62 protein-coding genes, 4 tRNA genes and 1 rRNA gene (1 of these 67 running past the window's edge) are annotated in these 57,671 nt (G+C 28.8%); 48 read left to right on the forward strand and 19 right to left on the reverse strand.

Features of this window, described 5'->3' with window-relative positions; translation table 11 throughout:
- The 12 genes from IC213_RS14215 to dnaA form a co-directional block, all read right to left on the reverse strand.
- Positions 1–67, reverse strand: a 16S ribosomal RNA gene (locus tag IC213_RS14215); the annotation flags it as partial.
- A 181-nt stretch (positions 68–248) separates the two neighbouring features.
- A complete protein-coding gene (locus IC213_RS14220) occupies positions 249–1,022 on the reverse strand; it encodes a SigB/SigF/SigG family RNA polymerase sigma factor (RefSeq protein ID WP_227436593.1) in 774 nt (257 codons plus the stop codon).
- Positions 1,022–1,429 (reverse strand): ATP-binding protein, encoded by a 408-nt coding sequence (locus IC213_RS14225; protein ID WP_227436592.1) that lies wholly within the window; start codon positions 1,427–1,429, stop codon positions 1,022–1,024. The genes IC213_RS14220 and IC213_RS14225 overlap by 1 nt, the downstream gene beginning before the upstream one ends.
- A gap of 3 nt (positions 1,430–1,432) precedes the next feature.
- Positions 1,433–1,750: an STAS domain-containing protein gene (locus IC213_RS14230; RefSeq protein WP_227436590.1), complete on the reverse strand. Its 318-nt coding sequence runs from the start codon at positions 1,748–1,750 to the stop codon at positions 1,433–1,435.
- A gap of 11 nt (positions 1,751–1,761) precedes the next feature.
- Complete coding sequence (locus IC213_RS14235) at positions 1,762–2,022, reverse strand: hypothetical protein (RefSeq protein WP_054272124.1); 261 nt, start codon at positions 2,020–2,022, stop codon at positions 1,762–1,764.
- Complete coding sequence (locus IC213_RS14240) at positions 2,022–2,318, reverse strand: YtxH domain-containing protein (RefSeq protein ID WP_227436588.1); 297 nt, start codon at positions 2,316–2,318, stop codon at positions 2,022–2,024. Before IC213_RS14240 ends, IC213_RS14235 begins: the two co-directional genes overlap by 1 nt.
- A 68-nt stretch (positions 2,319–2,386) precedes the next feature.
- Positions 2,387–4,813, reverse strand: coding sequence for a DNA gyrase subunit A (gene gyrA, locus IC213_RS14245; RefSeq protein ID WP_227436586.1), 2,427 nt, complete (start codon positions 4,811–4,813; stop codon positions 2,387–2,389).
- Between the two features lie 19 nt (positions 4,814–4,832).
- A complete protein-coding gene (gyrB, locus tag IC213_RS14250) occupies positions 4,833–6,734 on the reverse strand; it encodes a DNA topoisomerase (ATP-hydrolyzing) subunit B (protein WP_227436584.1) in 1,902 nt (633 codons plus the stop codon).
- Positions 6,735–7,850, reverse strand: a complete 1,116-nt coding sequence (gene recF / locus IC213_RS14255) for a DNA replication/repair protein RecF (RefSeq protein ID WP_227436582.1) — start codon at positions 7,848–7,850, stop codon at positions 6,735–6,737.
- 16 nt (positions 7,851–7,866) lie between these two features.
- Positions 7,867–8,073 carry a S4 domain-containing protein YaaA gene (gene yaaA, locus IC213_RS14260; protein ID WP_227436580.1) on the reverse strand — a complete coding sequence of 69 codons (207 nt, stop codon included), beginning with the start codon at positions 8,071–8,073 and terminating at the stop codon, positions 7,867–7,869.
- 137 nt (positions 8,074–8,210) lie between these two features.
- Positions 8,211–9,317, reverse strand: coding sequence for a DNA polymerase III subunit beta (dnaN, locus tag IC213_RS14265; protein WP_227436578.1), 1,107 nt, complete (start codon positions 9,315–9,317; stop codon positions 8,211–8,213).
- Positions 9,318–9,558: 241 nt separating this feature from the next.
- Positions 9,559–10,878, reverse strand: a complete 1,320-nt coding sequence (dnaA, locus tag IC213_RS14270) for a chromosomal replication initiator protein DnaA (RefSeq protein WP_255613434.1) — start codon at positions 10,876–10,878, stop codon at positions 9,559–9,561.
- Positions 10,879–11,536: 658 nt separating this feature from the next.
- Between dnaA and rpmH the strand changes: the two genes are divergently transcribed.
- The 12 genes from rpmH to IC213_RS14330 all read left to right on the forward strand — a co-directional run bounded on the left by rpmH (position 11,537) and on the right by IC213_RS14330 (position 21,838).
- Complete coding sequence (gene rpmH, locus IC213_RS14275; RefSeq protein WP_003420485.1) at positions 11,537–11,674, forward strand: 50S ribosomal protein L34; 138 nt, start codon at positions 11,537–11,539, stop codon at positions 11,672–11,674.
- A 77-nt stretch (positions 11,675–11,751) separates the two neighbouring features.
- Positions 11,752–12,096, forward strand: coding sequence for a ribonuclease P protein component (gene rnpA / locus IC213_RS14280; protein ID WP_227436576.1), 345 nt, complete (start codon positions 11,752–11,754; stop codon positions 12,094–12,096).
- Between the two features lie 32 nt (positions 12,097–12,128).
- Positions 12,129–12,380 (forward strand): membrane protein insertion efficiency factor YidD, encoded by a 252-nt coding sequence (yidD, locus tag IC213_RS14285; protein ID WP_227436574.1) that lies wholly within the window; start codon positions 12,129–12,131, stop codon positions 12,378–12,380.
- Between the two features lie 31 nt (positions 12,381–12,411).
- On the forward strand, positions 12,412–13,119 hold the full coding sequence (locus tag IC213_RS14290; protein WP_227436572.1) for a YidC/Oxa1 family membrane protein insertase: 708 nt from the start codon (positions 12,412–12,414) through the stop codon (positions 13,117–13,119).
- On the forward strand, positions 13,088–13,717 hold the full coding sequence (gene jag, locus IC213_RS14295) for an RNA-binding cell elongation regulator Jag/EloR (protein WP_227436570.1): 630 nt from the start codon (positions 13,088–13,090) through the stop codon (positions 13,715–13,717). Before IC213_RS14290 ends, jag begins: the two co-directional genes overlap by 32 nt.
- 109 nt (positions 13,718–13,826) lie before the next feature.
- Positions 13,827–15,206 carry a tRNA uridine-5-carboxymethylaminomethyl(34) synthesis GTPase MnmE gene (gene mnmE / locus IC213_RS14300; RefSeq protein ID WP_227483331.1) on the forward strand — a complete coding sequence of 460 codons (1,380 nt, stop codon included), beginning with the start codon at positions 13,827–13,829 and terminating at the stop codon, positions 15,204–15,206.
- Between the two features lie 122 nt (positions 15,207–15,328).
- Positions 15,329–17,224 carry a tRNA uridine-5-carboxymethylaminomethyl(34) synthesis enzyme MnmG gene (mnmG, locus tag IC213_RS14305; protein WP_227436566.1) on the forward strand — a complete coding sequence of 632 codons (1,896 nt, stop codon included), beginning with the start codon at positions 15,329–15,331 and terminating at the stop codon, positions 17,222–17,224.
- On the forward strand, positions 17,217–17,936 hold the full coding sequence (rsmG, locus tag IC213_RS14310; protein WP_227483330.1) for a 16S rRNA (guanine(527)-N(7))-methyltransferase RsmG: 720 nt from the start codon (positions 17,217–17,219) through the stop codon (positions 17,934–17,936). The genes mnmG and rsmG overlap by 8 nt, the downstream gene beginning before the upstream one ends.
- A 164-nt stretch (positions 17,937–18,100) precedes the next feature.
- The gene (noc, locus tag IC213_RS14315) at positions 18,101–18,886 is read left to right on the forward strand and encodes a nucleoid occlusion protein (protein ID WP_227436562.1); all 786 of its coding nucleotides are present in this window, start codon (positions 18,101–18,103) and stop codon (positions 18,884–18,886) included.
- A gap of 135 nt (positions 18,887–19,021) precedes the next feature.
- Positions 19,022–19,795: a ParA family protein gene (locus tag IC213_RS14320; RefSeq protein ID WP_227436560.1), complete on the forward strand. Its 774-nt coding sequence runs from the start codon at positions 19,022–19,024 to the stop codon at positions 19,793–19,795.
- Between the two features lies 1 nt (position 19,796).
- The gene (locus tag IC213_RS14325; protein WP_227483329.1) at positions 19,797–20,663 is read left to right on the forward strand and encodes a ParB/RepB/Spo0J family partition protein; all 867 of its coding nucleotides are present in this window, start codon (positions 19,797–19,799) and stop codon (positions 20,661–20,663) included.
- Positions 20,664–20,695: 32 nt separating this feature from the next.
- Positions 20,696–21,838, forward strand: a complete 1,143-nt coding sequence (locus IC213_RS14330) for an aminotransferase class V-fold PLP-dependent enzyme (RefSeq protein WP_227863202.1) — start codon at positions 20,696–20,698, stop codon at positions 21,836–21,838.
- Positions 21,839–21,916: 78 nt separating this feature from the next.
- On the opposite strand, the gene IC213_RS14335 is transcribed toward IC213_RS14330, so the two are convergent.
- Positions 21,917–22,498 (reverse strand): GerMN domain-containing protein, encoded by a 582-nt coding sequence (locus IC213_RS14335; RefSeq protein ID WP_227436554.1) that lies wholly within the window; start codon positions 22,496–22,498, stop codon positions 21,917–21,919.
- A gap of 258 nt (positions 22,499–22,756) precedes the next feature.
- On the opposite strand from IC213_RS14335, the gene rstA reads away from it, so the two are divergent.
- From rstA to IC213_RS14430, 19 genes are all read left to right on the forward strand, one after another.
- On the forward strand, positions 22,757–24,049 hold the full coding sequence (gene rstA / locus IC213_RS14340) for a toxin production/motility transcriptional repressor RstA (protein ID WP_227436552.1): 1,293 nt from the start codon (positions 22,757–22,759) through the stop codon (positions 24,047–24,049).
- A 104-nt stretch (positions 24,050–24,153) separates the two neighbouring features.
- Complete coding sequence (gene yedF, locus IC213_RS14345) at positions 24,154–24,741, forward strand: sulfurtransferase-like selenium metabolism protein YedF (protein WP_227436550.1); 588 nt, start codon at positions 24,154–24,156, stop codon at positions 24,739–24,741.
- Between the two features lie 78 nt (positions 24,742–24,819).
- Positions 24,820–25,083, forward strand: a complete 264-nt coding sequence (locus IC213_RS14350; RefSeq protein ID WP_227436548.1) for a DUF3343 domain-containing protein — start codon at positions 24,820–24,822, stop codon at positions 25,081–25,083.
- 14 nt (positions 25,084–25,097) lie between these two features.
- The gene (locus tag IC213_RS14355; protein WP_054275506.1) at positions 25,098–25,283 is read left to right on the forward strand and encodes a DUF951 domain-containing protein; all 186 of its coding nucleotides are present in this window, start codon (positions 25,098–25,100) and stop codon (positions 25,281–25,283) included.
- A 102-nt stretch (positions 25,284–25,385) separates the two neighbouring features.
- The gene (locus tag IC213_RS14360; RefSeq protein WP_227436546.1) at positions 25,386–26,582 is read left to right on the forward strand and encodes a PLP-dependent aminotransferase family protein; all 1,197 of its coding nucleotides are present in this window, start codon (positions 25,386–25,388) and stop codon (positions 26,580–26,582) included.
- A 219-nt stretch (positions 26,583–26,801) separates the two neighbouring features.
- On the forward strand, positions 26,802–27,080 hold the full coding sequence (rpsF, locus tag IC213_RS14365; RefSeq protein WP_227436544.1) for a 30S ribosomal protein S6: 279 nt from the start codon (positions 26,802–26,804) through the stop codon (positions 27,078–27,080).
- A gap of 36 nt (positions 27,081–27,116) precedes the next feature.
- Positions 27,117–27,551, forward strand: a complete 435-nt coding sequence (locus IC213_RS14370) for a single-stranded DNA-binding protein (protein WP_227436543.1) — start codon at positions 27,117–27,119, stop codon at positions 27,549–27,551.
- An 18-nt stretch (positions 27,552–27,569) separates the two neighbouring features.
- The gene (gene rpsR, locus IC213_RS14375; protein WP_021386573.1) at positions 27,570–27,797 is read left to right on the forward strand and encodes a 30S ribosomal protein S18; all 228 of its coding nucleotides are present in this window, start codon (positions 27,570–27,572) and stop codon (positions 27,795–27,797) included.
- Between the two features lie 141 nt (positions 27,798–27,938).
- Positions 27,939–28,259, forward strand: a complete 321-nt coding sequence (locus tag IC213_RS14380; RefSeq protein ID WP_227436541.1) for a MazG-like family protein — start codon at positions 27,939–27,941, stop codon at positions 28,257–28,259.
- A 7-nt stretch (positions 28,260–28,266) separates the two neighbouring features.
- Positions 28,267–29,223: a YybS family protein gene (locus IC213_RS14385; protein ID WP_227436539.1), complete on the forward strand. Its 957-nt coding sequence runs from the start codon at positions 28,267–28,269 to the stop codon at positions 29,221–29,223.
- Between the two features lie 10 nt (positions 29,224–29,233).
- The gene (locus IC213_RS14390) at positions 29,234–31,228 is read left to right on the forward strand and encodes a DHH family phosphoesterase (protein ID WP_227436537.1); all 1,995 of its coding nucleotides are present in this window, start codon (positions 29,234–29,236) and stop codon (positions 31,226–31,228) included.
- Complete coding sequence (gene rplI / locus IC213_RS14395) at positions 31,229–31,678, forward strand: 50S ribosomal protein L9 (protein ID WP_054275501.1); 450 nt, start codon at positions 31,229–31,231, stop codon at positions 31,676–31,678.
- A gap of 18 nt (positions 31,679–31,696) precedes the next feature.
- Complete coding sequence (dnaB, locus tag IC213_RS14400; protein WP_227436535.1) at positions 31,697–33,025, forward strand: replicative DNA helicase; 1,329 nt, start codon at positions 31,697–31,699, stop codon at positions 33,023–33,025.
- A gap of 204 nt (positions 33,026–33,229) precedes the next feature.
- Positions 33,230–33,538 carry a hypothetical protein gene (locus tag IC213_RS14405; RefSeq protein WP_227436532.1) on the forward strand — a complete coding sequence of 103 codons (309 nt, stop codon included), beginning with the start codon at positions 33,230–33,232 and terminating at the stop codon, positions 33,536–33,538.
- A gap of 81 nt (positions 33,539–33,619) precedes the next feature.
- On the forward strand, positions 33,620–34,909 hold the full coding sequence (locus IC213_RS14410) for an adenylosuccinate synthase (RefSeq protein WP_227436530.1): 1,290 nt from the start codon (positions 33,620–33,622) through the stop codon (positions 34,907–34,909).
- A 307-nt stretch (positions 34,910–35,216) separates the two neighbouring features.
- Positions 35,217–35,292, forward strand: a tRNA-Lys gene (locus tag IC213_RS14415).
- A gap of 6 nt (positions 35,293–35,298) precedes the next feature.
- A tRNA-Glu gene (locus IC213_RS14420) sits at positions 35,299–35,373 on the forward strand.
- 4 nt (positions 35,374–35,377) lie between these two features.
- A tRNA-Val gene (locus IC213_RS14425) sits at positions 35,378–35,453 on the forward strand.
- Positions 35,454–35,479: 26 nt separating this feature from the next.
- Positions 35,480–35,554, forward strand: a tRNA-Thr gene (locus IC213_RS14430).
- A 365-nt stretch (positions 35,555–35,919) separates the two neighbouring features.
- On the opposite strand, the gene IC213_RS14435 is transcribed toward IC213_RS14430, so the two are convergent.
- Positions 35,920–36,912, reverse strand: coding sequence for an ATP-binding protein (locus IC213_RS14435; RefSeq protein WP_227436528.1), 993 nt, complete (start codon positions 36,910–36,912; stop codon positions 35,920–35,922).
- An 8-nt stretch (positions 36,913–36,920) separates the two neighbouring features.
- Positions 36,921–37,979 carry a DnaD domain protein gene (locus IC213_RS14440; protein WP_227436525.1) on the reverse strand — a complete coding sequence of 353 codons (1,059 nt, stop codon included), beginning with the start codon at positions 37,977–37,979 and terminating at the stop codon, positions 36,921–36,923.
- A 124-nt stretch (positions 37,980–38,103) separates the two neighbouring features.
- Here IC213_RS14440 and IC213_RS14445 point away from each other — a divergent pair, with 124 nt between their 5' ends.
- The 6 genes from IC213_RS14445 to IC213_RS14470 all read left to right on the forward strand — a co-directional run bounded on the left by IC213_RS14445 (position 38,104) and on the right by IC213_RS14470 (position 44,342).
- The gene (locus IC213_RS14445) at positions 38,104–39,567 is read left to right on the forward strand and encodes a M1 family metallopeptidase (RefSeq protein WP_227436524.1); all 1,464 of its coding nucleotides are present in this window, start codon (positions 38,104–38,106) and stop codon (positions 39,565–39,567) included.
- 84 nt (positions 39,568–39,651) lie between these two features.
- Positions 39,652–40,449 (forward strand): MBL fold metallo-hydrolase, encoded by a 798-nt coding sequence (locus IC213_RS14450; RefSeq protein ID WP_227436522.1) that lies wholly within the window; start codon positions 39,652–39,654, stop codon positions 40,447–40,449.
- Positions 40,450–40,461: 12 nt separating this feature from the next.
- A complete protein-coding gene (locus IC213_RS14455) occupies positions 40,462–42,564 on the forward strand; it encodes an EAL domain-containing protein (protein ID WP_227436520.1) in 2,103 nt (700 codons plus the stop codon).
- A 68-nt stretch (positions 42,565–42,632) separates the two neighbouring features.
- On the forward strand, positions 42,633–43,112 hold the full coding sequence (rlmH, locus tag IC213_RS14460; RefSeq protein ID WP_227436517.1) for a 23S rRNA (pseudouridine(1915)-N(3))-methyltransferase RlmH: 480 nt from the start codon (positions 42,633–42,635) through the stop codon (positions 43,110–43,112).
- Between the two features lie 207 nt (positions 43,113–43,319).
- Positions 43,320–43,601 carry a hypothetical protein gene (locus IC213_RS14465; protein ID WP_227863203.1) on the forward strand — a complete coding sequence of 94 codons (282 nt, stop codon included), beginning with the start codon at positions 43,320–43,322 and terminating at the stop codon, positions 43,599–43,601.
- Between the two features lie 558 nt (positions 43,602–44,159).
- Positions 44,160–44,342, forward strand: coding sequence for a hypothetical protein (locus IC213_RS14470; RefSeq protein ID WP_227436513.1), 183 nt, complete (start codon positions 44,160–44,162; stop codon positions 44,340–44,342).
- 86 nt (positions 44,343–44,428) lie between these two features.
- Here IC213_RS14470 and IC213_RS14475 read toward each other — a convergent pair whose 3' ends face one another.
- Positions 44,429–45,172, reverse strand: a complete 744-nt coding sequence (locus IC213_RS14475) for a PHP domain-containing protein (RefSeq protein ID WP_227863204.1) — start codon at positions 45,170–45,172, stop codon at positions 44,429–44,431.
- 165 nt (positions 45,173–45,337) lie between these two features.
- Between IC213_RS14475 and IC213_RS14480 the strand changes: the two genes are divergently transcribed.
- From IC213_RS14480 to IC213_RS14520, 9 genes are all read left to right on the forward strand, one after another.
- A complete protein-coding gene (locus IC213_RS14480) occupies positions 45,338–47,905 on the forward strand; it encodes a sigma-54-dependent transcriptional regulator (protein WP_227436509.1) in 2,568 nt (855 codons plus the stop codon).
- Positions 47,906–48,135: 230 nt separating this feature from the next.
- Positions 48,136–48,540: a PTS sugar transporter subunit IIA gene (locus IC213_RS14485; RefSeq protein WP_227436507.1), complete on the forward strand. Its 405-nt coding sequence runs from the start codon at positions 48,136–48,138 to the stop codon at positions 48,538–48,540.
- A 23-nt stretch (positions 48,541–48,563) separates the two neighbouring features.
- Positions 48,564–49,061, forward strand: a complete 498-nt coding sequence (locus IC213_RS14490) for a PTS sugar transporter subunit IIB (RefSeq protein ID WP_227436505.1) — start codon at positions 48,564–48,566, stop codon at positions 49,059–49,061.
- Positions 49,062–49,063: 2 nt separating this feature from the next.
- Entirely contained in the window at positions 49,064–49,465 is a 402-nt protein-coding gene (locus tag IC213_RS14495; protein WP_227436503.1) for a PTS sugar transporter subunit IIA, read from the forward strand.
- Between the two features lie 17 nt (positions 49,466–49,482).
- Entirely contained in the window at positions 49,483–49,971 is a 489-nt protein-coding gene (locus tag IC213_RS14500; protein WP_227825074.1) for a PTS system mannose/fructose/N-acetylgalactosamine-transporter subunit IIB, read from the forward strand.
- Positions 49,972–49,998: 27 nt separating this feature from the next.
- A complete protein-coding gene (locus IC213_RS14505) occupies positions 49,999–50,754 on the forward strand; it encodes a PTS mannose/fructose/sorbose/N-acetylgalactosamine transporter subunit IIC (RefSeq protein ID WP_003425166.1) in 756 nt (251 codons plus the stop codon).
- On the forward strand, positions 50,754–51,617 hold the full coding sequence (locus IC213_RS14510; RefSeq protein WP_227436499.1) for a PTS system mannose/fructose/sorbose family transporter subunit IID: 864 nt from the start codon (positions 50,754–50,756) through the stop codon (positions 51,615–51,617). Before IC213_RS14505 ends, IC213_RS14510 begins: the two co-directional genes overlap by 1 nt.
- Before the next feature lie 46 nt (positions 51,618–51,663).
- Positions 51,664–52,143: an L-2-amino-thiazoline-4-carboxylic acid hydrolase gene (locus tag IC213_RS14515; RefSeq protein WP_227436497.1), complete on the forward strand. Its 480-nt coding sequence runs from the start codon at positions 51,664–51,666 to the stop codon at positions 52,141–52,143.
- 64 nt (positions 52,144–52,207) lie between these two features.
- The gene (locus IC213_RS14520) at positions 52,208–53,515 is read left to right on the forward strand and encodes a M20 family metallopeptidase (protein ID WP_227436496.1); all 1,308 of its coding nucleotides are present in this window, start codon (positions 52,208–52,210) and stop codon (positions 53,513–53,515) included.
- A 308-nt stretch (positions 53,516–53,823) separates the two neighbouring features.
- On the opposite strand, the gene IC213_RS21165 is transcribed toward IC213_RS14520, so the two are convergent.
- From IC213_RS21165 to IC213_RS14530, 3 genes are all read right to left on the reverse strand, one after another.
- Entirely contained in the window at positions 53,824–53,946 is a 123-nt protein-coding gene (locus IC213_RS21165) for a hypothetical protein (protein ID WP_285891635.1), read from the reverse strand.
- Positions 53,943–54,176 (reverse strand): transposase, encoded by a 234-nt coding sequence (locus IC213_RS14525; RefSeq protein WP_255606218.1) that lies wholly within the window; start codon positions 54,174–54,176, stop codon positions 53,943–53,945. Before IC213_RS14525 ends, IC213_RS21165 begins: the two co-directional genes overlap by 4 nt.
- A 108-nt stretch (positions 54,177–54,284) precedes the next feature.
- Positions 54,285–55,166 (reverse strand): LysR family transcriptional regulator, encoded by an 882-nt coding sequence (locus IC213_RS14530; RefSeq protein WP_227436494.1) that lies wholly within the window; start codon positions 55,164–55,166, stop codon positions 54,285–54,287.
- Positions 55,167–55,508: 342 nt separating this feature from the next.
- On the opposite strand from IC213_RS14530, the gene IC213_RS14535 reads away from it, so the two are divergent.
- Complete coding sequence (locus tag IC213_RS14535) at positions 55,509–56,897, forward strand: hypothetical protein (protein WP_227436492.1); 1,389 nt, start codon at positions 55,509–55,511, stop codon at positions 56,895–56,897.
- 26 nt (positions 56,898–56,923) lie between these two features.
- On the forward strand, positions 56,924–57,671 hold the 5' portion of the coding sequence (locus IC213_RS14540; protein WP_227436490.1) for a flavodoxin family protein. The gene runs 209 nt beyond the window's last position; only the first 748 of its 957 coding nucleotides appear in the window; its start codon is at positions 56,924–56,926; its stop codon lies off the right edge, out of view.

The raw sequence follows: 57,671 nt of genomic DNA on the forward strand, positions 1-57,671 counted from the left end.
GCTCAACTTGCATGTGTTAGGCACGCCGCCAGCGTTCATCCTGAGCCAGGATCAAACTCTCAAATAAAAGTTTATCAGGCTCAGATACTATTGTTATCTAAATATCTGGCTTTATGGTTTGTTTCTTAATATAAATTAACCTACTGTTTAATTTTCAATGTTCGTATTTTTTCTTGTTCCTTTTTTTCAAGGACAAGTAATACTATACCATCATTCAAACAGTAGGTCAATACTTTTTTTATTATTTTTTAGAAATTTTTTTCATATTCTTTTTTTAGCTTTTCTACGACCTTTTTTTCTAAGCGAGAAACAGTCATTTGAGATATATCTAATTCTTTAGCTATACTAGACTGGGTTTTATCGAAGAAAAATCTATCTTTAAATATTTTTACTTCTAACTCATTTAAAGTTTCAATAAACTTATTAATAAAATCTTCGTATTCTATACTTCCGAAATTACCTTCTTCTTTTCCTATTTTATCAATAAGAGTTATGTCTTTGTCTTCTGAATCATCATTACTTGATGAATCTAAAGACATAGGTTGATAACCATAAGATGCTTCCATAGCCTCTAGTACATCTTCTTCACTAACTCCTATATAGTCAGCGATATCTTTTACCTTTGGATGTTTTTTATTTTCTTGCTCTAGTTTAATTTTCGCATCACTTATCTTTTTGCTTAATTCTTGTATTCTTCTTGGTACTCTAAGTGTCCATACTTTATCTCTAAAATATTTTTTAATTTCTCCTACTATAGTTGGTGTTGCAAAACTGGAGAATTCAAATCCCTTTTCAACATCATATCTATCAATAGCATAAATTAATGCTAATGAAGCAACTTGATATATGTCTTCAAAATCAACACCCTTGTTTATATACTTTTTAGCTAACAACCTTGCTAAATATAGATGTCTTTCAATAAGAATATTCCTGATATCTACGTTTTTATTTGTATTATATAAATTAAATAGCTCTTTTGTATCCATATTTAGGTAATGTGTAGCATTAGCTACATTTTTCATTAAATATCAACTCCTAAATACTTAGTCATTTTTATTTTTGTTCCTTGATTACATTCTGATTCAATATCTACATCATCCATTAAAGTTTTAATTATAAATAATCCAAGACCACTTTCTTTTGGATTCTCTAAATCTGGTGTACTTATTGAGCTAACATCATATCCTTTTCCATTATCTTGAATCTCTATATTAATTGCATCGTCTAAAATATTAAATACTATATTGAATACATCATCATTACTATGTTTTATTGCATTGGTACATGCCTCTGATACTGCTACCTTTATATCTTCTATATCATCTATTGGAAACCCCATTTTATTTGCAATCCCAGACGCTGTTAATCTTATTATGCCTACATAATCTGGATTTGTAGTAATTTCCATCTTTATAGTTTCACAAGCCAAAATTTATCCCTCCACTTTAAATATTTTATCTAGACCTGTTATAGTAAAAATTTTCCTAACATTACTCTTAGGATTTACTATGTATATCTCTTTTTCATTTATTTTTAGTTTTTTTAAAACACCTATCATAGCTCCTAAACCTGTAGAATCTATATAATCTAAATCTTTAAGATTAATCTTTACATCCAACATGTTTCTTTCTATTAAACCATGTAAATGTTCTTTTAATTTATCTGCTGTAGAGACATCAAGTTCTCCATCAATACAAACATTCCAAAACTTATTTTGAGAATCTAAATTTGAATCTATATTCATAGACATGTAAAAACCTCCTATTTTCTCTTAATAATTTTAAATATATTACCTATACTCAATATCTTATTAATTACATAAACTATATCATCTATTCCCTTTGATATTGATGATGCATTTTCAACAATATCTTGTATATGTCTTTCATTGTAATCTACAATCTTATAAGCTTTTTCAACAACTTTATTTAAACTATTTAGAGTTTTAGCTAAATAAATTGCTACTATAAGAGCCGAACTACCTACTAACACTGCTCCTATTTGCCACCCCCATGCATTCATTAGTTAACATCTCCCTCGTCGTCAAAACTTTTACTTATTACTATATCTTCTTCTGAAATTTTTATATCTTCTTCATTATTATCATCATCTACTAAAGTTATTATTCTCTCTTTAACATCATTAAATGTTTCATGTAGAACTTCTTTTGGGTTTTCTTTCACTTTATCAAACTTATCTTTTGTCTCTTTTCTTAACTCAGAACCTTTTTTTGGTGCAAGAAACATACCAAATATAAAACCTAAAATGGCTCCTATTAATAAAAATCCACCTTTTTTACAACCTCTTTTATTACACATAACAACTACTCCTTTCAATTTTAAATTTTTATCTAAGTACATTATACAAAAAGAATAGGATATTTATCCTATTCTTCTTCAATATTTATTTTAGCAATCGAAACTACATTCACTTCTTCATTAGTCTTCATTAATTTAACACCACTTGTAACCCTTCCAAATAGTGAAATTTCATTAACTCTTATTCTAATAAGAACTCCATCAGAATTTATAATCATTATCTCATCATCTTCATTGACCATCTCTGCACCAACAATTGTACCAGTTTTTTCAGATATGTTATAAGTTTTAATTCCTTTTCCAGCTCTTATTTGGCTTCTATATTCTTCTATATTTGTTCTTTTACCAAAACCATTTCTACTGACAACTAATACATCTGTACCTTTACTACAAAGATTCATAGATACAACAAAGTCTTTTTTACTTAAAGTTATACCTTTTACACCCATTGCTGTTCTACCCATATATCTTATATCATTTTCATCAAACCTTATAGACATACCTTCATTAGTTACTAAAAGTACTTCCTGTTTTCCATCTGTTAGCTCTACTCCAATAAGTTCATCATCATCTCTTAAACCTATAGCAATAAGACCAGATTTGTTTATATTTTTAAACTCTTCTCGTTTAGTCTTTTTAACGATACCTTTTTTAGTTGTAAGTAATAAATATTCATTTTCATCATTACCATCTATAGGTATTAAAGTTGCAATCTTTTCGTCTGCTGACAATTGAAGTAAGTTTACTATAGCAGTACCTTTTGCTTGTCTCTTACCTTCAGGTATTTCATATGCATTTAATTTAAATACTCTACCCTTATTTGTAAAGAACAGTAATCTACTATGAGTAGTTGTAGTTATCAAATGTCTTACAAAGTCCTCTTCTCTAGTTGTAAGTGCTGAGATACCTCTTCCACCTCTTTTTTGGCTCTTATAAGTATCAGATGGAAGTCTTTTTATATATCCAAAGTGAGTAAGAGTTATGGCTATTTCCTCATCACTTATAAGATCTCTCATATCTATCTCGCCTTCAGCATGTCTTATTTCTGTTCTTCTTTCATCAGAATAATTTTCTTTTATTATTGTCATTTCATCTTTTATTACATTTAAAAGTAATCTTTCATCAGCCAAAATTTCTTTTAATCTATTTATTTTCTTTATTAAGTCTTCATACTCAGCTTCTATCTTATCTCTTTCTAGACCTGTAAGTCTTTGAAGTCTCATATCTAGTATAGCTTGAGCTTGAATCTCAGTTAGATTGAATTTTTCTACTAAACCTATCTTAGCTTCTTGGCCTGTTTTTGAAGCTCTTATCAAGCTTATAACAGCATCTATATTATCTAAAGCAATTTTTAATCCTTCTAAAATATGTGCTCTTGCTTCAGCTTTGTTTAATTCAAATTTAGTTCTTCTTGTAACAACATCTTCTTGATGTTTAATATAATGATATAGTATTTGCTTAAGATTTAAAACTCTTGGTTGACCATCTACAAGAGCAAGCATTATTATACTAAATGTATCTTCCATTTGAGAATGTTTATACAGATTATTTAATACTATATTAGCATTAGCATCTCTCTTTAATTCTATAACAATTCTCATACCATTTCTATTACTTTCGTCTCTTAAATCTGATATACCTTCTATTCTTTTTTCTTTAACTAACTCAGCTATTCTCTCAACTAATTTAGCTTTATTTACTTGATAAGGTATTTCTGTAACTATTATCTGTTGTTTTCCTTTTGGAAGTTCTTCTATAAAAGCTCTAGATCTAACCTTAACTTTACCTCTTCCAGTTCTATATGCCTCTGCTATATTCTCTTTTCCCATTATAATTGCAGCTGTAGGAAAATCTGGACCTTGTATAAATTTTATTAAGTCCTCAACACTACAATCTGGATTGTCAATCAAATGTACAGTTGCATCAATTACTTCAGCTAAGTTATGTGGAGGTATTGAAGTTGCCATCCCAACAGCTATACCATTAGACCCATTCACTAATAGATTGGGATACCTTGCTGGTAGTACTGAAGGTTCTTTTAATGATTCATCAAAGTTTGGTTTAAAATCTACAGTTTCTTTTTCTATATCTCTTAATAATTCTAATGATAATTTACTCATCTTAGCTTCTGTATAACGCATTGCCGCTGGTGAGTCTCCATCAACAGAACCAAAGTTACCATGACCATCTACTAAAAGTGCTCTAGTTGAAAAGTCTTGAGCCATTCTAACCATTGCAAAATAAACAGCAGTATCTCCATGTGGATGGTACTTACCTAAAACGTCCCCAACAATACGGGCTGACTTTCTATATGGTTTATCTGGTGTTAAGTTTAATTCACTCATTGAGTATAGTATTCTTCTGTGAACTGGCTTTAGACCATCTCTAACATCAGGAAGAGCACGTCCAGCTATAACACTCATCGAATAATCGATATAAGATTTTTTCATTTCTTCCGCTATTTCAATAGGGAGTATTTTGTTATTTTCTTCCATGTATACTAATCCCCTCTCTCTATATATCTAAGTTTCTAACGAATCTTGCATTTTCTTCTATAAATTCTTTTCTTGGAGCAACCTTATCACCCATAAGCATTGAAAATACTTCATCTGCAATTGCAGCATCTTCTACAGTTACTTGCAATAAAGTTCTTGTATCAGGATTCATAGTGGTATCCCATAATTGTTCTGCATTCATCTCTCCAAGACCTTTATATCTTTGAAGTTCTGCACCATTTCTTCCAATTTCATCTAATAAAACATTTAATTCTTTATCTGAATAAACATAATGTTCCTTTTTTTGCTTTGTTACTTTATATAAAGGAGGTTGTGCTGCATAAACATACCCCTCATCTATAAGAGGTCTCATGTATCTAAAGAAGAATGTTAATAGCAAAGTTCTTATATGAGCTCCATCTACATCGGCATCGGTCATAATTATAATTTTATGATATCTAGCCTTATCTATATCAAAATCTTCTCCTATACCACAACCATAAGCTGTTATCATATTTTTTATTTCGTCTGAAGATAATATTCTATCTAGTCTTGATTTTTCGACATTAAGTATCTTACCTCTTAATGGAAGTATCGCTTGGCTATTTCTATCTCTACCTTGTTTTGCGGAACCTCCCGCTGAATCTCCTTCGACTAAGAATATTTCACTTTTAGCAGGATCTTTTTCTGCACAATCTGCTAATTTTCCAGGTAAAGATGTGCTTTCTAAAACACTCTTTCTTCTTGTTAATTCTCTTGCTTTCTTTGCAGCTTCTCTAGCTCTTTGTGCTCTCAAAGCTTTATCAACTATTATTCTAGCTGTTGCTGGATTTTCCTCTAAGAAAGAGCCAAGTTCATCAACTGTTACACTATCAACTACACCTCTCATAAAACTATTACCTAGTTTTGTTTTAGTTTGTCCTTCAAATTGAGGTTCTGGTAATTTAACTGATACTACAGCTGTAAGTCCTTCTCTTATATCTTCACCTAATAAGTTAACATCATTTTCTTTTAAGAATTTATTTCTTTTAGCATAATCATTTACAGTTTTAGTAAGAGCTGCTTTGAATCCACTTAAATGAGCTCCTCCTTCATGCGTATTTATATTATTTGCAAAAGAATATATGTTCTCTGTATAACCATCCGTATATTGCATAGCTAATTCGACAATACAATCATCAACTTTTTTATCTATATAAACTATGTCATCATGTATTCCAGTTCTAGATTTATTTAAATACTTAATATATTCTACTAGACCACCTGTATAGTGAAATTCTTTTCTTTTTTCTTGATTTTCTCTTTTATCTTCAAATACTATTTTTATTCCTTTATTTAAAAAAGAAAGTTCTCTAAGTCTATATTCTAATGTTTCATATTTAAACTCTATTTCATCAAATATAGTAGCGTCAGGCATAAATTGAATTATTGTTCCTGTACTTTGAGATTCTCCAACTATCTCAATCTTAGATGTTGGTAGACCTTTTTCATATGTCTGCTTATATATTTTTCCATTTAAATAAACTTCTGCTATCATCCATTTTGATAATGCATTAACTACAGAAACACCAACTCCATGAAGACCTCCAGATACTTTATATCCTCCGCCTCCAAATTTTCCTCCTGCATGAAGATTAGTTAATACTGTTTCTAAAGTCGATTTTCCAGTCTTAGGATGTGTTTCGACTGGGATACCTCTTCCGTCATCTTTTACTAAAATACTGCCATCTTCATTAATAGATACATATATATTTGAACAATAGCCTTGTAAAGCCTCATCGATACTATTATCTACAACTTCATAAACTAAGTGGTGTAAACCTCTTGGGCTTGTACTACCAATATACATACCTGGTCTTTTTCTAACGGCCTCTAATCCCTCTAATACCTGTATCTGACTTGCACCGTATTCTTGTTTCATTTAATTTCCTCCATTCTCTATGCTAATAACATTGCCGTTTTCAATATTAAATATTGTAACATCCTTTTCATCAAATATTTTTTTATGTGAAATTTCAGCACTTGTTATAAACATTTGAACATTGCTTAAATTATTTACTAAAAGTTTTTGTCTTGCTTCATCTAACTCACTAAAAACATCATCTAAAATTAATACTGGATATTCTTCAACCTCATTTTTTATTAATTCTATCTCTGATAGCTTTAATGATATTGAAGCAGTTCTTTGTTGACCTTGTGAACCAAAAAGTCTTGCATCTAAATCATTTATGAATATATTTAAGTCATCTTTGTGTATACCATATCTAGTAGTTCTAGATTCTATATCATTAGGTCTATTTGATGACAACTTGGCTAAAAATTTATTATATACTGTTTCTATAGTATCTTCGTCAGTTATATTTATTTGAGTTTTATATTTGATTGATAATTTTTCAACTCCATTAGTCAAATTCATATGCATATGTTCAGATATATTAGCTATCTTTTTTATAAAGTCTCTGCGTAAAATATAAATATAACTTCCGTATTTTGCTAGTGTATCATCATATACATCTAATAAAGCTTCATCAACATGCATGCTTTTTAGAACTCTACTTCTTTGAGAAAGTATTTTATTGTAATTAGTAAGATAATTATAATATTTAGGAATAATTTGGCTAATCTCTTTATCTATGAAAGTCCTTCTCTCTTTAGGACCTTCTTTAACCAGTCTTAAATCTTCAGGTGAAAATATGACAACATTTAAGTTGCCAAGTAATTCCTGCATTTTTTGCAAAGGAACTTTATTTATTCGTATCCCCTTTTTATCTTTTCCAATAATTAGCTCTATTAGACTATATTTATTATATTTTGAAAAACTTCCTCCAACATATAAATTTTCACTATTAAATCTAACCATTTCTCTATCTTTGTTGGTTCTAAATGACTTGCCAAAAGAAAGCATATAAATAGATTCTACTATATTTGTCTTTCCTTGACCATTTTTTCCAACAAGAAGATTCACTTTACCATTAAATTCCAGATGCAACTTTTCATAATTTCTAAAATTAACAAGCTGCAAACTTTTAAGTTTCACAAAAAGTTCTCCTTTTTTACAATACTTTTATTTTAGTTCCTTCTATCTCAACTATATCTCCTGATTTTATCTTTTTCCCTCTTCTTAATTCTATTTCATCATTTACAGTCACTAAACCTTCTTGAATTAAAAATTTTGCATGACCTCCGGTTGATGCAATCTCTGCTAGTTTTAGGAATTGATCTAACTTTATATAGTCTGATTCTATAGTTATTTCAGTCATAAGAGTTCCTCCTTGCCATTATTTTAGGTAAATAGGTATTAATACACTAAAAGTATATTATACCATAAAAATACTTGCAAAAGGAGTTGCCTAAGATTAGAAAAATTTTTCTACAAAAGACAACTCCTTAATATCTACTATATATTAGATGATATTCTTACTGGAAGTAATAAGTAAATATAATTAATATCATCTGTTGGTTTAATTATACAAGGATTTACATTTGTAGTAAATTCTATAAATATTTCCTCATTATCTATATTTTTCAATCCTTCAATAAAGTATCGAGAGTTAAAAGCTATATCTAAATAATCTCCATCTAAATCTATTTCAACTTCTTCATAGACATTTCCTTTTTCTGTATTAGAAGTAATTGCCATTACTTTATCCCTTATAGATAATTTTATAAGGTTATTTTTTTCTGATTGAGACAATAAAGATGCTCTTTCTATACTATTTAAAAGTTCTTTAGTATTTAACTTTACTCTACTATTATGCTCTCTTGGCAATAATTTTTTATAATCAATAAAATCTCCTTCAAGTAATCTTGTAATAATTTTTGTATCATTAATTATAAAAATAGCATTTTTTTCGTTAAATCCAACTTTAACATTATCTTCTCCAGAAAGCAAGCTATTTACATCTATAAGTGTCTTTCCTGGAATTATTACTTTTATATTTTCAGTTAAACTATCAACTGAACAGCTTTTTACAGCTAATCTATAGCCATCAATTGCTACTAGATTTAAATTTTTATCTACAATTTCTAGAAGTTCTCCCATTAAAACAGGTTTTGTTTGGTCTTGTGAAATAGCAAATACAGTTTGTTTAATCATATTTTTTAGGAGTTCTTGAGGTATGCTGTATAAATCTTCTTCATTTAATTCTGGTAGTTTAGGAAATTCTTTAGCTGCATATCCTTTAATTTTAAATCTTGAATTTACACAATTTATGTAAATATTATTTTCTGAATCTGTTTCTATCTCAACAAAAGAATCTGGTAATTTTCTAATTATATCTCCAAATAATCTTGCATCTACAACAACATCACCTTTTTCTATAATCTCTGCTTGTACATAAGTTTCTATTCCTATCTCCGCATCATATCCAGTAAGTTTTAACTGGCCTTCTTCTGTAGATATAAGTATACCCTTTAATAGTTCTATAGTTGTTTTTCCATTAATAGCTTTTTGAGCAATCCCGATTCTATTTGCTAGGATTTTTTGATTACAAATTATTTTCAATGTGGATAACCTCCTCTGGCTTTTTATATAAAAAAATAAGTTAAAATCATAGTAGTAATAGTAGTAGGTGTTGTTGATAATGTTAATAAGTACATGTAACATTATAAATGCAAAGATATCAACATGTGTATAAGATGTTGATATCTTTGTTATTTTATACTTAATTATTTGTTAATAAATTTTAAGATAAAAAAGTATAAACAAGTTATTCAATAGATATAAACAGACAATTGTGTATAAATTATCCCTTTAAATCTGATATAATTTTGTCTATTTTAGTCTTAATTTCTTCGCTTTCTTCTATGTCTTTAGATACTTTATCATGAGCATGAATTACTGTTGTATGATCTCTTCCTCCAAATTCTTCACCTATTTTAGGGAGAGATAAATCAGTAAGTTCGCGCGTTAAATACATAGCTATTTGTCTTGGAAAAGCTATTGAACGAGTTCTTTTTTTAGAATTAAAATCTTCCATTTTTAAATTAAATACAGAAGAAACTTTTTCTTTTATTCTAAGCACATTGATTTCTTCATTTTTAGAAGTTGTTATAATATCTTTTAAAGCTTCTGTAGCAAGATCAAAAGATATCACTCTATTACTAAGAGAAGAGTAAGCAACTACTCTAGTTAAGGCACCTTCTAGTTCTCTTATATTTGACTTAATATTTTTTGCTATATATGACATAACTTCGTTTGGCACTTCTATACGTTCTAGTTGAGCCTTTTTTCTAAGGATAGCAATCCTTGTTTCAAAGTCTGGCGCCTGAATATCAGTTATAAGTCCCATTTCAAATCTCGATCTTAATCTATCTTCTAGTGTAGGTATATCTTTTGGTGGTCTATCACTAGAGATAATTATTTGTTTATTTGCCTCATGAAGAGTATTAAATGTATGGAAAAACTCTTCTTGAGTTCTTTCTTTCCCAGCTATAAATTGAATATCATCAATTAATAAGACATCTACATTTCTATATTTATTTCTAAATTCTTCATTTTTATCATCTTTTATAGAGTTTATAAGTTCATTAGTAAATTTTTCTGAAGAAACATAAACAACTTTTGAATCTTTTTTTTGGCTGACAATATGATGTCCAATAGCGTGCATTAAATGAGTTTTACCTAAGCCAACCCCTCCATACAAAAAAAGTGGATTGTAAGCTTTAGCAGGAGATTCAGCAACTGCAACACATGCAGCATGAGCAAATCTATTGCTATTACCAATAACGAACGTATCAAATGTGTATTTTGGATTCAGGTTAGGGTAAAGTACTCTATAATTTAAATCTGCACTATCAGAATTTAGGTCAGCAACTTCTTTTTCGCTCAATACAAATTTAATATTATACTTTTTTAATGACAGTTGATTTATAGCATCTTCAATTAAATGCAAATATCTATTTTCTAGAATATCTTTATTAAAATCACTAGGAGCTAGTAGTATCAAGTCATTAAGATGTATTTTTAATGGTACGATGTTTTTAAAAAAGGTATTAAAACTTACTGAAGTTAAGTCACCTTTTATTAATTGTAGGGTTTTGTCCCATAAAGAAACTATATCCATAATATAAACCTCCGAACAGAATAATTAATATTTTCCACAAAGTTATTAACAGAAAAGCAAAAATATATATAAATTTTACAGAATAACTAAATTTATGGATAATGGTGTTGATAAATTAATAATAGTATAAATTATTAAAAAAATATGAAAAGATATAAACAATATGTAGATAAAGTTATAAATAACATAAACATACAATAAATGGTGATTATAACTAGAGTATTGTCAGTAATCTTAAAAGTTATACACAAAAGTATCCACAAGCTGTGAATAATTTTTAATAAGTTGATAACATTTATACACATTATCAACAAGTATATTTATAATATCAAAATATATGTCAAACTTCAATGATTTGTAACTAATTTATCCACAATATTAACTAATTGTTGATAAAAATATAAACATGTTAAATTTGCTTTATTTGTGTATATAATTGAAAAAAATAATTTAGAATAAAATTAAATAGATTTTTACTAGTATTTTCAATAAAAAAAATACATAATATATATATGGTAGATTTTGTGATGCAAGCATACCAAAAACTCGTTGACAACGATAGTAAAAGTATTTATAATTATATGTGTTATGTTTACTTTGAGGGTAAAGTTATTATTTTTATAAACGGAAAATGAAATCTGAAAGGCGGTGCAAAATAATGAGTAAAAGAACTTATCAACCAAAAAAGAGACAAAGAAGTAAAGAACATGGTTTCAGAAAAAGAATGAAGACGTCTAACGGAAGAAACGTGTTAAAAAGAAGAAGAGCTAAAGGAAGAAATAGATTAACTCATTAATTACAAAAGGGCCGCTGCAAAGGTGGCCTTTTTGTGTAAATAATTACAATGCATAGCTGTGTTTATGGAGGTTAACTATGGACTTTAATAGGACAAAGGGGTTAAAAAAAGACTCTGATTTTAGAAAAGTATATAAACACGGCAAATCTTTTGCAAACAGATATTTAGTAATATATATACTTAAAAATAAATCAGATTATAGTAGAATAGGTATTTCTGTTTCAAAGAAAGTAGGAAAAGCTATCACTAGAAATAGAGTAAGAAGATTAATAAAAGAAGTCTACAGATTAAATATTGATGAAAAAATTAAGCCTGGATATGATATAGTATTTATAGCAAGAGTATCTAGTAAAGATGCTAGTTTTAAAGAGATAGACAAGTCTATAAAAAATTTAGTTAAAAGAACGGATATTTCTCTTTAAATTATATGCTATAAATATGGAGGTTAATAATTTTGAATAAAATAATTTATATATTAAAGGAAATAAGTAGGTATTTATCGAATTTATGTATTTATTTAGTAAAATTTTATCAAAAGTATATATCTCCCTTAAAGGGACCTACTTGTAGATTCTATCCAACTTGCTCACAATATTCAATAGAGGCATTTAAAAAATATGGATTTGTAAAAGGTATGTACTTAACAATAAGAAGACTTCTAAAATGTCATCCTTTTCATCCAGGAGGTTACGACCCTCTAAAATAAAAGAGAGTAACTATTAGGAGGTATAAAAAAATTGAATATAATAGGAAATTTCTTAGGATTAATTCTTAAGGTAATATTTGAATTTGTTAACCACTATGGTATTTCTATAATAATTTTTACTATACTTGTAAAGATTATTTTACTACCATTAACAGTTAAACAGACTAAGTCAACAAAGGCAATGCAAGATATACAACCTCGTATAAAAGAGATACAAGAAAAATATAAAAATAAGCCAGAAAAACAAAATGAAGAAATTGTTAAGTTATATGGAGAAGCTAAAATTAATCCACTATCTGGTTGTTTACCTTTATTAATACAGTTTCCTATATTAATAGGATTATTTAGCGTTTTAAGAGAGCCAGTTGCTCATGGCGTTTTTGCAAATCAAGCTGCATTTATGGCAGCTGACAATGGGTTTTTATGGATAAAAAGTTTAACAGCACCAGATTATGTATTAGCAGTATTTTCAGGAGCAAGTGCATATGTAATGCAAAAGGTAATGACTCCAAAGGACCAACTACAAGGCTCTATGAAAGTAATGACATATGTAATGGCAGGGATGTCTTTCTATTGGGGATTTATATTCCCAGCAGGACTTACATTGTACTGGACAGTAAGTAACTTATTCTCAATAGCTCAGTATTACTTAATAATGAATCCTTTAAAAGCTAAGCTGGCTGCTAACTCTAAGGAGGAAAAAGTTAATGAGAAAAAGCCTAAAATTAATAAAAAGTAAAAGTAAAGAAGAAGCTATAAATAAGGCGATAGCAGATTTAAATTTAAAAGTAGAGGATATAGAGGTAGAAATACTAGAAAATCCAAGCAAGGGGTTTTTAGGTTTTATAGGTGCTAAAGATGGTACCTATGAAATTTTTGTTATTGAAAAGGAACTAGATGTAGCTAAAAATTTTATAGAGGTAATGTTGAAAAATGCAAATGTTGATGCCAAAGTCAATGTATCTCAAAAAGATAATTTAATCATGGTTGATATTGAAGGCAAAGAAGCTGCAAGTTTAATTGGTAGAAGAGGGGAAACTTTAGATTCTATTCAATTTTTAACTGGATTAGCTCTTAATAAAATAAATAAAGACTCTCATACAAGAGTACTTGTAGATATAGAAAACTATAGGTCAAAAAGAGAAGAATCTTTAATAAGATATGCTAATAAGGTTGCTAGAGAAGTAGCGAAAACAAGAAAAACTAAAAAATTAGATTATATGAATCCATATGAGAGAAGAATAATACATTCAGCCCTTCAAAATGACAAATATGTAATTACATATAGTGAAGGAACCGATCCATATAGAAGATTAGTAATTGAGTGTAAAAGATAAAATCAACCTCCTAAACATTAGGGGGTTTTATTTTTTAATCTTATTAAATCATTGTAACTGGTCAAAAATAAATCTATATGTAAAAATTATAAATTAAGAGGTGATAAATTTGTTTATAGATGATACAATAGCGGCTATAGCTACAGCACCTGGAGAAGGTGGTATAGGTATACTGAGAATAAGTGGAGAAAAAGCTTTAAAAGTTGCAGAAGAAATCTTTAAATCCATGTCAGGAAAGAGTATAAAAGATTATAATAAAAGAACATTAATATATGGAAATATTGTAGATAATGAAAATGCAATAGATGAAGTATTATTGGCATATATGAAGGGGCCCAATTCATACACAGGAGAAGATGTTATAGAAATAAATTGCCATGGTGGATTTATTTCAGTAAAGAAAATTTTAGAACTAATATTATCTAAAGATGTTAGATTGGCAGAAGCTGGGGAGTTTACTAAAAGAGCATTTTTAAACGGAAGAATAGATTTATCTCAAGCAGAAGCAGTAATAGATGTTATAAAGGCAAAAACTGATATAGCTCATGAAGTTGCTCAAAACCAGTTAGAGGGTTCTCTATCAAAGAAGATAAGAGACTTAAGAGATAAAGTTACTGAGATACTGGCACATGTAGAAGTTGCTATAGATTATCCTGAAGAAGATATTGAACATATAACATATCAAACGCTTAAGGATAAAACTGGTGAACTTAAAAAAGAAATTAAAAAATTATATGATACAGCTGAAAGTGGGAAAATACTTAGAGAAGGCTTGAAAACAGTAATTGTTGGGAAACCAAATGTAGGAAAATCTTCACTGCTTAACTCTATTTTGGGAGAAAATAGAGCTATAGTTACAGACATACCAGGAACTACTAGAGATGTTATAGAGGAATTTGTTAATATAAAAGGTATACCTCTTAAGATAGTTGATACAGCAGGTATAAGAGATACTGATGATATAGTTGAAAAAATAGGCGTTGAGAAATCTAAAGAATCATTTACAAGTGCTGATTTAATTATAATGGTTTTAGATGCATCAAGAAAGTTGTCAGAAGAAGATGTAGAAATATTAAAGAAGCTTAAAGATAAACAAACAATAGTACTATTAAATAAAAATGACTTAAAACAAGAGATTGAAGAAGAAAAAATACTTAAATATGTAGAAAATAATAGTATAATAAGAATATCAGCTTTACAGCAAGAAGGAATAGAAGCATTACAAGATAAGATAGAGTCTATGGTATATAAAGGAAGTATCAAAAACAATTCTAGTTTAATAGTAACTAATTCTAGACATAAGGATGCACTTGGTAAGGCATATAAGTCTGCAACAGATGCTTTAATTGCTCTAGAACAAAGTATGCCATTTGACTTTGTAGAAGTAGATTTAAAAAATATATGGGACTATCTTGGATATATTAATGGAGATACAGTAACAGAAGATTTATTAGATAATATATTCCACAACTTCTGTATAGGAAAATAGGATGTAAAACACAAAAGGAAAGAAGATATAGAAGTAATAAATTTCATTTTTTATTGTAGAAATTATAGATATTTTATAGTGTTTCTCATGAAACATTAATATTAAAAAGAAAGGAATTATAAATGATAAAGTTTGAAGCAGGAAAATATGATGTTATAGTAGTTGGGGCAGGTCACGCGGGATGTGAAGCTGCTTTAGCTACGGCAAGAATGGGATATAAAACTTTGATAATAACAATGTCTTTAGATTCTATTGCATTAATGCCTTGCAATCCATCAATTGGTGGAACGGGTAAAGGTCAGTTAGTAAAAGAGATAGATGCTTTAGGTGGTCAAATGGGACTAAATATAGACAAGACATATATACAAAGTAGAATGTTAAATACTGCTAAAGGACCAGCAGTTCATTCCTTGAGAGCCCAAGCAGATAAATTTAAATACCATGAAGAAATGAAAAAAACATTAGAAAATGAGCCAAACCTCGATATAGCTATGGATGAAGTTGTAGAAATATTACATGAAGGAAATGTTGTAATAGGTGTTGGAACTAAGCTAGGATGTTCATTTAAATCTAAAGCTGTAATATTAGCTACTGGAGTTTATTTAAATTCAAAAATATATATGGGTGAGGTGGCATTTTACGAAGGTCCTAATGCATTAGGATATGCAAAATACCTTACAGATAGTTTAGTTGAATTAGGTCTTAGAATGAGAAGATTTAAAACAGGAACACCAGCAAGAGTCCATAGAGATAGTATAGATTTCTCTGTAATGTCTCTACAAGAAGGTGACGAAAAAGTAACTCCTTTCTCATTTATGAATGAAAACATAGAGAAAGAGCAAGAACCTTGTTATTTAACAAGAACCACTGAAGATACTCAAAGAGTTATACTAGATAATTTAAAAAGGTCTGCCATGTATAGTGGAGTTATAGAAAGTACTGGGCCAAGATATTGTCCTTCTATAGAAGATAAAGTAGTAAGATTTAGTGATAAAACTTCACATCAATTGTTTATAGAGCCAGAGGGTTTGAATACTAAAGAAATGTATATTCAAGGGATATCAACTAGTTTACCTTTTGAAGTTCAACTAGATATGTATAAAACTATAAAGGGGCTTGAAAACTGTAAGATAATGAGACCTGCATATGCTATAGAATATGATTGTGTGGACCCAACACAATTAAAAATAAGTTTAGAAATAAAAGGTGTTGAAAACTTATTTAGTGCAGGGCAATTTAATGGAACTTCTGGATATGAAGAAGCAGCAGCTCAAGGGCTTATGGCGGGTATAAATGCTGTTAGAAAGATAGAAGGAAAAGAACCTTTTGTATTAGATCGTTCAGAAGCATATATAGGTGTATTATTAGATGACCTTGTTACTAAAGGAACTAATGAACCTTATAGAATGATGACATCAAGAGCAGAATATAGATTGTATTTAAGACAAGATAATGCGGATATGAGATTAACTCAAAAGGGTTATGAATTAGGCTTAGTTAAAAAAGATAGATATGAAAGATTCATAAATAAGAAGAATGCTGTTGAAAAAGAATTTGAAAGATTAAAGAGCGAAAGAGTTACACCAAAGGAAGTAAATAATTTACTAGAAGAAAAAGGTGCAACGCCAATAAAAGTTGGAATATCACTGTATGAGTTTTTAAAAAGACCAGAGGTATCCTATGAATTGCTTGAAGAAATAGGAAAAGATGCTGGTGAAGATGTTTCAAGAGAAGTTAAAGAACAATGCGTAATAATGACTAAGTATGAAGGTTATATAGACAAGCAATTAAAACAGATAGACCAATTTAAAAAGCTTGAGAATAAAAAATTAGATGAAAAAATAAATTATTCATCAATAGAAGGACTTAGATTAGAAGCAAGACAAAAGTTAGATGACATAAAACCTATTTCAATAGGTCAAGCATCTCGTATATCAGGTGTTTCTCCAGCTGATATATCAGTGTTACTTATACACCTAGAACAAGTTAGAAGAACTAGAGGTGGAAAAAGTGAATAATATAGAACTTCTAGAAAATGGAATTAAAAATTTTAATATAGATACAAATGATGATATGTTACAAAAATTTAAAACTTATAGAGATATATTAGTTGATTGGAATCAAAAAATGAACCTTACAGGAATAGAGGATGAAAAAGAAGTATATATAAAACACTTTTTAGACTCTATTTCAGCTGTAAAAAATGGATATATAAAAAATGGTATGTCCATAATAGATGTTGGTACAGGTGCTGGTTTTCCAGGTATACCACTAAAAATATGTTTAGAGGAGTTAGAGTTAACCTTATTGGACTCTTTAAATAAAAGAATAAGCTTTCTAGAAGAAGTTGCTAGAGCATTAGAACTAGAGGGTATTAAATTTATACATGGAAGAGCTGAAGATTTTGGAAAAGATGAAAAGTACAGGGAAAAGTATGATATTGCTACAGCAAGAGCTGTAGCTGGATTACCAATTCTTATGGAATTTTGTGTACCATTTGTAAAAGTAGGAGGATATTTTATTTGTTTAAAAGGTCCAAATGCTAATCTAGAATTAGAGGAATCAAAAAAGGCTATAGATACTTTAGGATTAGAGTTTATTGAAAAAATAGATGTAGAATTACCAGAAATAGATTTAAATCATAATATATTAGTTTTTAAAAAGATACATGAAACACCAGTTAAATACCCTAGAAAAGCTGGTAAGCCAGCTAAAAATCCTATTAAATAATCAAGATATTAATTAGTAGGCAACCTTAATCATTTCTCAGGAAATAATTAAGGTTGCCTCAAAACAAACAAAAATAAAGGAATTATTAAAGTAGATGCAGAAATAAAATTGTATGTACATATAGAGAACAAAAATATTTATATCTAAAATAAGAGAGGTATGTTATGGAAGATAAAAGAGTTATGGAGATACCTATAGAAGATATAGTTCCAAATCCATACCAACCAAGAAAAATATTTTCACAAGTTTCATTGGAGGAATTGAGCAATTCTATAAAGGTATATGGTATAATTCAACCTATAACAGTTAGAGCAAAAGATGGTAAATATGAACTAATTGCTGGAGAAAGAAGATTAAGAGCAGCTAAGTTAGCAGAGCTTAAAACTGTACCAGCAATTATAAATAATATGAACGATGAATCTTCTGCTGTTCTAGCGTTATTAGAAAATTTGCAACGAGAAGACTTAAATTTTATTGAAGAAGCAATTGGCTATGAAAACTTAATAAAAGAGCATGCTTTTACTCAACAGCAATTAGCAGAAAAATTAGGTAAAAATCAATCTACTGTAGCAAACAAGCTTAGAATATTAAAGCTTCCAAACGATATAAAAATGAAGCTAATAGAGAATAATTTAACAGAAAGACATGCTAGGGCATTCCTTAAATTACCAAGTGAAGATTTAATGAAAAGTGTACTAGAAAAGGTCATAAAGAATGAATTGACTGTTAAAAAAACAGAAAAACTGATACAAGATATACTAGAAGAAATTGAAATTCAAGAAGAGCCTGATAAAAAACAGAATATAAAGGGTGCTATGAGTATAAGAATTTACATAAATACTATAAAGCAAGCCTTTGATGCTATATCAAATACAGGAATTGATGCTAAGTATAATGAAATAGATAAGGGAGATTATATGGAAGTTGTTGTAAAAATCCCTAAAAAATAGAGATTACTGCTTACCAGTAATCTTTTTTTTTAAAACAAGCCTTGTAATATAAATTGATTTATAGACATTATTTATAATTATAAAAGCAACTAGTCAATATTTAAAATTAATTTGATTCTTAAAGGGGGGAACATCATGGGCAAAGTTATAGCTATATTTAATCAAAAGGGCGGAGTCGGAAAAACTACAACAAATGTAAATTTAAGTGCCAGTTTAGGAACCTTAGGAAAAAAGATATTAGTATTAGATTTGGACCCTCAAGGAAATACAACTAGTGGATATGGTATTGATAAAAATGAAGTAGAAAATACAATCTATGAGATTATGTTAGATGGTTTGCATATTAAAGAAGCAATAATAAAAACAGAGTTTGAAAATGTAGATGTAGTTCCATCAGCTACGGAACTAGCAGGTGCAGAGATAGAGCTTGCATCTATAAATAATAGAGAGTATATTTTAAAAAATTCCATAAAAGTAGTAAAGGATGAATATGACTATATATTTTTGGATTGCCCACCTTCACTTGGAATGCTTACAATAAATTGTCTAACGGCTGTAGATAGTGTTTTAATTCCTATACAATGTGAATATTATGCCTTAGAAGGTGTAAGTCAATTAATGGAGACTATAAAATTAGTAAAATCAAGATTAAATACAGATATAGAAATTCAAGGTGTTGTTTTGAGTATGTTTGATGGAAGAGCCAATCTATCAATACAAGTTGTTGAAGAAGTTAAAAAGTACTTTAAAGGTAGTGTATACACTACTCTAATTCCAAGAAATGTAAGACTTGCAGAAGCTCCTAGTCATGGTAAACCAGCAATTTATTATGATAAAAGATGTAGGGGGTCTGTAGCTTATTTGGAACTAGCAGAAGAATTTATAGATTTAGAAGAGGAGGAGTGGTAGTATGGAGAATAAGTCTAAAAGAAGTAATAGATTGGGTCGAGGTCTTAGTGCATTGATACCAGAAATTAAAGGAGAAACTTCAGATAAAGAAATAGTTAATATAGATATAGACAAAATATATCCAAACGAAGTTCAGCCAAGAAAGCAATTTGATGAAGAAAAAATAAAAGTATTATCTGAGTCTATAAAAAATTATGGTGTACTACAACCAATAGTAGTTAAAAGAGATGAAAACAATAAGTACATGATAATAGCTGGTGAAAGAAGATTTAGAGCATCAAAACTTGCAAATAAAAGTCAAATACCTGCTATAATTAAAGATATAGAGATGAAAGACATAATGGAGATAGCTTTAATTGAAAACTTACAAAGAGAAGATTTAAATTCAATAGAAGAAGCACTAGCATATAAAAGTTTAATTGAGCATTATAATGTAACTCAAGAAGAAATATCAGAAGCTGTCGGTAAAAGTAGACCTCATATAACTAACACTTTGAGACTTTTAAATCTAGGACAAGATGTTATAGACATGATAGATAGTGGTAAAATCACAGCAGGTCATGGAAAGGCTCTATTAAGGATTGTAGATAGAAAATTACAACTACAAATTGCAAAAAAGATAGAAGAGGAAGAACTTTCTGTAAGAGAAGTTGAAAATATTGCAAAAAAAATATCTGAAAATAAAGAAGAAGATATGCCAAAGAAGTCTAAGCCTAAAGATGTATTTATTTTAGATGTAGAAGATAAACTTAGAAATATTTTTGGAACTAAAGTAAATATTTCCAAAGGTAAGAAAAAAGGTAAAATAGAGATAGAATACTATAATGATGATGATTTAAACAGTATTGTATCAATGCTTCTTGAATAACACACAAATATAAAATAGAGAGGACGATGAATATGATTTATCTAGACAATGCTGCAACTACATATCCAAAACCAGAAAGAGTTTATGATGCTGTTTTAGATTGTATGAAAAACTATTGTGCAAATCCAGGAAGAGCAGGGCATAAGCTTGCTATGCGAGCTGCTAGAGAAATTTATGATACAAGAGAAAATATAGCTAAGTTATTTAATGTAAGTAATCCTATGAATATAGTATTTACGTCTAATGCAACAGACTCTTTGAATTTAGCAATAAAAGGTGTATTACAAAAAGGAGATCATGTAATAACAACATCTATGGAACATAATTCAGTAATAAGACCTATAAAAGCTCTTGAGAAAAAAGGGGTTGAAAATACTGTAGTAAAATGTGATGATGAAGGTTTTTTAGATTATGAAGAGTTAGAAAAATCAATAAAGGATAACACTAAGCTGATTGTAACTACACATGCATCTAATGTATGTGGAACATTAATAGATATAAAAAAAGTTGGAGAAATAGCTAAGAAACATAATATAATATTCTTGGTAGATGCATCACAAACAGCAGGTGTTTATGATATAGATGTGAAGAAATGTAATATAGATATGTTGGCTATGCCAGGTCATAAATGCTTATTTGGACCTCAAGGAACAGGTATCTTATATGTAAGAGAAGGCCTAAATTTGAATATATTAAAAGAGGGTGGGACAGGTAGTAAATCAGAAGAAATGGTTCAACCAGAACTGTTCCCAGATAAATACGAGTCAGGAACTCATAATACTCCAGGTATAGCAGGGCTTAACCAAGGTGTATTATTTATATTTGAAAGAGGAATCAACAATATAAGACAACATGAAGAAGAATTATGTCAATATATGCTAAATAAGTTAGAAGAAGTATCAGATGTAAAGATATATGGACCAAAAGACAGTAAAAAAAGAGCCTCAGTAATAGCTATAAATATAGGAAACATGGATTCTGGAGAGGTTACTTTCTTATTAGATAGTGAATATAATATAGCAACTAGATCAGGAATACATTGTTCTCCATTAGCTCATACTACTTTAGGTACATTAAAACAAGGTGCGGTAAGATTCAGTATAGGATATTTTAATACGAAAGATGAGATAGATAAAGCAATAGATGCCTTGAAGAAAATTTCAAAAAATAAATAGTATAAATTACAACATAAAAATAGTGTCAACTTTATAGATAGTTGACACTATTTTTGTAACTTAATATAATTTAAAAACTTACTTTAAATAATCTCCATCTTCAAGAACTATATGACCGCTTTCATAGTTAGCGCCATCAACAGTAAGCTTTATTTGTTCAACATTCATGTTTTTTATGTAAGTACGTGCAACTGAATCAAGCATTAAAGTTTCTGCATCACTACCTAAGTTTGATTTTGTAAAATCAGAGTTAACATCTAATATACCAGTTTTTACACCATCAATATCTTTTGTAGTAAATGAATTTAGTTTTGCAGATTCTGGAATTACTTTAAGCTTTTGTAGCTCAGCAAATAAAGTGTTTTCATCAATTTTTTCTAAATCAACCTTATTCTCAATTAAATCTGTTTTGTCTACATCAAAAGAATAAATAACAGCAGACTCCGTCTTTTTTTCTTCCTTTGGAGCTGATGTAGACTTTTTATTAGGAACTTCTTTTTCATCATTATTTTCTTTATTGTTTTCTTCCTTTGGTTGCTCAACATTTGTATTATTTTTAGTTTCTTTTTTAGTTGCTTCATTTTGAGCATTGCTACATCCAACTGCCAATATAGATATAGATAATATACTTAACACTAACATTATTTTCTTGTTTTTCATAAAAATTACTCCTCTCAAGATACTATTCTTATATATAATTATAATCGTTATGACTGAATATATGAATACAAAATAGTAACAAATTTAAAAAATGATTTATTTAAGTTAATTAAATACAAAATAAACTAAATATTAGTCATTTTTATGGGAAATCATTTAATGTATAGAGAAAATATTGTAAAATAAAAGTAGTGTTTTTAAAATAAATATAAGTTATAATTATATTATAAAAAAATGTCTTCAAAAGGTGGGAATAGTATGGAAATTTTGAGCTTAGGAGAAAAGATTAAGAAATTAAGAAAAGAAAAAAATATGACATTAAAAGAGTTAGCTGGAGATAGAATAACAGCAGCACAAATAAGCCATATAGAGAGAGATAAATCTCATACTAGTTATGAACTGTTGGAATATCTAGGTGATAAGTTAGATGTAAGCGTGGAATATTTATTAGAAACAAAAGAAATGCAGTCAAAAAAGATAACAGATAATTTAATACTGCAAAGTGAAATTTATATAAAAGAGAATGAGTTAAACAAGGCTGAGGACCAAATAAAAGAAGTTTTAGATATATGTAAGAGATACGATTTAATGGAGAACTATGGCAGATGCAATTTTCTTATGGCTAACATTAACTTAAAAAAATCTAATTACAATAATGCTATAGAAAACTTTGAAAAGGCTTTATTTTTCTTTATAAAAAACAATGATAGTGAAAACATACTAAAGTGCTATTTAAACATAGGAAAGATATATATGCAAGAAGACTTTTATAAAGGTGCGATAAGTCACTTTAATTTTGCAGAGGAAATTTTGTCAGAGAATAAGTTTGAGGATATTAACGTATATAAGGAATTATATAGTAAGATGGCATATTGTTATATAAAATTAGATAATCCAAATATGTCATTAAAGTACATAGATAAAATAAATGAAATAGATAATAAAAATGATAGAAAAGAAGATGTCGATATTTTGGTGTTAAAAGCAAACAACATGCTTGAGATTGGAAAATATGAGGAATCAAAAGAGTATTTTAAAAAAGCACTAAAAATACTTGAAAATGAAGATAATAAAACTGGAATAGCAAATGTATACTTAACAATTTGTGATGTTTATAGAAAAATAGGTGAGACAGATAGAGTTCTTGAATATTCTCAAAAAGTGTACAACATAAAGAAAAATGATGAAGACGAATATATGATGTCAGGTTTATTCAAGATAATAGAAGCGTACATAGATAAAGAAGATTATGATTTAGCTAGAAAATATTGTAAAATAGCTTTAGCATCATCAATAAAAAATAAAAATAAGTTTAATGAGTATAAGGCATTAAAATTCTATTCTAATATGTATAAGAATCAAAATGAAATTACTCTTGCTATTGAGTACTTAATTAAATGTATAAAAATAGTATCAGACTTAGGTAATAATAAGATATTAGCAAACTTGTACATAGACTTAGGTCAATTATATTCAAGCATATCAAAAGAGAAAGAATTAGAGTACTACCAAAAGGGAGTATTTATGTATAAAAATTTAGAGATAATGTAAGTATAATAAACCTATAATAGTATAGAAACAATCTATAACAAGCAAGATAATATCTATGATAAAATATAAATTGTATGAATAATTTTAAGGAGATGAATCAAACAATGAGTATAAAAATAGATGCTAGAGGGCTTGCTTGTCCTAAACCAGTTATAAATACAAAAAAAGAATTAGATAATATAGAAGAAGGCATTGTAGTTACAACAGTTGACAATGAAACAGCAAAAGAAAATATATTAAAGCTTGCTAAATCTTTAAATTGTGAAGCAAGGATTGTTGATGAAAAAGAAAACTTAATTTCTATAGAAATTAAAAAAGGTAATAATGTTGTAGTTCAAAAAGAAGAAAGCGAACTAGAAGATACATGTGTATTTATATCTTCAGATAAGATGGGATTGGGAAATGATGAATTAGGACAAGTATTAATAAAAGGTTTTATATATACTTTAACAGAATCAAAGCCATATCCTAAACATATACTTTTAGTTAATGGAGGAGTAAAATTAAGTGCTGAAAATGAAGCAACTATAGAAAATCTTAAAATACTTGAAGATGCAGGGGTAGAAATTTTATCTTGTGGAACCTGTTTAGATTACTATAATTTAAAAGAAAAATTACAAGTTGGTTCAGTTACAAATATGTACACTATAGTTGAAACATTAAAAAATGCATCAAATACTATTTCTATATAATGTATGTTTGTTTAACAATATAAAGTTAATAGGAAATATTAAACTAAAGAAAAGTAGATAGTCAGAAAGGATTAAGCAATGAATCAAATGTATATAGTATCATTTAATTCTACACATCATGCAATAAGGTCAGAAAAGCTATTTGGTGAAAATGGTTTAAAAGTAATGGCTCTTCCAACACCAAGAGAAATAACAGCAAGCTGTGGAATATCAATTAAATTTTCTTTTGAAGATATGAAAAAAATAAAGACAATTTTAGTTGAAAATAATGTAGATATAAAGGGAATTTACTGTATAAGTAAATTAGAGGATGGCTCAAGGGAAGCAAAGAAGTTAGATTAGGAGGCTAATTATTTATGCCAATGGATTTAAAAATAGGGGATATTGTTGAATTGAAAAAACAACATGCATGTGGATGTAAAGAGTTTGAAATCGTAAGAACTGGAATGGATATAAAGATAAAATGTACGAAATGTTCAAGGCTAATAATGCTTGATAGAGAGACATTAGAAAAGAGAGTAAAAAAGCTAATAAAAAAATGATATAAATTTAACATTTAAAAAATGTCAAATACCGTATATTAATATCCAAATTTTTGGTATAATAGAAATTGAAGAAAACATTTTCATGGGGGTGCTTTAATTATGGCAGTTAAATATGCAAAAAGAATGGAAGGTTTACAAGGATCTGAAATACGTGAGCTTTTAAAACTTACTCAACAACCACAAATAATATCTTTTGCGGGTGGAATGCCTGCTCCAGAATTATTTCCAGTTGAAGAAATGAAAAAAGTATCAGTTGCAGTGCTTGAAGAAAATGGAAGATCAGCTATGCAATATACTACAACAGAAGGATATGAACCATTAAGAGAAAAAATAGCAGCTAGAATGAATGACAAAAACAAAACTAATGTAGATAAAGATGATATATTAGTTACAAGTGGTTCTCAACAAGGTCTAGATTTTGCAGGAAAAGTATTTATTGATGAAGGTGATGTAATTTTATGTGAAAGCCCATCTTACATAGGAGCTATAAATGCATTTAAATCTTACCAACCTAAATTCATAGATGTTCCAACAGATTCTAATGGAATGATAATGGAAGAACTAGAAAAAATACTAGAAACAACTGATAGAATAAAAATGATTTATGTAATACCTGATTTCCAAAATCCAACAGGAAGAACTTGGCCACTTGAAAGACGTAAAAAATTCATGGAAATAGTAAATAAATATGAAATACCAGTAATAGAAGATAATCCATATGGAGATTTAAGATTTGAGGGAGAATCTTTACCATCTTTAAAATCAATGGATACAAAAGGATTAGTAATATTCTTAGGAACTTTCTCTAAAATATTCTGCCCAGGATACAGATTAGGATGGACTTGTGCTTCTCCAGAAATACTATCTAAATTTAACTTTGCAAAACAAGGTGCAGACTTACAAGCATCAACTATATCTCAAATGGAAGTAAGTAAATTTATGGATATGTATGACTTAGATGAACACGTTGATAAAATAAAAGCTGTTTATATCAAACGTAGAGATGTTATGCTTAAGACTATGGAAGAAGAATTCCCAGAAGGATTAGTATTTACTCATCCAGAAGGTGGATTATTTACATGGGTAGAGCTTCCAAGTAATTTAAATGCTAAAGAATTAATGCCAAAATGCTTAGAAAAGAATGTTGCTTATGTTGCTGGAGGAGGATTCTTCCCTAATGGTGGTAGAGAAAATACTTTCAGACTTAACTATTCAAATATGCCAGAAGAAAAAATAATAGAAGGTATCAAAAACATAGCATCAGTTTTAAAAGAAGCTATGGGTGTTGAAGCTTAATTAAAAATAATAACTTAAGATATATTATAAGGGATGGCAATAGCCATCCCTTGTTAATTTAAAAAATATATTTCACCTTATATTAAATATTAAAATTTGTCCAAAATTTAAATTGACATAAATAAGAAAAAATGATAAAATGTGTAGGTATGAGATTTTAGTCTCATTTCTCTGCTCTAAGAGTGTAGAGCCGTTAAGTCCAAAGGGAGGTGAATTATAGTGAGAAATTATGAATTAGTTTATGTAGTAAAGCCAAACTCTGATGAAGAAACAAGAGAAGCTGTACTAAACAAAGTTAAGGAAGTTGTTGCAACTGAAGGAGAAATAGTTAAAGTTGATACTTGGGGAACTAAAAAATTAGCTTATCCAATAGCTAAGTTTACAGAAGGTTTCTATGTGTTAGTTAACTTCAAATCAGCAGTAGACGTTCCTAAAGAAATAGACAGAAACTTAAAGATAAATGAAAACGTAATAAGACACATGATAGTTGTTGCTTAACAACTAGTTTTATTATAAAAAATAGGTGGTGTTTTTATGAATCAAGTTGTATTAGTGGGAAGGTTAACTAAAGACCCTGAATTAAGATACATCCCAGGTACAGGAACACCAGTGGCATCATTTACAATAGCCATTGATAGAGACTATGTAAAAAAAGATGGATCTAAAGAAACTGATTTTATACCTGTTGAAGTAATGGGTAAATCCGCTGAATTTTGTGCCAACTACATAACTAAAGGTAGATTAGTTGCACTTCAAGGATCGATAAGAGTAGACAATTATCAGACACAATCAGGCGAAAAAAGAACTTTTACAAAAGTAAGTACTAGATCGGTACAAGCTTTAGATAGCAAGAATAAATCGGAAAATTCATATAAAGAGAGTGCTCCAGCTTTTGAGCCAAGCTTTGAACCTCAAGGGTTAGACCCACAAGGTTTCCAAGCTATAGATGATGACGATATACCATTTTAAAAAGGAGGGAAAAAAGTCATGATGAATAAAAAAAGACGTAAGAAAAAAAGAGTTTGTCAATTTTGTGCTGACAAAAACGCTAAAATAGATTACAAAAGTACTCAGAGATTACAAAAGTATATAACTGAAAGAGGAAAGATATTACCAAGAAGAATATCTGGAACTTGTGCTAAGCATCAAAGAGAATTAACAGTTGCTATAAAAAGATCAAGAAATATAGCACTTTTACCATATACATTAGATTAAAAAATGAGCCTTGTGCTCATTTTTTATTATAGATATTTATATAAGTAAATGAGACGAGCTATAACGCTCGTTTTTTTGTTTATATACTTAAATATATTATTATTTATGATATAATATTATATATTAAGGAGGGTTGCAAACGTGAAAATAGATAAAGGTTCTGAGATAACAAGAAACATAAAGATAATAGAGTGGATGAAAACAGAAATATTAATGAGTGTAAGTGATTTGTTTAACTTATTATTTAAAGGGGTAAAACCTTTAGATGAGGCAATTCAAGATACTCTAGCAAATATAATAATGATAACATATCTCTTAGCAAAGAGATTAGGAATTAGTTTTAGAGACGTAGATTATAAAGTCAAGGAAAAAATAAAAATTGGTATAGAGGAAGACCATAGTGTTGAAAGATGGTATGGAGATTTATCTAACTTAAAAAAACATATGGATAATAGGGAGTGATATTAAATTGAATAATAAAATTAGACTATCTAAAGCCATGTCTATAATAGTTTTAGCTATAATAATTGCTTTAGTAATAGCCTATATTCCAATGCTAGGAATGTTTAGCATATTAGCAGCTGTCCCATATGTAATTATAGGTGCCATCACTGATAAAAAGTATTCTTTTTTATCTATTTTGATTACATTTTGTGTGCTAGTTTTATTTGCAGACATTTCGTATGCATTAAATATATGTATAATGTATTCTTTGCCAGGCATAGCAATAGGAAAGATGCTAAAGAGAAGTTTTGAGCAAGAAGATAGTAATAAATTTGAACCAATATATGGAGGAACAATAATATTTGTGCTTGCAATGGTTGTGTATTTCTTTGTATTGAAGACATTTTTAAATGTAAATTTATTAGATGAAGTTTCTAAAATGATAACAGAAATTGTAAATATTCAAAAAAATAGTTTTTCTGCAACTGAGCTTAAAGTATTTGATAAAATGAAGCCAGATGAAATTGTAAGTTATTTTACAAATATGCTACCAATGATGTTATTCTTACAAGGTTTATTATCAGCATTTGTAACATATTATTTAAGCGTATTCTTTATCAAAAGGATTACAAATTTGAATATAAGATTTCCTAAATTTGCTGACTTTTATTTACCAGGAAATGCTATAGTCACAACTTTTTTACTTTATTTATTAGTCTTATTTATTGAAATTATTGGCTCAAAATTATATACAGAATTAATAATGACTAATTTACAGCTAGTTTTTAACTTAATGTTTGTAATTCAAGGAATAGCAGTTTGTATTTATTATTTAAAGAAATGGATAAGACAAGGGCCAAATAAAATTATGTTTCTTTCAGGGATAATTTTATGTTTATTTGGATTTATGGGAATATCTTTTGTTGGTATGGTAGATAGTATAATTGACTTTAGAAAGGTGAGAAGTTATAAATCCACTTAGGAGGATAGAAATGAGTAATAAACAAACCTTTAAATTAAATATGCCAGAAATAAATTTATATATAATTATTATTGGTATTTCTAGTATAATTTTGCTTTATTACAACTTGTATGTAGGGTGTTTATTTTTCTGTATTTTTGCATATATGGTTTTTCACAATTGGAGAACAACTAATATTAGACGTCATGAATGGACAGAGTATATTCAAAATTTATCTTTAGATATAGATGAAACAACTAAGAAAGCTATAATAAATCTTCCAATACCACTATGTATTCTAGAATTTGATGGAAATATATCATGGTATAATGGAAAGTTTTATGATATGATTGGTCAAAAAGATTTACTTGATAAAAATATAGAAGATATAGTTAAAAATCTTAATTTAAGAAAAGTATTAAATGAAAATAAAGAGATGTACACTGAAATAAACTATAAGGATAGAGAATATACAATAGTTTATAATGTTATAAAAAATGATCAAGAAAAAAATCCTAAATATTTAATGATATTATACTGGATAGATAAGACAGAATATTTACAAGTAAAACAAGATTATGATGATGAAAAAGATGCAATGATGTTAATACAAGTAGATGGATATGATGAAGTATTAAAAAGTGCAGCAGAAGATAAGAGAGCTTTAATTAATGTTGAAGTAGAAAAAATACTTTCTGCTTTAGAATTAAATTCAAATGGTGCTTTGAGAAGGACTTCAAAAGATAAATTCTTCTTGGTAATGCATAAAAAAGAGTTAAAAAAATTGGAAGCTGAGAAGTTTTCTATTTTAGATACAATAAGACATATTGATTATGGAAATAATCTTCCTGTTACAATAAGTATAGGAATTGGTATAGATGGAGATACATTAAATGAGAACCTAAAACTTGCTACAGGTGCTCTTGATTTAGCACTTGGTAGAGGAGGAGACCAAGCTGTTGTAAAGACAAAAGATAAGTTTGTATTTTATGGTGGAAAGTCTAAGGCTGTAGAAAAGAAAACAAAAGTAAAATCTAGACTTATAGGTCATGCTCTGAGAGAGGTTATACAAGAAAGCGATCATGTTTATATAATGGGTCATAAATATCCTGACATGGACGCTATGGGAGCCGCAGTTGGGGTTTATGATATATGTAAATCTTGCAATAAGACAGCAAATATAGTTTTACAATCTGTAAATGAATCTATAGAGATATTTATAAACAAAATAAATGAAAGTAATTATTATAAGAAGTTGTTTATTGGAAAAGAGGAGGCTATTGATAACTGTACTAAAAATACACTAGTTGTTGTAGTTGATACTCATAGACCTAATTATACTGAATGTGAAGAACTCTTAAAGTTATCAGAGAAGGTAGTAGTAATAGACCATCATAGAAGAGGTGTAGAGTTTATAAATGATGCAGTGCTTTTATTCCATGAAATATATGTATCTTCAACATGTGAAATGGTTACAGAATTAGTTCAGTATATGGATGAAGAGGTAACAATCAATAAACTTACAGCTGAAGGTCTTTTAGCAGGAATAAGCTTAGATACTAAAAACTTTGCATTTAAAACAGGTGTGAGGACATTTGAAGCTGCTTCTTACCTTAGAAAAGTTGGAGCAGATACAATAGAAGTCAAGAAGTTTTTCAATTCTGATGTAAAAGATTTTATAATAAAGGCTGAAATAATTCAAAGTACAAAGATAATTAATAATAGAATATGTCTAGCATATTCAAGTACAGAAATAGATAGTATAAACGTCATAATAGCTCAAACTGCTGATGAGCTATTAAATATAAAAGAAGTAGAAGCCTCCTTTGTATTAGGAGAAAAAGATGATACTATATTTATAAGTGCAAGGTCTTTGGGGCAAATAAATGTACATGTACTTATGGAAAAATTAGGAGGCGGGGGACATATAGATATAGCTGGTGCACAGTTAAAAAATGTTTCTCTAAAAGAAGCTTACAAGATAGTAAATAAAATAATAGAGGAGTATTTAGAGGAGGAAGAATAGATGAAAGTTATATTATTAAAAGATGTAAAAGGAACTGGTAAAAAAGGGGAAATGAAAGAAGTAAGTGATGGATATGCAAGAAATTTCTTATTTCCTAAGAAAATGGCTGTGCAAGCAGATAGTGTAGCAATCAAGGAATTAAATGAAAAGAATAAATCTAAAGAAATAAAAGCTCAAAAAGAATATGAAGAAGCTGTTTTACTAGGAAAACAAATGGAAGAAATTAATATAGAAATATATTCAAAATCAGGTGAAGGTGGAAGATTATTTGGTTCAATAACAGCCAAAGAGATAGCTGAGCAATTGAAGAAACAAAAAGATATAGATGTAGACAAAAGAAAGATTTTATTAGATGAACCAATAAGAACTTTAGGTTCAACATTTGTAGAAATAAAAATACATCAAAAAGTAACTACTAAAATAAGAGTAGATGTAAAAGAAAAACAGTAATAACTAGAGGTGATAAAGATGGAAGACATGACGAGAATTCCTCCTCACAGTGTAGAATCAGAGCAGTCAATATTAGGTTCTATACTGCTAGACAAAGATGCTATAATAACAGTTACAGAAACTATAAGGCCTGGTGACTTCTATAAAGAGGCTCACAAAATAATATATGAATGTATGATAACTTTAAGCAATAAAGGTGAGCCTATAGACTTAATAACATTGACAGAAGAGCTAAGAAAACAAGGGCATCTTAATGATATTGGAGGAATCAGTTATATTACAAGTCTTTCTACAATAGTGCCAACAACTTCAAATGTAAAATACTATGCTGATATAGTAAAAGAAAAGTCTGTACTTAGAAAGCTTATAAAAGCATCTAATGAAATAATAAATCTAGGATATAGTGGAGCAACGAAAATTGAAGATGTTTTGGAACAAGCTGAAAAGAGAATATTTGATATATCACAGGAAAAAACTAGTGACGATTTTAAATCTATAAACTTAGTTTTGATGGATGCCTATGATATGATAGAAAAATTATATACAAATAAAAGCGATGTAACTGGTATAACTACTGGTTTTAAAGATTTAAATAAAAAAATAAATGGTCTTCAAAGAACAGATTTAATATTAGTTGCGGCAAGACCTGCAATGGGTAAAACGGCCTTTTCTTTAAATTTAGTACAAAATGCAGCTTTAAAAGGAGATGCTTCTGTAGCTGTGTTTAGTTTAGAGATGTCAAAAGAACAGTTAGTACAACGTATGCTATCTTCGCAATCTAGTGTAGAATTGAAAAAGATAAAGACTGGAACACTTAATGATAATGATTGGCCTAGGATTATAGATGCAATGGCAGTACTGTCAGATGCAAAAATACACATAGATGATACTCCTGGAATAAAAATATCAGAATTAAGGTCAAAGTGCAGAAAGTTAAAGATAGAAAAAGGTCTAGATTTAGTGCTTATAGATTATCTTCAACTTATGGAAGGTGAAGGTAATAATGAAAGTAGACAACAAGAAATATCTAAAATATCAAGGTCATTAAAAGTATTAGCAAAAGAATTAAATTGTCCTGTAGTAGCATTATCTCAGTTATCACGTGCCCCAGAGCAAAGAGCAGACCATAGACCTATGTTATCTGATTTAAGAGAATCTGGAGCAATTGAGCAGGATGCAGATATAGTTATGTTTTTGTATAGAGATGAATACTATCATGCTGATTCTGAGAGTAAAAATATAGGAGAAATAATAATAGCAAAAAATAGACATGGTGAAACTGGTTCTGTGGAACTAGTTTGGCTTGGTGAGGTTCAAAGATTTGGGGATAAGTTGAGAGACCTATAATTTAACTAATATCCACAGAACATCCTTTCTTTCTACAGGAAAAATGTGGATACATGTCACTAAATATGTCTAAACCTTGAAATTTAGCTAAAAAATTATCCACACTATCCACAGATAGCCTGTTGATAAGTGTGAATAAGTAGATAAAGCAAGCTTTTAGCTTGCTTTATCTGTGTATAAGTATTAATTATCAGGAGGAATAATATGGAAAAAATAAGCTTAAAATGTATATATCCCAATATAATTAAAGTACTTGATGAAATAAACTTATTTAGGATAGTTGATAATAATTTAAAAGAATCAATTGTTGTTTATGCTAGTATTGTGGACAATCAATATCATATAAACATGACTAATACAAACTTTGGAAATATAATTAATGTATGTAAATTAGAAAAACTTTTAGACGTGGACAAGTTTATAGAAAAAGTTATAAAAAATAGCACAGAAATTAAAAAAATAGATGACTTTTCAAAAATAGAAGAGTATCTGTTAAATATTGGAGAACGTTAAAAAAGTTGAAAAAAATACGAATATTTGATAGAATAAATAAGTAAAGCGTTCGAGAGTATATAAAATATAGAGGTGAATTACATGAAAACAGTTGCAATTGTTGGTTCTCAATGGGGAGATGAAGGTAAAGGTAAAGTTATCGATTATCTTGCTACTCAAGCAGATGTAGTAGTAAGAGGACAAGGTGGAAATAATGCAGGTCATACATTAGTTGTTGAAGGTAAAAAATATGCATTACACTTAATTCCATCTGGAGTTTTAAATCCAAAGACAGTGAACATAATCGGAAATGGAATAGTATTTGACCCTAAAGGATTCTTAGAAGAATTAGAAATGTTTAAAGCAGATAATATAAATACAGAAAACATAAAAATTAGCGATAGAGCTCATGTTATATTCCCATACCATAAAGAGCTAGATGCATTATCAGAAGAAGCTAGAGGCGATTTAAAGATAGGTACGACAAAAAAAGGTATTGGACCTTGCTATATGGATAAGACAGAGAGATCTGGAATCAGAATATGTGATTTAATGGATAAAGATAAATTTGCCATAAAATTAAAGGCTCAGATAGAAGCTAAAAACAAATTAGTTAGAAACATATATGGAAAAGAAGAATTATTTGATTTTGAAGCTATATATAATGAATATATTGGGTACGCAGAACAAATAAAAAAATATGTAGCAGATACATCAGTTATTGTATATGATGCAGTAAAAGCAGGTAAAAAAGTGTTATTTGAAGGAGCACAAGGTACTTTATTAGACTTAGACTTAGGAACTTATCCATTTGTTACATCTTCTCATCCAATATCTGGAGGATTTGCTATTGGTGCAGGTATAGGACCAAATATGATAAAGGATGTTGTTGGTATAGTAAAAGCTTATACTACAAGAGTTGGAGAAGGTCCATTTGTTACAGAACAAATAAATGAGACTGGTGATAAGATAAGAGAACAAGGGCATGAATTTGGAGTAACTACTGGTAGACCAAGAAGATGCGGGTGGTTTGATGCTGTTATAGTAAAATATGCAGCTAGAGTTAATGGATTAACTAGTATTTCATTTATGTTATTAGATGTGTTAACTGGATTTGACAAAATTAAAGTTTGTACATCTTATAAAATGGACGATAAAATAATAACAGATTTCCCAGCTTCATTAGATGATTTAGCAAAATGTGAACCTATATATGAAGAATTAGATGGATGGAATGAAGATATAACTCAAGTAGACAATTTTGATGACCTTCCAGAAAATGCAAAGAAATATATTGCTAAAATAGAAGAGTTGATTGGAGTAAGTGTAGATATGGTTTCTGTTGGGCCTAATAGAGCTCAAACTATAATAAGAAAAAACATATTTGCTTAGTATCTTAAGTAAGTGATTTAAATTATAAATGATTAAAAAAAGAGTATCTCAAGATAATACTTATAATTATTAGAGATGCTCTTTTATATTGAGTTAAAATTATTTATGTATATTTTAATAAAATTAAGGTCGAATTTGTACCCTTGACTTAGATGTCTTATTTAGATGATTTTGTTGAAAATCAATGATTCAGGATTATTTTAATTATATACTAAAAAAAATAAAAAAAACTGTTGACTAAAAGTTATACAGCAGTTATAATATAACTTGTGAGTGAAAGAAACGACGAAAAAAGTCGAAAAAATGTGGTCTATTAGCTCAGTCGGTAGAGCACCTGACTTTTAATCAGGGTGTCCCGCGTTCGAGTCGCGGATAGATCACCAAATCATGGCTCGTTGGTCAAGAGGTTAAGACACCGCCCTTTCACGGCGGTAACAGGGGTTCAATTCCCCTACGAGTCACCAATATGGGACTATAGCTCAGCTGGGAGAGCACCTGCCTTACAAGCAGGGGGTCACAGGTTCGAGCCCTGTTAGTCCCACCAGTTTTTAGATGAAAAATACTATATATGCTGGTGTGGCTCAACGGTAGAGCAGCTGACTTGTAATCAGCAGGTTGTAGGTTCGATTCCTATCACCAGCTCCACAAAATACATACATGTAAATTAATATAATTTTCTATGCTACAGGATACTTTTAGGTATCTTTTTTTTAATTGCGTCAAAAATTAATTATAATTAAATTTTTAAATATTATACAATATCATATATTTAGAAACAGAGTCTATAAATGTACTATAATAAATTTAAATAATGCAATATATTAAGAATGATATTAATATATATAAAATTACAAACTAGATAAATGATTAGTATATTAAAAAGTATATTAGGAATATAATTAGAAAAACTGAATGGATAATGTGATTATATAGTATAAGTTTTAAACAGAGAAGCAAGTATGTTCTTACCTCTCTATTTAAAAATAAAAAAATGTTTTTTAAGGGCTACGTTATTTAAATCTCTCCCATCTCAAATCATCTCCAGTAAATTCTAAAATTCTAAACTTATCTAAAATCCTAGATAGAATTCTTTGAGTATAAGTATTTCCTATTTGAGATGGTGTTAAGTTGGTTGATATAATAATCTTTTTACCAGCAACAAGTCTTGTGTTTACAATATTGAAAATTTCTCCACTAGTAAAAGAATTATTAAGTTCAGTACCAAGGTCATCTATTATTAATAAATCACAATCAAACAAGTTTTTATAATTTTCTTCACTTATTTGATTGTTTGGGTCTCTTCTAAATTTATAGTCTTCAAGAATATCTAAAATTCTAAAAGATGTTTGATAAATTACAACATTACCTTTGTCTAACAATTCTTTTGCAATACAGTTACACATATATGTTTTACCTAGTCCAGTAGAACCATAAAACAATAAGTTTTCACTATTATCTACCTTAAAGTCATGAACAAAATTTTCGCAGATACTTAGATTATTTAACATATTTTCTCTTGGAGATATTTCTCCATCAGGACTCTTCTTAGGAGAAAATATATTCAAGTTAAAATTCGAAAAATTTTCCTGACTTAAAATTCTATCTAAATTAGACATCTTATAAGCCTCATTTACAATTTCTTGTTTTAGACAAGAACATTTTTCACCATTAGGTAAAAATCCTTTGTCTTTACAAGAGTCACATTGAAACTTTATTTCTAAGTAATCAAGAGATATGTTGTTTTTAACTAAAAGTTCTTCTTTTCTCAATTTTAAAGATTCTATAGTTTTCTTAGACTCATTTACAATTTCATCTTTAGATTTAGGATTTAAAAGAACTGTTTTAGCTAAGTTAAGACCTATTTTAGAAATATCATCATCTATAGATTTTATCTCAGGAATTCTATTATAGACCTCATTTTTTCTATGTTCCAATAGTAGCTCATTTTTATCTCTTTTATTGGCATATTTAGCCAGTATTTTTCTTATTTTATCTTCATTCATTTAATCACCTACTTAAACTTTTCTTTTTGACTTTTTTTAATAATTTCATCGAGTTCATCAGATGTATATTGAGTAAATGTTTCGTTGAAATTATGAAACTTAGTTTTCTTGTAAGTATTGTTGTTTTGAGTAGTATTAATCTGCTTCTTATTAATATTCTCCTTAACTATACGTTCTTCCTCTTTTTGCTTTAAATCATTTAAATTTTTTATATTTTTTTCGTGCCAATTTTTAATTATTCCATTTATATAAGATATACTTGGGTTTGGTATATTCTTAGATTTAGAACATGCATTTACTATTAAGTCCATATCCATGTCAAATTTATCAAACCAAGCATCCATGAGTTCTTTTTCTGATTTCGTTGCTTGTCTTGAAAATCCCAATTCATTGAAAATAGTTTTATATAAAATATATCGTTCACTTCTAATCAAGAAGCTGTCTTCAACATCTTTTGGGGTATATAAATTTGAATCATACCAGTTTCTAATAATGCCTTCGATGTATTTAACTGGTTTAGATGTACCAGTTTTATCTTTAACATATTCATAAGCACAAAGTATCATATCAGGGCCCATGTTGTATTTATTCATTATATCCATAATACTTATTTTTTCACTTGGGTCAAGATATCGACCAACTATTTTATTTATAGAATTGAACATCTTTCTAATACTTGGATTTTCAGAAGTAGATACAACTTTATCTGTATTAGATTTTACAGATGAATTATTACCTAATATATTTTCGATATAGAAATTTTTTAAATCTAAAAATTCTATTGAATAATTAAAATTATCATATTCTCCATTATCATGTATTTTTATAATCTTTTTTTCTTCCCAGAATTTCCAAGCAGATAGTACATCAGACAAAGGTATATTTAGGTTCTTGGCTATTGAGCTATTGTCAAACTTAGGATTAGAAGTAATATCACATGCCTGTCTATAGCCTAAAAGATAAACTTTTACGTATAACCCATCCGCCATTGGCATAAATATATCTATAAAGATATTGGGAATAGTGATTTCACCTAAATCTATTTCATTGCTTTCTTTGAAAAACATTTTATCACCTCAGATTAAATTATATCATTTTTTGTATTACATTTGGTTGTAAACAAATAAAAGGTCATAAGATTAGCATGTAAATATTTTCTAAAAGTATTCATTTTAAAAAGGAGGAGATATTTTGGTTATAAAATTCAACCAAAAAGTAAGAAGAACATTATCAGTAGCAATTTTATTTATGGTACTAATAATAGGTTGCTTCATAGAAAAGGATGACAGTTTAGAAACGTACAAAGAAAAATCTAATTCAAAGATAAATCAATATAATATGGATGTTATATTTGATGATGAAACTAAGAGGTTAATGTGCAATCAGAGTGTTGAGTACATAAATAAGACAAAATCAAACATGGATAAAATATATTTCCATATATATCCGAATGCTTTTTCTAAAAAAGAATTTGCTCCTTTTGAAAAAGGTGAGATGACAAGAGCCTATCCTAATGGATTCAATGAAGGATATATAGATATAAAAAACATACTAAATAATAGCAGTAAAATGGAATATAAAATCAAAGGAGATAAAAATGATATACTAGAAATAGAATTGGGGAAAGAGTTAAAGCCAAATGAAAAGATATCTCTGGATATAAAATATAACGTAAAAATACCAAACTCAGTGGGAAGGTTTGGATATGGAGAAAACACTATAAATATTACTAATTGGTTTCCTATAGCTTGTGTTAATGATGAAAGAGGATGGAATCTAAAGAGTTATGAAACTATTGGGGACCCATTTTATAGTGAAACTAGTGATTTTCATGTGAAACTATTGATTCCAAATAAGTATAAGATTGCTCATACAGGTAAACTTGTTAATGACAAACATGATAACAAGAAAATGTTGTATGAGATAGAAGCTGAAAACGTTAGGGATTTTGCATTTATATTAAGTAGTAAATTTGATGTAAATAAAGTTGACTCAAAGGGTGTAGCTATTAGTACATACAATTTAAATAAGAAACTTTCTAGCAGAGCAACAGAGATTGCAAAAGATTCAATAAATATATTTAGTGAGTTGTTTGGCAAATACCCATATAAAGAATATTCTGTTGTAGCAAGTGATTTCTTTATAGGTGGAATGGAATATCCAATGCTTGTTATGATAGACCAAAGCTTATATAATGAAAAAAATGAGTTTTTACTTGAGTATGTTATAGCACATGAAACAGCGCATCAATGGTGGTATTCTGCTGTTGGAAATGATGAAATAAGTGAACCTTGGTTAGATGAAGCACTTACTGAATATTCTACAATAGTTTATTTTGAACAAAAATATGGAAAAGAAATGGCAAATAAACTTATAAAAACTATGCAAATACAAACAAAGAGTTATTTGAGTGAAAACATATTTAAACCATCAAATGAGTATAAAAATTCTACTGAATACAGTTTAAATGTTTATACAAAAGGAGCAACAGCTTTTAATGAAGTAAGAAAAGAAGTTGGAGATAAGGTATTCTTTGAAACACTAAATGAATATTACAATAAATACAAACATAAAAATGCCAATGGAAGAGCTTTTGTAGAGTTATGGAACAGTAAAGGGGTAGATATAAATAAGATTATAAGTGAATACAAGTAAATTTCGTACAGAGTATTAAATTTTATTTAATACTCTGTTTTTTTGGTATAATATAATTTATAAGGCAGAAAAAGAGGTGAAATAATGCTAAAGTATTGTTCAGTGGGAAGTGGTAGTAGTGGAAATTGCCACTATATAGGATATAAAAATACTAATATACTGGTAGATGCAGGATTAAGTGGAAAGAGAATAACTACAGGTCTTAAAGACATTGGAGTAGATTCAGATAAATTAAAAGGGATATTTATAACTCATGAGCATATTGACCATATAAAAGGGGCAGGTATATTGTCAAGAAAGTTTGACATACCAGTGTTTGCTAATATAAAGACATGGTGTTCTATGAAAGACAAGCTTGGTGATATTAAGGACAAAAATATGAAGGTCTTTGAAAATGATAAAACTTATTCATTAGGAGATGTTATAGTAAGACCTTTTTCAATAGAACATGATGCAGCTGACCCAGTTGGATATAATTTCTATACAGAAAACGATGAAAAAATGTCTATAGCTACTGATATAGGGTGTATTACTGAAAATATAAAAAAACATCTATATAAATCTAAATTAGTGGTATTAGAATCAAATTATGACCCTAATATGCTTATGATGGGTTCATATACATATGCTTTAAAGAAAAGAGTAATGTCAGATACAGGACATTTATCTAATGAAGATGCAGCAAATTTCTGTGTTGAACTTATTGATAAAGGTACAGAATCTATATTATTAGCACATTTAAGTAAAGAAAATAATTTTCCAGAATTGGCATATGAAACTTCAAAGGGAGTATTAGCATCAAACGATATAGTAGTTGGGCAAGATGTAAAACTAGATGTATTATCACGCAATGATGTTTCTAATGTTTATAAGATGAAGTAGAGGTGAATAACTTTGCTAAAAAGAAATTTCGAAAATGTTGAGGATAATAAAATCTTATATTCTATAAAGCAAGGGATGATTTTAGCAATACCTGCTATTATGACTGGTTCAATTGCACTTGTTATTTTGAATCTTCCAATAAAAATTTATCAAGAATATATAGCAAGTTTATTTAATGGTGAGATTTTAAATATGCTTACATTTATAAATGATTCTACCTTAGGAATTATCTCATTAATAATATTGTTGACAATAAGTTATAGCTATGGAAAAATCTATGGGAGCAAGTATACAGTACTTGTTCCTATAGTTGCAATGTGCTCTTTTTTAGTATTTTCACATGGTAGTGAAATAGATTCTTATGTGGAGATATTTAAAACAAAGTGGTTGTTTACAGCTATTATTGTTTCCATAACGTCTTCTATGTTATTTGTAAAGCTCACAGAGTCTTTTATAACAAGTGTAAAGTTTCATACAGAGGGGGCTGATGCTGATTTTAATATGGTGGTTTCAGCTATAATTCCATTTATAACTGTAGTATTTTTATTTTCTATTTTGCGTGTAATAGTAATAAATCTAATTGGAAGTTCAAATTTTCAAGATATATTTTATAATTTATTTTCAAATATATTTAATAGTATGGGAAGAAACCTTATGAGTGCTTTGCTATTTATATTTCTAATGCATTTTATGTGGTTCTTTGGTATTCATGGAAGTAATGTACTTGACACAGTTGCAAAAAATTTATTTGAAAATGGGATGGCAATTAACATAAATTTAGTTAATAATAATCAATTACCAACAGAAATTTTTACTAAGACTTTTTTTGATACAATGGTTTTATTTGGTGGATGTGGAGCTTTGTTGTGTTTAGTAATTGCCATTTTTCTTAGTGAGAAACGTATAAATGTAAGAAAGCTGGCTAAAATTGCTTCAATACCAGCTCTTTTTAATATAAATGAGATGCTAGTTTTTGGGATTCCAATTGTTTTTAACTACATCATGTTTATACCATTTATAATTACACCTATGATTCTAACAATTACAAGTTATGTAGCTATGTCTACAGGTATTGTACCTTGTACAGTTTCTGCAGTAGAATGGACATCACCTATATTTTTAAGTGGATATATGGCTACAGATTCAATAAGAGGAAGTTTGTTGCAATTGTTTAATTTGTGTGTAGGAGTTATGATTTATATTCCATTTATAAAGATGTCACAAAATAGATATATTTACATGTTTAAAAATAATATAGAAAATTTAACAAATTTAGTAAAAAAATGCGAATTAACAGGAGAACAACCAAATATTTTAAATCATAGTGGAAAAATAGGTTCAATATCAAAAATGCTAGCATCAGATTTAAAGTTTGCTATGAAAAAAGAAGATATAGAGATTTTTTATCAACCACAAGTTAATTATGATGGGAATATTGTAGGAGCAGAGGGGTTACTTAGGTGGAGGCATTCAATAGGTGGATTTATTTATCCGCCACTTGTTATACTTTTAGCTAAAGAAGAAGGTTTTTTAGATGAACTTGGAGAGTATATTATTAATAAAGCATGTGTTGATTTAAAGAAAAGTGAAAACTTATTAATAAATCCTATTAAATTTTCTGTAAATATATCTCCAGACCAACTTAATGCTCCTAATTTACCAGAGCAAATAAAAAATATAATTGAGAATAATAATATCAACCCTAATATGCTTGGTATAGAAATCACAGAGCAGGTTGCATTGTCAGGTTCTCAGATAATTATAGATCGAATAAATGCAATACATGATTTGGGTATAAAGCTTATTATGGATGATTTTGGAATGGGACACAGTTCCCTTGTATACCTCCAAAATAATAATTTTGATATAGTTAAGTTAGATGGTTCACTTGTTAAAGAGATACTTACAAACAAAAGAAGTAGTGAAATCATAATGTCTATTGTAAATCTTTCAAAAAACCTAGATTTTGATATAATCGTGGAGTATGTTGAAAATTTAAATCAGAGAGATAAGTTGTATGACTTAGGATGTGAAATATATCAAGGATATTATTATAGTAAAGCTATACCTTTTGAGGAGTTTATAGATTATGCAAATCGAGAACTTGCTAAATAGTCTTACTAATAGTTTGTAAGTCATATTAGTATATAAATTTGTAATAAGATTAAGTTTAGGAGAAGTATATGAATATAAGTATAGTTGTAGTAGGTAAAATTAAAGAAAAATATTTAAAGTTAGGTATTGATGAATTTAGAAAGAGGCTTTCTAAGTATTGCAAGTTGGAAATTATAGAGTTAGATGATGAAAAAGCTCCCGAAAATTTAAGTGCTAAGGAAATGGAAATTATAAAAGATAAAGAGGGAAAGAAGATTTTAGGTAAGATAAAGCATAACAGCTATGTTATAGCTCTTGCTATTGATGGAAAGAATTTGTCTTCCGAAGAACTGGCTAAGACTATGAGTGATTTAGCAGTTAGAGGTAACAGTAGTCTTTGTTTTATAATTGGAGGTTCTCTAGGGCTTTCTGATGATGTTTTGGCTAGGGCTGATTATAGATTATCTTTTTCTAGGATGACTTTTCCTCATCAGATGATGAGGTTGATATTATTAGAGCAGATTTATAGGGCTTATAGGATAAATAATGGAGAACCATATCATAAGTAAGGGAGCACGTTAGTCTTAACCACTGAAATAAGTTGGTTAAGGCTACTTTTATTTTACAGGTATATAATAAGTTAAAGTACAAATAATATATAGTATTTTGATATAAATTATCAGATTAGATTTAGTAAAGTATCGAAATTGATTAAAATATAGATAAATAAGTAGATAAAGAGGGATTAAACAATGAAGTATAAAATAATAAATTAGGTGAGGTCTGATTTAGAAGAGAAAAACTTTGAAAAAGTGGCTGAAGTTGAAATTTTAAGAAACTTAGCATCTTGTGTCGGTTTAGGTGTAACTAAAGAAGAAATGAATAAATTAAGAAATTTATCATCAGAGGAATTAAAAAATATTGCGGAGAAATGCAAGAAAGCATATTTACATGCTGTAGACTTTATAACAACAGAACTACCTTTAACTAGTCATGGATATTTGCCTTATTCATTACAGTTAACATATTTCATTTGCATTAAGAAATGCATTAAGTAAAACATATGCTCTTATTCTTTCTAGGAACAACCTTAGAAGCTTACTGGACGGAGCTCTAATAAATACACAGTCAGTACTGTCTATAGTCAATAAAAATGAATATCATCACATTTTCCCAAAAGATTATTTGAAAAATAAAGGGTTTAATAAAAATTAAATTAACTGTAATGGAAATATATGTATAATTAATCTGAATAACAGTAGAACTATATTAAATAAAGTACCTAGTGATTATTTCAAAATAATTAAAAATAATTTAGGTGATAACTTAAAAGATGTGTTAAGTAGTAACTTCATAGATTAAGAAAGCTATGAGTACGACTTAAAAGATGATTATGCTGGATTTATAACAGCTAGAATAAATTAATAGTAAAAAAGCTAAGGAATTGTGTGAAGATGACTTAGCTATTTTACCTGGACATGATTTATTTAGAGAACAAGATATTGACGAAACAAGTAACAATGAACAATTAACTCTAATTTAATATTATTTTATAAAATTGTAGCAAAATATATGCTCTGTTGGATTTATAATGGAGCAGTGTTTCAAAGGTAATAATGAATAAGAAAAGAGAAATAGATAGCATAGAGATACAAATAAATGATGATGTGATAATATACTTAATGAAGGATGGGTTGCCTAAAGAACAAGGTAACCCATCCTGTTTGTATTTACTTGAAATAAATTGTGTAAATTTGAAAAGTAAGTATATAAAAAGTATACAAATACGTAAATTATAGTCTATTTGTAGTTAATATGAGATTGGCATTTTAAATAGGATAATACTCTAATTTTTATAAGAGTTAAAGCAAGCATGTATTATTACTTAAATATTTGTATAATCAACATCTAGTAATTTACCTTTTTGGTGAAAATGATTAATAAGTTTTTTAGGATAATTCATTATTAATTCATTTGGAAAATTAATTTCTTTTAAGATATTCTCAGAATACTCATAGTTACCTATATCAAAACAAATGTGAGCATCTGAAGTTAGTATGATTTTAGCACCATATTTTTTGCAAAGTGTAGCAATATACTTACAATTATCTGAGCTACCATTTCTTGACACTCCTTTGATAGAACAATTATTTATTTCTATTAAGATACTCTTTTCCATGGCTAATTTAATGATTAATTCATAGTTGATTGGGTAGTTTGGGTTTCCAAGGTGGCCTAATATTTCAATATTATCATGCTTATTTATTGCATTTATTAAGGCTTTAGTATTATTCTCTAATGTATTTGGTGAAAAAACGGCTTCATGAAATGACAAAATAAGATAATCTAATCGAGAAATGACAAAGGGTTCTAAATCTATGTTTCCTTCAGTGTCTAGTGTATTTGCTTCACATCCTCTTAAGATTATAATGTTATTTATGATTCTTGGGATATTTTGAATGTTGTGAAAGTACCATTTGTGGGGAGAGCCAGGCATCTTAGGACCATGTTCAGATGTACCTAGTATCTTAATTCCATTTTCTTTACAATAATTAATATTTTCTAACAAAGTGCTATAGCCATGACCACTGACTATAGAGTGGGTGTGTAAATCTGATAAAAAATTCATATAAATTCCTCCTCTATAAAAGATGAGGGTAACGTAATTTATATTATAAAATGAATAGGAAAGAAAATCAATAGTTACACAATTAGACAAAAATATTGAAATATTGTAGAATTAAGCTTAATAATAAATATTTAACAGTATTACTGCTTATAGGGGAGGTTAACTATGATACAAAAGAAGCTATCAAGGAAAGAAAAAGTTTTAATTTGCTTGAAAAGATTAACAGAAGAACACTTGAACCTTAATAATGGCATTAGATTTGGATTTGATGCAGAACATATTGCTACTGAAGTAGGTATAAATAGAAGTAATGCTAGTAAGGAATTAAATCAATTAATAAAGGAAAATATCATTATAAAGATAAAGGGAAAACCTGTTCAGTACTTATATAAAGAACGTATTGAGAGTATTTTAGGAAAGAAACTAAATACAGGGATATTTGATAATATTAACTCTATAAACGAATATAGTGAAAATGATTCTATCAAAGATGAGTATATTGTAGAGGGTATAAAAAAAGAGAACAATATTTTTAATTTAGTAGGATGTGACGGAAGTTTAAAGTCCCAGATAGAGCAAGCTAAAGCAGCAGTAATATATCCACCTAAGGGGTTGAGTACATTAATAATAGGACCTACAGGAGTTGGTAAATCTATATTTGCAGAATATATGTATAAGTATAGTTTAACTATAAAAGAAGATAGTGATAATGCACCATTTATCATATTTAACTGTGCTGATTATTCTGATAATCAGCAATTATTATTAGCACAGCTTTTTGGATATGTAAAAGGAGCATTTACTGGAGCTGATAAAGATAAATATGGTATTGTACATGAAGCTAATAATGGAATATTGTTTTTAGATGAAGTTCATCGACTATCTGCAGAGGGACAAGAAATGTTATTTCTGCTTATGGATAAAGGTATATATAGAAGATTAGGAGAGGCTAATAAGGTACATGAGTGTAGGGTTATGATAATTGCAGCTACTACAGAAGATCCAGAGATAGCAATGTTGGAAACGTTTTTAAGAAGAATACCTGTAACTATAAAGATTCCGTCTTTAGAGGAAAGAGGCTTTCAAGAGAGAATGAAGCTTATATGTTATTTTTTTAAAGAAGAAAGTATTAGGATTGGTGTTAAGTTAAAGGTTTCAAAAGAAGTTATTAAGGCATTTATTTTATATAAGTGTAAGGGAAATATAGGACAATTAAAAAGCGACATACAATTAATTTGTGCAAGAGCTTTTTTAGATTATATGACCTATAAAAGAGAATGTGTATATGTAAGACTCTCTCTTCTACCAAACAATATTAGAGAATCATTATATGGAAATAATAGAAAAGAGGAGTTTGTACAAAACTTCAGTTTTATTGGGAAAGATGATATTATTTTTTTACCAGAAGAAAAGAATTTTGAAAGTGAAAATTTATTAATAGAAAATAAAAAATATGATTTAGATTTCTATGGAATGATAAAAGAAACTTGGAATAAACTTCAACAGGAAGGGATTAAAGAGTCACAAATTAGAAGCGTTATAGATGAAGATATACAGAAGTATTCCTATAATTTAATGAATACTTTTATATATAATAGTAGTAATCAAACAGCTTATAACAATATTGTTAATGATTCAATTGCAACTACTGTGAAGTATATTTTACAAAAGCATGATAAATGGAGCAAAAGAGAAGGATTAGATAAATTAATAAAAGCTATAGCCTTACATATTCAGAATTTAATTGAAAGAATAAAGATTGGGAACATAGTAAAGCATCCTAATAAAGATGAGATTATGAAGGAAAGAGCATATGAATATAACATAGCAAAAGAAATATTATCTAACATGTCGTTAATGTATGGAGTTGAGTTTCCAGAAGATGAAGCAATTTTTTTAGCAACGTTTCTTTATTTATCTTATGTGGGATTAAATGAGGAGAGTATAGCAATATTAGTTATAATGCATGGTGAATCTACGGCATCTAGCATGGTGAATGTAGCTAATACTTTACTGGATTGTAACCATGCGGTGGCAATCAATATGGGATTAGAAGATAGAGTTCAGGATATTTTAGTCCAAGCTGTAGAAATAGCCAATGAAATTGACAAAGGAAAGGGAATTTTAATTCTAACTGATATGGGATCTATTTTAACATTTGCTAAAGTTATTCATGATGCTACTGGAAAAGAAGTAAAAGCAATAGATATGGTAAGTACACCTATTGTAATAGAAGCAACTAGAAAGGCCTTAACTCCGGAAATGACATTAGAGAAATTATATTTTAATATTATAGAATCTATAAAGAAACATTATGGAGATATGGAAATTATGTATGCTGAAAAAGATAATGGTGGTAGATATTTTGATAGATTACTAATTGATAATATTAGTAAAACTTTGACTTTTTTAAATGGGGAAAAGGCTTATTTTATATTAAAAGAAGTAATTAATAGAATTAGCGAACATTATTCTTTAGTAATTCAAGATGAGCTTTTAGTAAAGTTTATATTTCATTGTTCATGTATGATTGAAAGAGTAATAATAAAAGAGTCTTTAGTTTATAAATTATATGAAGAAAGAATTAGTAGAAGTAAAGAATTATATTTAGTTATAAAAGAAAGCTTTAAGCTTGTAGAAGAGACATTCGATATAATTATTTCAGATATGGAATATGCAAATATATTAGATATATTTGAATCACAGTATGATACAGATAAATTCAAAAGTTGATACAAAATTTAAATATAGCCAAAAGGCTATCTTTTTTTTACCTATTTTTGATACAGATTTGATACAGGTTTGAAAAAGATTTTGATACATATTGAAAAAGTGAGTTTTTTTTATAAATTAAGTAAAAAGATTTGATTAAATCCTGTAAAATAGCCATTTGTTATTGATACACATAAGTTGGCACAACAATTGCTTATATAAAAAGTGACAAGAAAAGTGAGGTGAGATTGGTGATTGGGATAATAGTTATGACTCATGGGAATTTTAGTGAAGAAGTTATAAAAAGCTGTGAACTTATTGCAGGACCAGCAGAAAGAACAGCAGCAATTAAACTAAATAGGAATGATAATATTGAAGACTTAAATAGAAATTTTGTAGAAAAGTTAAATGAATTAGATGAAGGTGACGGAGTTTTAGTATTAGCTGACCTATTAGGAGGTTCACCAAGTAATGTTGCAAGTTTAAACCTTAAAAAAGGTGGAAAGTTTCATGCACTTACTGGAGTAAATCTTCCAATGCTACTTGAAGCTTTAATTAATAGAGATGGAAAAAGTTTAGAAGAGTTAGCAGAGACATGTATTGAAGCGGGGAAAACTGGTATAAACCATATTAATAAAGTTCTTGGCTCAATGTAATAGAAAAAGGAGTTCGATTAAAAATGTCTTTAGTAAAATATTGCAGATGTGATGATAGATTAATACATGGTCAAGTGATATATAAATGGGTTAAGCATCTAGGTGTTAAAAAAATAGTAGTAGTAGATGATGAAACAACCAATGATGTTATTGCTAAAGGTTTGATAAAAATGGCAGCACCAAAGAATATTGATTTATCAATATTAACTGTAAGTGAATCAAGGAGGTATTTTTATAATAACCAAGCTGATGATAACGTTTTTGTATTAATTAAAAACTTAGATACTGCAAATAGAATGAAAGAAGAAGGAATTGATATTAAAAAACTTATTATTGGAAGAATACCTACAGGGATAGGAAAAAAGAAAATATCTCAAAGTGTATACATTAATAAAAAAGAATTTCTTTTAATAGATGAATTTATTAAAAAAAATATTAATGTATCAATTCAAATGGTACCTGACGAGGACGAAGTAGAGTTAAATCACATTATTAATCGCTATAAAGGAGAGTTTGTTTAGCAATGAATAAATATAAGGCAATCATACTCTGCCATGGAACTTGGGGAAAAGTATTAGTAGAAGAAGCAAATAAAAACTTTGGATTGTCAAATCAATACGAAGTTTTATCACTAAGCCCTGAAAAAGATGTTTCTGTATTCATGAAAGAGGTTGAAGAAATAGTAGATAAAGAGGATGTGAAAATTATAATATCAGATCTGTATGGGGGATCTACATCAAATGTTGCAATAGCTGTTGCTATAAGAAGAGGGATAGATGCAATAAATGGACTTAGCTTACAGACAATTTTAATCGTAGATGAAGAATTAAGCAAAGAAGATAAAGTACATACATTACCAGAAAGAATCGTCAGAAAAAATAATAGCCTTTGTGTGGATTTAATTAAAGAATTTAAAAAAATATAAATTATGAGGTGGATATAATGGCAAAAATAACATTAGTAAGAGTAGATCATAGATTAATTCATGGACAAGTTATAACAAAATGGGTGAAAATCGCTCAAGCTCAAAAAATAGTAATAGTTGATGACTTCTTAGGTCAAGATGAATTTATGGCTGACGTATATAGGATGGCAGCACCATCAGGAGTAGAAGTGGCTATTTTAACAGTAGAAGATGCAGGGCAAGCATTCCAAAACAATACTTTAGGAGATAAAAATATATTTATTCTATTTAAGAACGTTGATATGGCAAATAAGGCGTATAAGGCAGGTCTTAAATATGAAAAGATTCAATTAGGAGGTATTCCAAATGAAGCAGGAAAGAAGATGGTATTTACAGCTGTTTCATTAGGAAATGAAGATGTAGAACAACTAAATGAACTTAATGAAAATGGGGTTGAAATAGTTCTACAGGTTATACCAGAGGAATCATCTATGACGTATGAAAATGCGTTAAAGAAATTTAAATAAAAATTTATAAATTAGGAGGAATTATAAATGGAATCTGTTTTGATGTTGGCAATTGTAACAGGATTATGGTATTGGTTTGCAGCAGGTCTTGCAGGGTATACCCTTTTCTCAACACTAAAGTCTCCTTTATTTATAGGTTTTAGCCTTGGATTACTTTGGGGTGATGTAACAACTGGTATGATTGTTGGTGCAAGTATAGAAATGGTTTATCTAGGAATGGTAGCAGCAGGAGGAAATATTCCATCAGATAAATGTTTAGCTGCTCTTATTGCAATACCAGTAGCACTTCAAACTGGTGTTAATGCAGAAGTTGCAGTATCTATTGCGGTACCTTTAGGTGTTATAGGAGTATTAGTTAATAACTTAAGAAGAACTGGTAATGCTGTATTAGTTCATAAGGCAGATAAGTATGCCGAAGAAGGTAATACAAAAGGTATCTGGAGATGTGCAACACTTTACTCTTTAATATTTGGGTTTGTTTTAAGATTTCCAATAGTTTTTGTATGTAACTTTTTTGGAGCAGATTTAGTTCAATCATTATTAGATGTTATACCACAATGGTTAATGAATGGATTAACAGTAATGGGTGGTATATTACCTGCATTAGGTTTTGCAACAACAATATTTACTATAGGTAAAAATAAATTCTTACCAATGTTTATTATAGGATTTTTTATGGTTCAATATTTTGAAATATCAATCACTGCAGCTGCAATATTTGGTGTTTGTATAGCTCTTTTAATTACATTTATGAAAGAAGATAAAAGGGTGGGTGAAGTATAATGCAAGAAATAAAAAACAAAGAAGTTAAAAATGAACAAGGTACGACTGAAGTTAATAAGACAAGAGTACTTACGAAGAAAGATGTAACAAAAACATATCTAAGATGGTGGTGGACAGCAGAATTATCTAACTCTTTTGAAAGAATGCAAGCATTAGCAGTTTGTGCAAGTTTCACTCCGGCTTTAGAAAAGTTATATAAGAGAAAAGAAGATTTAATAGATGCGTTAAAGAGGCATTTACAATTTTTTAATACTCAAGCTATATGGGGAGGGTTAATTCACGGTACAGTTTTAGCTATGGAAGAAGAGAAAGCTACTGAAGGAAAAATCCCAGGAGAAGTTATTTCAGGTGTTAAGAATGGGCTTATGGGACCTTTGGCTGGAATTGGAGATACTTTAGATTTTGGTACATTTCAAACAATATTCTTGGCTTTAGGTGCTTCATTTGGAGCAGAAGGAAGTGTTATAGGTGCATTTTTCCCAATAATGTTTAGTATATTACTATTTTGCGAAGGTTATTACTTATTCCATTTAGGATATTCTTTAGGTAGAGATTCAATTAAGAAAATTCTATCAGGTGGTATTGTCAATAAGATAATTGATGGTGCTTCAATTCTAGGAATGTTTATGATGGGAGCATTATCTGCAACTACAGTTAAGCTTTCAACTCCATTATCATTTGATATTGGTGGTAAAGCAATTGTTGTTCAAGACACATTAAATATGATTGCTCCAGGTTTATTACCACTTGGTGTTGTATTCTTCGTATATTGGGGAATGAAATACAAGAAGTGGACAATAACTAAGTTATTAGTAATTTTAGTTGTAGTAGCATTAGTAGGATCATTAATTGGAATATTCTAATTTACAATGATTAAAATATAGAATTTAATTTTAGGAGGAGAAAGACATGTCAGAAAAAATGTATACAGAGAAGGAATATTTAGAAGGAATTAGAGGAGCAACAGGAGAAAGAGCAGTATGGTTCTATCTTCTTATGAAAGAAGCTGAAAAATTAGGAGTTAATCCAGATGATATATGTAAAGAAGCAATATATGGATTTGGCAAAATGAGAGGTCAAAAATATAGCGTAGCAGATACTCCAGGAAAAATGGCAGAAATGTTATATAACAGTAAAGGACAAAAAGTGTTTGAAATGGAATTAGTAGAAAATACAGATGAGAATGGAGTTTTAAAATTCCATCACTGTCCATTAGATGCTGCTTGGAAAGAGTATGGATTAACTAAAGAAGAAAGAAAAGAAATTTGTAGATTAGCTTGCTACGGTGATTATGGAAGAGTTGATTGTGCACAAGGTGTTAGATTAGAGTTTGCTCAAAAATGTGCTCATGATGATGAAGTTTGCGAATTAGTATTCACAAGAAAATAGTTTTTAATGCTAAAAGCCTGTTCTTTAAGAACAGGCTTTAAAAAAACAGAAAGTAGGTTGATTTATGGATATAAGCAGAAGTGTAGATAATAGTTTAAATAGAACAGTAGAATTCCTAAAAGAATTAATAAAAATTGATACACAACAAGGTGAACCTATTTCACAATGTCCTTTTGGTATCGGACCTAAAAAATCTTTAGATAAAACTTTAGATTACTGCACTAGTTTGGGTTTTAGCGTTAAAAATATTGATAATTATATTGGATATGCAGAAATTGGAGAGGGAGAAGAATTAATAGGAATTCCAATGCATTTAGATGTAGTTCCCCCAGGAGATGGTTGGAGTGTAGATCCATTTTCGGGAGCAGTAATTGACAATGTTATTTATGGAAGAGGTGCCATAGATAATAAGGGGGCTGTATCTATGCTTATACATGTATTGAAAAACATAAAGGATATGTACCCTACAATTAATAAAAGAATAAGATTAATTTTTGGTACAAATGAGGAAACAGGTATGAAGTGTATCAAATATTATTTAGATAAAGGTGAAGAAATTCCAAGTATGGGCTTTACTCCAGATGCTATGTATCCAGTGGTTAATGGAGAAAAAGGAAGAGTTCATATAAGGATAGAAAAAGAGATTAAAATTGATAAAAGTAAACCTTACATAATAGTAAGTGGAGGAACTAAAGAAAATGTTGTTCCGTCTTATTGTACTGCAAAGATTATTAATGGAATTATTTCAGAATTAACTACTAAAGGAGTAGCTGTGCATGCAAGTAATCCTGAAAAGGGAGAAAATGCTATATCTAAAATGATAATAAAGATAGTTAAAGATAATATGGATTTTCAGTATAGAGAAGATATAGAATTAGTTTCAAAATACCTTTGTAGTGACTATTATGGAGATGCATTGGGAATTAATCAATATGATGAGGTGTTCAAAAGCACTACTTTAAATTTAGGAATATTAAAAGTGAATGAAGAAAAAATCATATGTGAGTTAGATATAAGGTATGGTAAAAATATAGTTTTAAACAATATAATAGATAGATTCAAAAAGTTTTTTTGTAATGGTTGGAAAATAAAGATTATTGATCATAAAGACTTACATTATGTGGATGAGAGTAGTTTAGTACTTAAAAAGTTATTAGAAGCCTATGAAAAAGTAACAGATGAAAATGGATATACAATTGCTATGGGTGGTGGCACATATGCAAGTTGGTTTAAAGATATGGTGGCGTTTGGACCTAAGTTCTTAGAGTATAAAACTGGTGGTCATGGAGCAGATGAAAGAGTACCAATAGAGCATATACGAAAGAATATGGAGATATATACCTTGGCTTTAATAAAACTATTAGAATTGTAAAAGGAAAATAGAACTTATGTGCAAATATAATTAAGAATACATTAAAGGTAGGTATACCTGGAACTGGGAAAATAGGAATAAAAATAGCAGCTGGACTTGGTGGTGTTATTAAAACAATAAGGTTTTTGAGTTTGGAAATATTTATGTGTATTCTTTAAATAAAAGTTTATCTTTTAAGTGATAATTAAATATTTATTGATAAGGCTATGGCTTTAAAAATCATAGGCTTATTTTGATATTTTTTCCATTTTTGCAAAAATTATTATCCCTTTAAGAAAATTTCTTGAATTTTTTGAAATATTTCTTTATTAACTTAAAGTTAAAATTCTTTCTTCAAAGTAAATACTTAAATGAGCTAAAATTTGAGTCCAATTTCTAATTACCTTTGGTTCAAAATCTCCATTTCGGTCTCTTGGAATATTTAAAGTTATTTCTCCAAAATCTGATTTAACATTTTTATTTCTATATCCATTTCTAGAGTTTTAGTATTTTTATTCTTATTATCATACCTATCATAACCTAGATGCTCATCAAGCTCCGCTTCTAACATTTGATGAATTGTACTTGCAAATAAATCCTTTAACATGTCTTGAACATCTGTAGTTGTTTTAACATCATATTCTTCAATAAGTTTTTTTAATATTTTGTTTTTGTTAAACATAAAAAGTGTGCACCTTCATTTATATAGTGATATTTAATATTTTAATTATCATTACTTTTTAGAAGAATACACACTTTATTTTAAAGACCAAGTTAATATTAATTAATTTTATATTATAGAAATAAATTTTTCTAATGCTGGATTTGTATTGTTTTTATTCCATACAACTACAACTTCGATTCTATTTTGTACTTCATTTATAGGTACAATTGCAATATCCTGTTTTATCATAGTATCTACAACACAAAATGAAGGTAAAATGGATATACCCATGTTAGAGGCTACTAGTGACTCAATAGTATTAAAATCATTTGAACGTTGTACAACATTAGGTACGAATCCCGCTTCACGATATCTATTCTGTATCATGGATTTTTGCCCATACTCATCTCCTGTTTCCTTTACAAAAATAAACTTCTCATGTTGTAGCTCAATTAAATCAATAGAATCCTCATTGCAAAGTGGATGACCATGGGGTAAAAGAGCTACCAAAGAATATCTTTCTACAGTTTTATATTCAAAATCTTTTAATGGTTGATTCTCTGGATTAATAACAAAGGCAAGATCCATAAAATTATTTTTTACTAAGTTTAAAAGTTCAGTTATCTCGTTAGTACAAATTTCCATAGATATATTAGGGTATGTATTAGAAAATTCTTTTAAATATTGTTGGAATTTGTTTTTTTCATATCCTATTAAGATTCCAATACTCAAAGTTCCAAAAGAACCATGTGCAAATTGTTGTGTCTTTTCAATAGCGTCATTGATATTTTTTATTATAGTACGAGCCTCAGATAAAAAAACTTTTCCAGCTGGTGTTAGCTCAACATGTCGTTTACTTCTTGTAAATAGAGTCACATTTATTTTTTCTTCTAAAGCTTTTATTTGTTGTGTAACAGCAGTTTGGGAAATATAAAACTTTTCTGCTGTTTTGGTAAAACTTAGATTTTCTGCTACAGATATAAAATATTCCAATTGCTTAGTATTCAAATAATCACCCCTATTTAAACTTTATTGTTTGTAGACCTTATTCATATATAATTAAAACTTATTATAGTATAAGAAAATTTACTTTTAAATAATATTGGAAAATATTTGTATAAAAATATATGTTTTAGACATATTTCTATATTAGGTTTTATAAAATTATCAAAGATAGACTAACTACTCCATCCTCAACATAAGTAGGCTGGAAAGGTAGTTAACATGGAGTAGCTCAATAATAAGAATAACTTATATATTCCCATGAAAACGATATTGGATTTAAGTAAGTTTGTCTCATAAAATGAAAGTATAGCAATTAATAATATTTTAAATGAGAAGGGAGAAAAAATGGAAGATAAATTTTATGCAAAAGGAAAAGGAAATAACGGATATGTTAAAAATCTTGAAGTTTGTTCCTTTAATGACTTAGATGGAACTTGTGGAATGTTTCAGATGGCTCTGTACAAAAGAGATGAAAAATACTATTTATATGGATGTTGTTTTGGGGGAAGTAAAAAAAATGGAGTAATGATTAGTGATGTGACAGATCCTTATAATCCACAATTTATAAAACATTTTCAAATGTTAAATCCAAAAGAGTATCCTACAACAACTACTCCAAAAATTCAAATAGCAGATGATTTAATGATAGTAGCTATGAGTTGTGGAAGTGGACCAGGAGCACTTGTAGATCAAGCTAAATTAGCAAGTATTAAGTGTGAAGCAGGAATCAGAATATATAGTTTAAAAGAAGACCCTTTAAATCCTAAGTTTTTAGGTTACTGGGATTGTGGATTAAAGCATGTAATGGGTGTTCATAGATTTATGTACAATGGTGGAAGATATGTACATTTATCAAGTGATTGTGTTGGATTTGAAGGTCTGATTTATAGAGTTATAGATATAATAGATCCAACTAATCCAGTGGAAATAGGTAAGTGGTGGAGACCAGACCAATATGCAGATGGATATCCAGATAGAACTTTTGATGCAGGAGCACCTCATTGTCCAGAATTTATGGATAAAGGATGGCTTCATGGACCACCATTTGTAAGAGATGGAAAAGCATATTGTGGTTATGGAGGAGCTGGTTTAGTTGTATTAGATGTTGAAGATTTAACAAGACCAAGATGCTTAGGTGAATTACCATTTATGCCTGCATTTTCTAGTAAACTCGCAGGAGCAAGAACTCATACAGCACTACCATTACCAGGAAGAGATTTAGTTGTTGTGCAAAATGAGGGAGAACGTTTCCAGTTTTTTAAGCCAGAGAGTATTACAGATGTTCAAGCTATGAATAATATACATATGGTTGATGTTAGTAATCCAACAAGACCAACATTAATTGCTCAATTCCCATATCCTGAAGTACCAAAGGATTTCCCATATCCTAACTTTAATGTTGCAGGGCTAGGAAAACCAGGGCCATTTGGTCCACATAACCTTCATGAGCCAATGGATAATAAACCATGGCTAGAGCAAAGAGGAGATAGAGTATATTGCTGTTATTTCCATGCAGGATTAAGGGTTTATGATGTATCAGATCCATATTACATCAAAGAGTTAGCATATTTTATACCACCAAATCCAAATAAAACGCCAGAAGAATCTTATTTCCCAGGATTCCCTGGACCACGCTTGGCAGTAACAGAAGATCTTATTGTTGACGATAGAGGTTACATCATTGTAGATGCCCTAGATGATGGATTCTATATATTAAAAATGAAAGAAGATTAATAAACACTAAAGAGGGAGAGTTAAAAATGAAAATACTAGGTATTTCTTTTGGAACAAAAAATGGAAATAATGACACCATGTGTAAAGTGGCACTTAAAGGTGCTCAAGAAGCAGGAGCTGAAGTAGAATTTATTCAAATGTCATCTCTTAACATTAAACATTGTACTGGATGTTGTGCATGTGTTAAGACTTTATTATCTGGAAAAGGTAGTATGTGTGTATTAAAGGATGATTTTGAATGGTTACTTGACAAAATGAAAGATGCAGATGGGATAGTAGTTTCAGACCCTATATTTGAGGAAGGAGCATCAGGTCTATTCCATACTATAATGGACCGTTTTGGACCAAGAGCAGATAGAGGAAATAATATTATAGGAATAAAAGTTGCAGAAGCTACAGGAGGAAAAACTCCAGACCCAAGAATGCTTAATGATAAAGTAATATCATTCATGGGAATAGGAGGGTCAGACTGGGGTACAAGAGTTCAATGTGAGCATGCTATGTTAGCATTAATACCAATGTGGAAAGTTATAGATAATGCTTGGTTCCCATGGGCAAAGGAATTAGTAATGGATGGCTCAAAACTTGCTCAAGTTCATCAAATAGGTTTAAACATAGTTGAAGCAGCAGAAGATTTTGAAAAAGCTTTATACAAAGGAGAAGAAGGAGTCTGTCCACATTGTAATAATAGATTATTCTACCTTGAGCCAGGTACTAAAAAATCAATATGTGCTCTATGTGGTATAGTTGGAGAATTAGATACTGCAAGTGGAA

The sequence above is a fragment of the Clostridioides sp. ES-S-0049-02 genome (assembly GCF_020658465.1).
Taxonomy (GTDB): domain Bacteria; phylum Bacillota; class Clostridia; order Peptostreptococcales; family Peptostreptococcaceae; genus Clostridioides.

Bases quoted from the DNA above. Each gene is read 5' to 3' on its own strand.
- IC213_RS14220 (WP_227436593.1), bottom strand. From the start codon at position 1,022: ATGAAAAATGTAGCTAATGCTACACATTACCTAAATATGGATACAAAA.
- IC213_RS14230 (WP_227436590.1), bottom strand. From the start codon at position 1,750: ATGTCTATGAATATAGATTCAAATTTAGATTCTCAAAATAAGTTTTGG.
- IC213_RS14235 (WP_054272124.1), bottom strand. From the start codon at position 2,022: ATGAATGCATGGGGGTGGCAAATAGGAGCAGTGTTAGTAGGTAGTTCG.
- IC213_RS14240 (WP_227436588.1), bottom strand. From the start codon at position 2,318: ATGTGTAATAAAAGAGGTTGTAAAAAAGGTGGATTTTTATTAATAGGA.
- gyrA (WP_227436586.1), bottom strand. From the start codon at position 4,813: ATGGAAGAAAATAACAAAATACTCCCTATTGAAATAGCGGAAGAAATG.
- gyrB (WP_227436584.1), bottom strand. From the start codon at position 6,734: ATGAAACAAGAATACGGTGCAAGTCAGATACAGGTATTAGAGGGATTA.
- yaaA (WP_227436580.1), bottom strand. From the start codon at position 8,073: ATGACTGAAATAACTATAGAATCAGACTATATAAAGTTAGATCAATTC.
- dnaA (WP_255613434.1), bottom strand. From the start codon at position 10,878: ATGGATATAGTTTCTTTATGGGACAAAACCCTACAATTAATAAAAGGT.
- rpmH (WP_003420485.1), top strand. From the start codon at position 11,537: ATGAGTAAAAGAACTTATCAACCAAAAAAGAGACAAAGAAGTAAAGAA.
- rnpA (WP_227436576.1), top strand. From the start codon at position 11,752: ATGGACTTTAATAGGACAAAGGGGTTAAAAAAAGACTCTGATTTTAGA.
- jag (WP_227436570.1), top strand. From the start codon at position 13,088: ATGAGAAAAAGCCTAAAATTAATAAAAAGTAAAAGTAAAGAAGAAGCT.
- mnmG (WP_227436566.1), top strand. From the start codon at position 15,329: ATGATAAAGTTTGAAGCAGGAAAATATGATGTTATAGTAGTTGGGGCA.
- noc (WP_227436562.1), top strand. From the start codon at position 18,101: ATGGAAGATAAAAGAGTTATGGAGATACCTATAGAAGATATAGTTCCA.
- IC213_RS14320 (WP_227436560.1), top strand. From the start codon at position 19,022: ATGGGCAAAGTTATAGCTATATTTAATCAAAAGGGCGGAGTCGGAAAA.
- IC213_RS14325 (WP_227483329.1), top strand. From the start codon at position 19,797: ATGGAGAATAAGTCTAAAAGAAGTAATAGATTGGGTCGAGGTCTTAGT.
- IC213_RS14330 (WP_227863202.1), top strand. From the start codon at position 20,696: ATGATTTATCTAGACAATGCTGCAACTACATATCCAAAACCAGAAAGA.
- IC213_RS14335 (WP_227436554.1), bottom strand. From the start codon at position 22,498: ATGAAAAACAAGAAAATAATGTTAGTGTTAAGTATATTATCTATATCT.
- rstA (WP_227436552.1), top strand. From the start codon at position 22,757: ATGGAAATTTTGAGCTTAGGAGAAAAGATTAAGAAATTAAGAAAAGAA.
- yedF (WP_227436550.1), top strand. From the start codon at position 24,154: ATGAGTATAAAAATAGATGCTAGAGGGCTTGCTTGTCCTAAACCAGTT.
- IC213_RS14350 (WP_227436548.1), top strand. From the start codon at position 24,820: ATGAATCAAATGTATATAGTATCATTTAATTCTACACATCATGCAATA.
- IC213_RS14355 (WP_054275506.1), top strand. From the start codon at position 25,098: ATGCCAATGGATTTAAAAATAGGGGATATTGTTGAATTGAAAAAACAA.
- IC213_RS14360 (WP_227436546.1), top strand. From the start codon at position 25,386: ATGGCAGTTAAATATGCAAAAAGAATGGAAGGTTTACAAGGATCTGAA.
- IC213_RS14370 (WP_227436543.1), top strand. From the start codon at position 27,117: ATGAATCAAGTTGTATTAGTGGGAAGGTTAACTAAAGACCCTGAATTA.
- rpsR (WP_021386573.1), top strand. From the start codon at position 27,570: ATGATGAATAAAAAAAGACGTAAGAAAAAAAGAGTTTGTCAATTTTGT.
- IC213_RS14390 (WP_227436537.1), top strand. From the start codon at position 29,234: ATGAGTAATAAACAAACCTTTAAATTAAATATGCCAGAAATAAATTTA.
- rplI (WP_054275501.1), top strand. From the start codon at position 31,229: ATGAAAGTTATATTATTAAAAGATGTAAAAGGAACTGGTAAAAAAGGG.
- dnaB (WP_227436535.1), top strand. From the start codon at position 31,697: ATGGAAGACATGACGAGAATTCCTCCTCACAGTGTAGAATCAGAGCAG.
- IC213_RS14405 (WP_227436532.1), top strand. From the start codon at position 33,230: ATGGAAAAAATAAGCTTAAAATGTATATATCCCAATATAATTAAAGTA.
- IC213_RS14410 (WP_227436530.1), top strand. From the start codon at position 33,620: ATGAAAACAGTTGCAATTGTTGGTTCTCAATGGGGAGATGAAGGTAAA.
- IC213_RS14435 (WP_227436528.1), bottom strand. From the start codon at position 36,912: ATGAATGAAGATAAAATAAGAAAAATACTGGCTAAATATGCCAATAAA.
- IC213_RS14440 (WP_227436525.1), bottom strand. From the start codon at position 37,979: ATGTTTTTCAAAGAAAGCAATGAAATAGATTTAGGTGAAATCACTATT.
- IC213_RS14450 (WP_227436522.1), top strand. From the start codon at position 39,652: ATGCTAAAGTATTGTTCAGTGGGAAGTGGTAGTAGTGGAAATTGCCAC.
- rlmH (WP_227436517.1), top strand. From the start codon at position 42,633: ATGAATATAAGTATAGTTGTAGTAGGTAAAATTAAAGAAAAATATTTA.
- IC213_RS14470 (WP_227436513.1), top strand. From the start codon at position 44,160: ATGAATAAGAAAAGAGAAATAGATAGCATAGAGATACAAATAAATGAT.
- IC213_RS14475 (WP_227863204.1), bottom strand. From the start codon at position 45,172: ATGAATTTTTTATCAGATTTACACACCCACTCTATAGTCAGTGGTCAT.
- IC213_RS14480 (WP_227436509.1), top strand. From the start codon at position 45,338: ATGATACAAAAGAAGCTATCAAGGAAAGAAAAAGTTTTAATTTGCTTG.
- IC213_RS14490 (WP_227436505.1), top strand. From the start codon at position 48,564: ATGTCTTTAGTAAAATATTGCAGATGTGATGATAGATTAATACATGGT.
- IC213_RS14495 (WP_227436503.1), top strand. From the start codon at position 49,064: ATGAATAAATATAAGGCAATCATACTCTGCCATGGAACTTGGGGAAAA.
- IC213_RS14500 (WP_227825074.1), top strand. From the start codon at position 49,483: ATGGCAAAAATAACATTAGTAAGAGTAGATCATAGATTAATTCATGGA.
- IC213_RS14505 (WP_003425166.1), top strand. From the start codon at position 49,999: ATGGAATCTGTTTTGATGTTGGCAATTGTAACAGGATTATGGTATTGG.
- IC213_RS14510 (WP_227436499.1), top strand. From the start codon at position 50,754: ATGCAAGAAATAAAAAACAAAGAAGTTAAAAATGAACAAGGTACGACT.
- IC213_RS14515 (WP_227436497.1), top strand. From the start codon at position 51,664: ATGTCAGAAAAAATGTATACAGAGAAGGAATATTTAGAAGGAATTAGA.
- IC213_RS14520 (WP_227436496.1), top strand. From the start codon at position 52,208: ATGGATATAAGCAGAAGTGTAGATAATAGTTTAAATAGAACAGTAGAA.
- IC213_RS14525 (WP_255606218.1), bottom strand. From the start codon at position 54,176: ATGTTTAACAAAAACAAAATATTAAAAAAACTTATTGAAGAATATGAT.
- IC213_RS14535 (WP_227436492.1), top strand. From the start codon at position 55,509: ATGGAAGATAAATTTTATGCAAAAGGAAAAGGAAATAACGGATATGTT.